This is a genomic window from Streptomyces zhaozhouensis (genome assembly GCF_900230195.1).
GTDB classification, from domain to species: Bacteria; Actinomycetota; Actinomycetes; order Streptomycetales; family Streptomycetaceae; genus Streptomyces; species Streptomyces zhaozhouensis.
Map to the genome: position 1 here is coordinate 1 of NZ_OCNE01000023.1, position 57,671 is coordinate 57,671.

42 protein-coding genes, 1 tRNA gene and 1 riboswitch (1 of these 44 running past the window's edge) are annotated in these 57,671 nt (G+C 73.6%); of the genes, 17 read left to right on the forward strand and 26 right to left on the reverse strand.

The window, feature by feature from the left end:
* The first annotated feature begins 1,209 nt into the window (after window positions 1-1,209).
* Window positions 1,210-1,278, forward strand: a tRNA-Arg gene (locus tag CRP51_RS28985).
* A 462-nt stretch (window positions 1,279-1,740) separates the two neighbouring features.
* On the opposite strand, the gene CRP51_RS24425 is transcribed toward CRP51_RS28985, so the two are convergent.
* Genes CRP51_RS24425 through CRP51_RS24440 form a run of 4 tightly spaced genes read right to left on the reverse strand, consistent with a single transcriptional unit; the run spans window position 1,741 to window position 6,626 of the window.
* Entirely contained in the window at window positions 1,741-2,757 is a 1,017-nt protein-coding gene (locus tag CRP51_RS24425) for a Rieske (2Fe-2S) protein (protein ID WP_097233496.1), read from the reverse strand.
* Between the two features lies 1 nt (window position 2,758).
* On the reverse strand, window positions 2,759-3,772 hold the full coding sequence (locus CRP51_RS24430; protein ID WP_097233497.1) for a phytoene/squalene synthase family protein: 1,014 nt from the start codon (window positions 3,770-3,772) through the stop codon (window positions 2,759-2,761).
* Window positions 3,769-5,310 (reverse strand): phytoene desaturase family protein, encoded by a 1,542-nt coding sequence (gene crtI, locus CRP51_RS24435; RefSeq protein WP_097233498.1) that lies wholly within the window; start codon window positions 5,308-5,310, stop codon window positions 3,769-3,771. Before crtI ends, CRP51_RS24430 begins: the two co-directional genes overlap by 4 nt.
* Window positions 5,307-6,626 carry a polyprenyl synthetase family protein gene (locus CRP51_RS24440; protein WP_097233499.1) on the reverse strand — a complete coding sequence of 440 codons (1,320 nt, stop codon included), beginning with the start codon at window positions 6,624-6,626 and terminating at the stop codon, window positions 5,307-5,309. Before CRP51_RS24440 ends, crtI begins: the two co-directional genes overlap by 4 nt.
* A gap of 293 nt (window positions 6,627-6,919) precedes the next feature.
* Between CRP51_RS24440 and CRP51_RS24445 the strand changes: the two genes are divergently transcribed.
* Window positions 6,920-8,116, forward strand: coding sequence for a lycopene cyclase family protein (locus tag CRP51_RS24445; RefSeq protein ID WP_097233500.1), 1,197 nt, complete (start codon window positions 6,920-6,922; stop codon window positions 8,114-8,116).
* 206 nt (window positions 8,117-8,322) lie between these two features.
* A complete protein-coding gene (locus CRP51_RS24450; RefSeq protein ID WP_097233501.1) occupies window positions 8,323-9,927 on the forward strand; it encodes an FAD-dependent oxidoreductase in 1,605 nt (534 codons plus the stop codon).
* A 146-nt stretch (window positions 9,928-10,073) separates the two neighbouring features.
* Here CRP51_RS24450 and CRP51_RS30045 read toward each other — a convergent pair whose 3' ends face one another.
* Both CRP51_RS30045 and CRP51_RS24460 read right to left on the reverse strand, forming a co-directional pair.
* Window positions 10,074-14,246, reverse strand: a complete 4,173-nt coding sequence (locus CRP51_RS30045) for an nSTAND1 domain-containing NTPase (protein ID WP_097233502.1) — start codon at window positions 14,244-14,246, stop codon at window positions 10,074-10,076.
* Between the two features lie 2 nt (window positions 14,247-14,248).
* Window positions 14,249-14,587 carry a CU044_2847 family protein gene (locus CRP51_RS24460; RefSeq protein WP_245880781.1) on the reverse strand — a complete coding sequence of 113 codons (339 nt, stop codon included), beginning with the start codon at window positions 14,585-14,587 and terminating at the stop codon, window positions 14,249-14,251.
* A 225-nt stretch (window positions 14,588-14,812) separates the two neighbouring features.
* Between CRP51_RS24460 and CRP51_RS24465 the strand changes: the two genes are divergently transcribed.
* Window positions 14,813-15,388, forward strand: coding sequence for a GNAT family N-acetyltransferase (locus tag CRP51_RS24465; RefSeq protein WP_097233503.1), 576 nt, complete (start codon window positions 14,813-14,815; stop codon window positions 15,386-15,388).
* 184 nt (window positions 15,389-15,572) lie between these two features.
* Window positions 15,573-15,884, forward strand: coding sequence for a hypothetical protein (locus CRP51_RS24470; protein ID WP_097233504.1), 312 nt, complete (start codon window positions 15,573-15,575; stop codon window positions 15,882-15,884).
* A gap of 57 nt (window positions 15,885-15,941) precedes the next feature.
* Here the strand turns inward: CRP51_RS24470 and CRP51_RS24475 are convergent, their stop codons facing one another.
* From CRP51_RS24475 to CRP51_RS24490, 4 genes are all read right to left on the reverse strand, one after another.
* Window positions 15,942-16,943: an aldo/keto reductase gene (locus tag CRP51_RS24475; RefSeq protein ID WP_097233505.1), complete on the reverse strand. Its 1,002-nt coding sequence runs from the start codon at window positions 16,941-16,943 to the stop codon at window positions 15,942-15,944.
* A gap of 14 nt (window positions 16,944-16,957) precedes the next feature.
* Window positions 16,958-17,557: an LURP-one-related family protein gene (locus CRP51_RS24480; RefSeq protein ID WP_097233506.1), complete on the reverse strand. Its 600-nt coding sequence runs from the start codon at window positions 17,555-17,557 to the stop codon at window positions 16,958-16,960.
* Between the two features lie 114 nt (window positions 17,558-17,671).
* On the reverse strand, window positions 17,672-18,991 hold the full coding sequence (locus CRP51_RS24485; RefSeq protein ID WP_170970660.1) for a nucleotidyl transferase AbiEii/AbiGii toxin family protein: 1,320 nt from the start codon (window positions 18,989-18,991) through the stop codon (window positions 17,672-17,674).
* Window positions 18,988-19,707 carry a hypothetical protein gene (locus CRP51_RS24490; protein ID WP_245880782.1) on the reverse strand — a complete coding sequence of 240 codons (720 nt, stop codon included), beginning with the start codon at window positions 19,705-19,707 and terminating at the stop codon, window positions 18,988-18,990. Before CRP51_RS24490 ends, CRP51_RS24485 begins: the two co-directional genes overlap by 4 nt.
* Window positions 19,708-19,894: 187 nt before the next feature.
* Between CRP51_RS24490 and zwf the strand changes: the two genes are divergently transcribed.
* The 3 genes from zwf to CRP51_RS24505 all read left to right on the forward strand — a co-directional run bounded on the left by zwf (window position 19,895) and on the right by CRP51_RS24505 (window position 24,187).
* A complete protein-coding gene (gene zwf / locus CRP51_RS24495) occupies window positions 19,895-21,364 on the forward strand; it encodes a glucose-6-phosphate dehydrogenase (RefSeq protein ID WP_097233507.1) in 1,470 nt (489 codons plus the stop codon).
* Window positions 21,361-23,259 (forward strand): glycoside hydrolase family 15 protein, encoded by a 1,899-nt coding sequence (locus CRP51_RS24500; RefSeq protein ID WP_097233508.1) that lies wholly within the window; start codon window positions 21,361-21,363, stop codon window positions 23,257-23,259. The genes zwf and CRP51_RS24500 overlap by 4 nt, the downstream gene beginning before the upstream one ends.
* Window positions 23,260-23,446: 187 nt before the next feature.
* Window positions 23,447-24,187 (forward strand): S1 family peptidase, encoded by a 741-nt coding sequence (locus CRP51_RS24505; RefSeq protein WP_170970662.1) that lies wholly within the window; start codon window positions 23,447-23,449, stop codon window positions 24,185-24,187.
* A gap of 15 nt (window positions 24,188-24,202) precedes the next feature.
* On the opposite strand, the gene CRP51_RS24510 is transcribed toward CRP51_RS24505, so the two are convergent.
* Complete coding sequence (locus CRP51_RS24510) at window positions 24,203-24,433, reverse strand: hypothetical protein (RefSeq protein WP_097233510.1); 231 nt, start codon at window positions 24,431-24,433, stop codon at window positions 24,203-24,205.
* 174 nt (window positions 24,434-24,607) lie between these two features.
* Between CRP51_RS24510 and ybiA the strand changes: the two genes are divergently transcribed.
* Together ybiA and CRP51_RS24520 are read left to right on the forward strand one after the other, a co-directional pair.
* Complete coding sequence (ybiA, locus tag CRP51_RS24515) at window positions 24,608-25,198, forward strand: riboflavin biosynthesis intermediates N-glycosidase (RefSeq protein WP_097233511.1); 591 nt, start codon at window positions 24,608-24,610, stop codon at window positions 25,196-25,198.
* Between the two features lie 89 nt (window positions 25,199-25,287).
* On the forward strand, window positions 25,288-27,465 hold the full coding sequence (locus CRP51_RS24520; RefSeq protein WP_245880783.1) for a TerD family protein: 2,178 nt from the start codon (window positions 25,288-25,290) through the stop codon (window positions 27,463-27,465).
* Window positions 27,466-27,548: 83 nt separating this feature from the next.
* Here the strand turns inward: CRP51_RS24520 and CRP51_RS24525 are convergent, their stop codons facing one another.
* From CRP51_RS24525 to CRP51_RS28375, 3 genes are all read right to left on the reverse strand, one after another.
* A complete protein-coding gene (locus tag CRP51_RS24525) occupies window positions 27,549-27,833 on the reverse strand; it encodes a hypothetical protein (protein ID WP_097233512.1) in 285 nt (94 codons plus the stop codon).
* A 344-nt stretch (window positions 27,834-28,177) separates the two neighbouring features.
* Window positions 28,178-30,490 (reverse strand): 5-methyltetrahydropteroyltriglutamate--homocysteine S-methyltransferase, encoded by a 2,313-nt coding sequence (gene metE, locus CRP51_RS24530; protein ID WP_097233513.1) that lies wholly within the window; start codon window positions 30,488-30,490, stop codon window positions 28,178-28,180.
* A gap of 175 nt (window positions 30,491-30,665) precedes the next feature.
* A riboswitch (cobalamin riboswitch) is annotated at window positions 30,666-30,875 on the reverse strand.
* 167 nt (window positions 30,876-31,042) lie between these two features.
* Window positions 31,043-33,148: a tetratricopeptide repeat protein gene (locus CRP51_RS28375; protein WP_170970663.1), complete on the reverse strand. Its 2,106-nt coding sequence runs from the start codon at window positions 33,146-33,148 to the stop codon at window positions 31,043-31,045.
* A gap of 435 nt (window positions 33,149-33,583) precedes the next feature.
* On the opposite strand from CRP51_RS28375, the gene CRP51_RS28570 reads away from it, so the two are divergent.
* On the forward strand, window positions 33,584-34,453 hold the full coding sequence (locus CRP51_RS28570) for a helix-turn-helix domain-containing protein (protein ID WP_141514660.1): 870 nt from the start codon (window positions 33,584-33,586) through the stop codon (window positions 34,451-34,453).
* Entirely contained in the window at window positions 34,446-35,261 is an 816-nt protein-coding gene (locus CRP51_RS24545) for an SAM-dependent methyltransferase (RefSeq protein WP_097233516.1), read from the forward strand. The genes CRP51_RS28570 and CRP51_RS24545 overlap by 8 nt, the downstream gene beginning before the upstream one ends.
* 151 nt (window positions 35,262-35,412) lie before the next feature.
* On the opposite strand, the gene CRP51_RS24550 is transcribed toward CRP51_RS24545, so the two are convergent.
* The 7 genes from CRP51_RS24550 to CRP51_RS24580 all read right to left on the reverse strand — a co-directional run bounded on the left by CRP51_RS24550 (window position 35,413) and on the right by CRP51_RS24580 (window position 44,852).
* On the reverse strand, window positions 35,413-35,958 hold the full coding sequence (locus CRP51_RS24550; RefSeq protein WP_245880784.1) for a GTP-binding protein: 546 nt from the start codon (window positions 35,956-35,958) through the stop codon (window positions 35,413-35,415).
* 25 nt (window positions 35,959-35,983) lie between these two features.
* The gene (locus CRP51_RS24555; protein ID WP_097233518.1) at window positions 35,984-36,370 is read right to left on the reverse strand and encodes a DUF742 domain-containing protein; all 387 of its coding nucleotides are present in this window, start codon (window positions 36,368-36,370) and stop codon (window positions 35,984-35,986) included.
* A gap of 4 nt (window positions 36,371-36,374) precedes the next feature.
* Window positions 36,375-36,803 (reverse strand): roadblock/LC7 domain-containing protein, encoded by a 429-nt coding sequence (locus CRP51_RS24560; RefSeq protein ID WP_097233519.1) that lies wholly within the window; start codon window positions 36,801-36,803, stop codon window positions 36,375-36,377.
* On the reverse strand, window positions 36,800-39,724 hold the full coding sequence (locus CRP51_RS24565) for a sensor histidine kinase (protein ID WP_097233520.1): 2,925 nt from the start codon (window positions 39,722-39,724) through the stop codon (window positions 36,800-36,802). Before CRP51_RS24565 ends, CRP51_RS24560 begins: the two co-directional genes overlap by 4 nt.
* 294 nt (window positions 39,725-40,018) lie before the next feature.
* Window positions 40,019-41,209: an NAD(P)/FAD-dependent oxidoreductase gene (locus CRP51_RS24570; protein WP_097233521.1), complete on the reverse strand. Its 1,191-nt coding sequence runs from the start codon at window positions 41,207-41,209 to the stop codon at window positions 40,019-40,021.
* A 98-nt stretch (window positions 41,210-41,307) separates the two neighbouring features.
* Window positions 41,308-42,861, reverse strand: coding sequence for an AMP-binding protein (locus tag CRP51_RS24575; RefSeq protein WP_097233522.1), 1,554 nt, complete (start codon window positions 42,859-42,861; stop codon window positions 41,308-41,310).
* A complete protein-coding gene (locus CRP51_RS24580) occupies window positions 42,858-44,852 on the reverse strand; it encodes a type I polyketide synthase (protein ID WP_097233523.1) in 1,995 nt (664 codons plus the stop codon). Before CRP51_RS24580 ends, CRP51_RS24575 begins: the two co-directional genes overlap by 4 nt.
* A gap of 1,062 nt (window positions 44,853-45,914) precedes the next feature.
* Between CRP51_RS24580 and CRP51_RS24585 the strand changes: the two genes are divergently transcribed.
* Complete coding sequence (locus CRP51_RS24585) at window positions 45,915-46,961, forward strand: GAF domain-containing protein (RefSeq protein ID WP_097233524.1); 1,047 nt, start codon at window positions 45,915-45,917, stop codon at window positions 46,959-46,961.
* 312 nt (window positions 46,962-47,273) lie between these two features.
* Here CRP51_RS24585 and CRP51_RS29210 read toward each other — a convergent pair whose 3' ends face one another.
* A complete protein-coding gene (locus tag CRP51_RS29210) occupies window positions 47,274-47,897 on the reverse strand; it encodes a TetR/AcrR family transcriptional regulator (RefSeq protein ID WP_212615984.1) in 624 nt (207 codons plus the stop codon).
* Between the two features lie 101 nt (window positions 47,898-47,998).
* Between CRP51_RS29210 and CRP51_RS24595 the strand changes: the two genes are divergently transcribed.
* A complete protein-coding gene (locus CRP51_RS24595; protein WP_097233525.1) occupies window positions 47,999-48,994 on the forward strand; it encodes an NAD(P)-dependent alcohol dehydrogenase in 996 nt (331 codons plus the stop codon).
* An 86-nt stretch (window positions 48,995-49,080) separates the two neighbouring features.
* Here the strand turns inward: CRP51_RS24595 and CRP51_RS24600 are convergent, their stop codons facing one another.
* Window positions 49,081-49,659, reverse strand: coding sequence for a TetR/AcrR family transcriptional regulator (locus CRP51_RS24600; protein WP_097233526.1), 579 nt, complete (start codon window positions 49,657-49,659; stop codon window positions 49,081-49,083).
* Window positions 49,660-49,756: 97 nt separating this feature from the next.
* Between CRP51_RS24600 and CRP51_RS24605 the strand changes: the two genes are divergently transcribed.
* Window positions 49,757-50,347 carry a dihydrofolate reductase family protein gene (locus CRP51_RS24605; RefSeq protein ID WP_097233527.1) on the forward strand — a complete coding sequence of 197 codons (591 nt, stop codon included), beginning with the start codon at window positions 49,757-49,759 and terminating at the stop codon, window positions 50,345-50,347.
* Here the strand turns inward: CRP51_RS24605 and CRP51_RS24610 are convergent.
* Together CRP51_RS24610 and CRP51_RS24615 are read right to left on the reverse strand one after the other, a co-directional pair.
* Window positions 50,325-52,151 (reverse strand): ABC transporter ATP-binding protein, encoded by a 1,827-nt coding sequence (locus CRP51_RS24610; protein ID WP_097233528.1) that lies wholly within the window; start codon window positions 52,149-52,151, stop codon window positions 50,325-50,327. The genes CRP51_RS24605 and CRP51_RS24610 overlap by 23 nt on opposite strands.
* Before the next feature lie 184 nt (window positions 52,152-52,335).
* Entirely contained in the window at window positions 52,336-53,175 is an 840-nt protein-coding gene (locus tag CRP51_RS24615; protein WP_097233529.1) for a helix-turn-helix transcriptional regulator, read from the reverse strand.
* Window positions 53,176-53,443: 268 nt separating this feature from the next.
* On the opposite strand from CRP51_RS24615, the gene CRP51_RS24620 reads away from it, so the two are divergent.
* A complete protein-coding gene (locus CRP51_RS24620; RefSeq protein WP_097233530.1) occupies window positions 53,444-54,391 on the forward strand; it encodes an SDR family oxidoreductase in 948 nt (315 codons plus the stop codon).
* Between the two features lie 32 nt (window positions 54,392-54,423).
* On the opposite strand, the gene CRP51_RS24625 is transcribed toward CRP51_RS24620, so the two are convergent.
* Window positions 54,424-56,688 carry an MMPL family transporter gene (locus CRP51_RS24625; protein WP_097233531.1) on the reverse strand — a complete coding sequence of 755 codons (2,265 nt, stop codon included), beginning with the start codon at window positions 56,686-56,688 and terminating at the stop codon, window positions 54,424-54,426.
* 282 nt (window positions 56,689-56,970) lie between these two features.
* On the opposite strand from CRP51_RS24625, the gene CRP51_RS24630 reads away from it, so the two are divergent.
* On the forward strand, window positions 56,971-57,671 hold the 5' portion of the coding sequence (locus CRP51_RS24630; RefSeq protein WP_097233532.1) for an SGNH/GDSL hydrolase family protein. The gene runs 70 nt beyond the window's last position; only the first 701 of its 771 coding nucleotides appear in the window; it begins with the start codon at window positions 56,971-56,973; its stop codon lies beyond the right edge, outside the window.

Genomic DNA, 57,671 nt, shown 5'->3' on the forward strand with positions numbered 1-57,671 from the left:
GGTCAGGTTGTCCGGCACACCGTCGAACTCACGCCGGAACGCGTCCGCCGACAGCCCCGCCCACTCCAACATGGCCCGCTCGCCCGCCATGCCCCTGATCTTGCCGAGCGCCTCGCCGACATCGTCGGCGAACTCCTCCAACTCATCGGCCAGCTCCGGACCTCGTCCGGATCACCCGGCGTCGGGTCCCGATCCATGTCCACCGGTGACCAATCAGACGGCCGCGCCACGATCCCCCCGAGGTCGCTTTCCCCAAAGCGGACGAAACACTACTCAGAGAAGGCGACGCGAGCAATGGGTGATCGACGGACCGAGGTGGTCGGGCACCCGGGGGCACAAAGGACCAGGCCCATGTCAATGACCTGGGCCTTCACCATGAGAGCGGGCGACGAGAATCGAAGCGCGCTCTGAGTTTGTGGATCAGCGGTTGTCGGGGCGTCACCTGTCGCCTGAGCTGCTGATACATCCAGGCTGGCGGCTTCGTGAACTGCCGGAGATATCGGGCCGTTGACCGCTGTTCCCTGCCCGATCTGGTGCGCATCTGGTGCGGCGAAGTGCCACCTCGTTGCGAACTACGGGCGTGGAGGTTGCTGGGGTCTGCCGGGCTGGTCAGCCAGCCACTGGGGGGCGATGGCGGCTGGCTGCGGTCGCGCGGGTTGCTGTACTCCTCTGCTACCGCAACCGACGTGCGCCGCACCACCGTTCGGCGACGCCTGCTGTCCGCCAACCTCGCCGGCGACCACCTCGCCGAGGTCGCCAATGCCACCGAGCACGGCGTCCACCGCATCAACGCCAACCCCCGACTGCCATGGTCATTCCTCGCCCATACCGGCCTGACAATCCACCCACCACACCCACCGAACTTACGAAAAGATCAGTAGAGGCTGAGTGGGCGCCCCGCCGCGATATCCGCTTCGGACGCTCGCGCCCTTCTGCCAGCCCGGATGGCGGCGCCGATCGCGCAGGAACGGACGGACGGACCGCGGAGGCCCGCGATGGGCCTGCCCGGGTCGCGGCGGCGAGCCAGCCAGTCGGCCCGTCTCTCCACACCAGGTTCAGCGCCTCCTCCACAGTCCCGATCGGCCCCTCATCGCGGGGCGAGCGAAGAGGAATGCCTCGGCCGAGGAGGTCGTCACCAGAGCGCTGTGTCAAATACGTGTCCAAGCTGGCGGTAGCCGCCGTAATCGACTCTAAAGACGCAGGTCAGGAGCCTGATCACCCTCATAGCTCGGGTGCCTTCTAAGCACTTGGCCGCAGGTTCGAGTCCTGCCGGGGGCACTTCCTTCACATCTGACATACGCACAGGTCAGCGGGCGCGCCACCGGCCGCCGGGCGAACCGGTGGGCGGGGTCGGCGGAGGGGACCGATGTCCGGTTCGCGGCGGTCCGCCCCGGCCCTCCCCGGGTGTCTGTGTCACATACGTGTCCACGTTTTCCGTCGGCGGGGCCGGGGCGGGTCCCGGGCGATCTCGCCCCGTCGCCGCGGATCCCCCTTCCGTCCATGAAGACAGCGCGCGTAGGTGCCGAGGAGGACGGGGAGCGCGGGGCTCCTCGCGTTCCCGGCTCCCGACGCGTCGGGTCACCGAGCCCGCCCGTCGGTCCCCCGCTCCCCCTGGAGCACGAGCGCCCCCGAACTCGGAACCGCTCGCGGTCCGTGTGACCACGCAGAATCTTCACCAGCGCCGGGTGGCGGGGAAGTGCCCGTCAACCACCGCCCCCCGCACCGCACTTGGGCCCGCTGTCAGCCGGGGAAGCGGCCGGAAGCGCGAAGCCGCCACCGCCGCTCGGCGTAGGCCAGGTCATCACGCCACAGCCGCCCCGCGGCCGAGCGGATGAGCGGTCGCAGCAGTGGCGCGACCTTGCACGCGGCGACGAACCCGAGACGATCGGACGCGGCGACGACGGCTTCGACGACCGCGGTGCGCGGGCGTCCGAGCTCGTCGGGGCCCAGGGGGGTGGTATGCGTTTCGACGACGGACCCCTTTCCTTCACCTTCGGTGATGTGCATGACGACCGTGCGCGGTTCCGGGACGGTGAAGACCGCCCGCACCGGTACGACCAGCCGGCCGACCACCTTGAAGGACACGTCGACGACGAGACGGTCCTCATCGGCCTCTTCCGAGCCCTTCGCCGTGTCCGCCACCGTCAGGTCGACGAAGGAGTAGGGGTGGAACCAGGCGCCGTGCCACGGGTCCAGCCGGTTCGCGAGCACGTCTTCCGGCTCGCACACTCCCGTAGCCGAGTAGACGGCCGCCAGTGTGTGAGCGCCCCCCGGGCGGCGCGGGAGATACGGAGCCCGCGACGGGTCCTCCCCACCCACCTCGTCCAGGCGCACCCAGGTCAGAACGCCGTCGTCGTGCACGGGCAGCGGCTCCCAGCCGGCGAACGGGGAGCCGTTCAGAGCCAGGCCGTGCCAATGGCAGACCAGGGTGCCGCACCGGACGGGACTGTCCCGCAGCGGCGCGCCCAGATGCGGGCAGACGCCTGGGCCACCCACCAGGCGACCGTCCGGAGCACGCCAGACGACCACCTCCCGTCCCGCCACGGTGCGCCCGAGGGGTCGACCGGCCCCGAGGTCGCCGGAGGGGCCGACGACGTACCAGTTGCCCGAGGGGCGGGCCTGAGCCCGCTTCAACGCCTCGGCGATCAGTGCGGGTCGCGCTGCCCGCCAGGTGGGGCGCTGCCGCTCCCATGCGGGAGCGTGCCGCCGTACGGACAGCGGGAATCGACGGCGCGGGGCCGCGGGGGCGGAGGTCACGCTATCTCCCGGCAGATCGCGCGGCGTGGCTTCCCCGTCGCTCCGGCCGGGGCCTGACGCGAGACGCCGTGCCGCCGCCGGCCAGAGCACTCGCGCGTGCGGCCACCGCCCGCGCGAGCCCGTCGGCCGCTACGGCGGCGCGGCGCCGCCGCGGCACGACGGCGCGGCGGTGCAGCACGGCGTAGCCGTCCCGCGCGACCGCGTCCAAGATGCCGCCGTACAGGACGAACGCGGCGTGGACGCAGGGCCGCGACACCGCCTCAAGCATCGGGAGCCCCGGCGCCGCCTCCCGGTACACCCCTCGGGTCAGGGCGGCGAACTCCCGCAGAGCCGACGTGATACGCGAGTCCTGACGGCCGCTGGCCCTGCTCCACCGGAGCAGTTCCCGATCGACGCCGTGGACGGCGAGCAGGTCGGCGGGCAGGTACACGCGGCCCCGGTCGAGGTCCTCACCGACGTCTCTGAGGAAGTTGCTCAGCTGGAAGGCGATACCGAGGGCGGCGGCATAGGGGGCTGCCTCCTCTCGTGGCACCACCGTGCCGAGGACCGGGAGCGTCTGGAGGCCGATGACCGCGGCGGACCCGTGCATGTAACCGAGGAGAGCCGCGTAGGTGGGGTAGTCGGTCACGTCCAGGTCGGAAGCCATGGCCGCCATGAAGTCACGGAACAGTCCGTGGTCGAGGGAATAGCGGCGCGCCGTGTCGGCGACGGCCGTCACGACCGGTTCCCGGCTGCGCCCCTCTGCCAGCCCCGCGCTCAGGTGGCGTCGGAGTTCCGCGAGCGCCGCGCCGCGCGCGCGGGCGTCCACCGCCGGGTCCAGGGAGTCGACGATGTCGTCGGCCCACCGGGCGAAGCCGTACAGCGCGTGCACGGCGGGTCTGCGGTCCGTGGGCAGCAGGCGCGTGGCGAGGAAGTACGTCTTGCCGTGGCGCGCGTTGAGGGCCCGGCAGCGACGGTACGCCTCGCGCACCTCGGGGTCGGTGATTCCGGCCGTGTCGAGTTCGCGGTGGGTCATACCAGGGGCTTTCCGCTGAGGTGTCCACGAGGCACGCGCGGCGGCCGTGCCCGGTCCGTCGGACCGGTGATCCGGGCCGCCGCGAGTTTGCCCGAGATCAGGACGGTGGGAACGCCGACGCCGGGTGTGGTTCCGCAGCCCGCGAGGACCGCGTTCTCGATGCCGTCGACCAGGTTGCGGGGGCGGAAGGGTCCGGTCTGGGTGAGGGTGTGCGCCGCGGAGAACGGCGTGCCGGCGGCGTGTCCCCGCGCCTGCCAGTCGGCCGGGGTGACCAGGCACTCCGTCTCGATGCTCTGCGCGATGCCGGTCAGTCCGCGGCTCTCCAACTCCCGCAGGAGCGTGGCGCGGTAACGCGGGCCCAGTTCGGACCAGGCGGCGGCGTCCGGCCCGACCTCGGTGTTCGGGCACGGCGCGAGGATGTAGTGCAGGTGGCGGCCCGGGGGAGCGAGCGCCGGATCCGTGGCGGTCGGGCGGGTGATCAGCAGCGAGGGGTCGCGCATCAGCTCGCCGGTTCGGGTGAGTTCGTCGAAGGTGGACCGCCACGCCGACCCGAAAAAGAGGGTGTGGTGCCCGAGTTGCGGCCAGGTGCGATCCGTTCCGGCGTGCAGCACCACCGCGGACGGGGAATGACGCAACGGCGAGGGTCGCCGGGGCCGGCGCCCGAGGAGCTGATACGTGACCGGCAGGTCGGGGGTCAGGACCACCGCGTCACACGGGATCCGGCCCTGGTCCGTGATGACGGCCGTGACGCGCTCACCTGCCCGTTCGAGGCGGTTGACCTCCTGCCCGAACCGCAGGTCGGCGCCCGCGTCGCCGGCCGCGTCCGCCATCGCCCGCGGCAGGGCGTGCACGCCGCCGCGCGGGAAGTACACGCCGGCGACCGTGTCCATGTAGGCGATGACGGCGTACGCCGCCAGCGCTCTGCGCGGTGGGACTCCGGCGTACAGCGCCTGGAAGGAGAAGACGCGGCGCAGCCGCTCGTCGGAGAGGAAGCGGCCGATCCGCGCGTCCAGCCGGCCGAACCCGCCCAGCGCCGCCAGGCGGGCGAGGTCCGAGCCCAGCAGGTTCCACGGCGAGTCGAAGTTGGCATCGATGAAGCTACGCATCTGAACCCGGTAGAGCTTCGCCAACCAGGCCCGCAGGCGCCGGTAGCCCGCTGCCTGACCAGGGCCGGCGAAGCGCTCCACCTCGGCGGCCATCGCCTCCTCCTCGGTGTGGACGTCCAGCGCGCTGCCGTCCGCGAAGCAGGCCCGGTAGGCCGGGCGCAGGGGGATCAGCTCCACGCGTTCCCGCAGGCTGTCCCCCACCGAGGCGAAAGCCTCGTCGGCGAGTTCGGGCATGGTCAGCACCGTGGGCCCGGTGTCGACCTGGTACCCCCCGGCATCGAGGCGCCCGGCCCGGCCTCCGGGCAGCGGGTCCCGTTCGACCACGGTGACGCGGCGCCCCGCCCCCAGCAGGCGCAGGGCAGCGGAGAGCCCGGCGAGGCCCGCCCCCACGACCACCACGTGGTCGGTCGGGCCGCGCAGTCCACGCGTCATCGGCGAGCCTCCCTCGACGTCGCGGCAGGGGCGCCGGCTCCGCGTGGTGCCGGACGCGGATCGGGGTCGCTGGACGAGGCCCCCGAAGCCGCCCGCCTCAGCAGGCGGCGCAGCGGAGCACCACCGACGGGGTCGAGAACGGCGCCGTCGTAGTGCCGCAGTCCGAGGTCGAGCAGGCGGCCGATCTTCTTCTCGACGGCGCCCCGGGCGCCGGTCCTCTCGACCACGTGCCGCACCTCGTCGAGACCGGGGCCGGTCAAGGCGGCGTCGCCGAGGGAGGCGTCGAGCACAGCCAGCGCCTCGCCGTCCCCGGCGGCCTCGGCCCTGGCGCGCGCGAGAGCGAGCAGATAGGTCGTCTTCCCCTCACGCACGTCACCACCGCAGTCCTCGCCCGGCGTCCCGGCCTCGCCGAACACGTCGGTCAGGTCGTCACGGAGCTGGAACGCGACGCCGACGCACCGACCCGCGGCGTAGAGCGCGCGCCTCGTGGCGTTGTCGGCGCCCGCCAGGACGGCGCCGAGCGTGAGCGGACGCTCCACGGAGTACAGGGCGCTCTTCAGGCAGGCGGCACGCAGCGCGCGTGCGGGCGAGTGGACCGCCGTGACCTGCCCGTGCACGTCCAGGTACTGGCCGGCGACCATCTGCGTGCGCATGTCGCTCCACACACGGCGCACGGCACGGGCCGACGGCTCGGGGAGCGCGGTCTCGGCCACCAGGTCGTCCGCCCACACCAGCGCCAGATCGCCGGCCAGGATGCCCGCGGCGGCCGAGAAACGTGTCACCTGGTGCGCGGGCGCGCAGGCGGCGTACTGCGCCTCCACGTCGGCGTGGAGCGCGCGACCGCCACGCCGCAGGCGCGACCCGTCCATCACGTCGTCATGTACGAGGGCACAGGTCTGCAGTAGCTCGATCGCCGCGCCCAGGCGGAGACCGGAGACGATGTTCTCGCTTCCTCCACCACACGCGCGCAGCGACCACCACAGCAACTGCGCACGGGTGCGCTTGCCCCCTGTCCGGGTGAAGTGGTCGACCCGCGCCGCGAGATCCGCGGCGAACAGGCCGTCCAGCGCCCCAGCGGTCCGCAGTCGGTCGGACAGCACGTGGGCGAGTACCCGACCGACAGCCTCGGCGGGGTCCGCGTCGACGGCGCTGACTTCGCCGAACCCGGCGGGAAGCGCGCTGGCCGCCTCGTCGTGCCGAACCGTCGGAGCGGCTCCCTCCGGCCGCGTGCGGGCCGGTGAGGCCGAGGACGGGGGAAGCCGCGCGGCAGGTGAACGCGCAACCACCTGGGGGACCTTCGCCTCGGGAGGGCGCATCCCGATTCCTCTCGTCGTGAGGGCGGATCACTCCGTACGCGACCACACGCGGCGCGTGGGACGGACTCGAAGGCGGGCGGACCGCACGCACACGGCAGGCTGTCGCACGACGGGGCCCGCACCGCTCCGCTTCGCCGCTGCCGGCCCCCGTTCACCCGAAAGCTCCGCGCCCGGGCACGCGTGCGGGTGAACGAGCCCGCGACATCGACGGGCGCGGCGGACCCGCACGCGGGCACGGGCGTATAGGTGGAAGCCGCCATCTCCTCGTGAGGCGCCGGGACGAAGGGACTGCCGTGCTGGAGGCGGACGTAGCCGTGGTGGGAGCCGGCGCGGCCGGACTGTCCCTCGCGCACCGCCTGACCGGCCATGTGCCGGGACTGCGCACACCCTCCGTCGTCCTGGTCAACGCGCCACCCGGACCTCTGCGGCCCCCGCCGCGCACCTGGTGCTTCTGGGAGGCCGGCCCCGGCAGGTTCGACGAGGCCACCACCGCGGCCTGGCGGCACCTGCGCGTGCGACCGCGCCACGGCGCCCCCGTCGAAGCCGACATCGAGCCACTGCGCTACAAGATGATCCGTTCCGAGGACTTCGAGAGGCTGGTCGACCGCACTCTGGCGGACAGCCCCAACGTGCGCCGGGTGGAAGCGACCGTGGAGAGGGTCGAGGCGGAGGGGAGCGCTCACGGCGGAGCCCGCCTGCACCTCCGGGACCCGGCGGGGCGCCCCGAGGTGATGAGCGCCCGCTGGGTCTTCGACTCCCGTCCGCCGCTGAGCCCGCCGAGGGCCCGCACCAGACTGCTCCAGCACTTCCACGGCTGGTTCGTCCGAACGGCACACCCGGTCTTCGACCCCGACACCGTCCACCTCATGGACTTCCGTACCCCGCAGCCCGGACACGGCCTGTCCTTCGGCTACCTGTTGCCCGTCTCCCCCCGCGAGGCTCTCGTCGAGTACACCGAGTTCTCCGCGCGCCCGTTGACGGCGTCCGGGTACACCGCCGCGGTACGGGGCTACGCCGAGGATGTTCTCCGACTGGGTGAGATGCGGGTACTCGCCACCGAGACCGGCGTCATCCCCATGACGGACGCTCCGATGCCTCGGCAGGTCGGTTCCTCGGTGTTCCGCATCGGAGCCGCGGGGGGCGCCACCCGGCCCTCCACCGGGTACACCTTCGCCGGACTGCAGCGACAGACCCGGGCGGTCGCCGCCGCCCTGCGGCATGGGCGCCGCCCGGTGCCGCCCCCCGCACACTCCCGACGGTCGCGCGCCATGGACGCGGTGCTGTTGCGCGCCCTGGACAGTGGCAGGGTCGCCGGGCCGACGCTGTTCGCCCAGTTGTTCTCGCACACGCCCATGGCGCAGCTGTTGCGTTTCCTCGACGGGCACACGCGACTCGCCGAGGACCTTCGCATGGTGAGGGGGCTGCCCGCGGGGCCGATGCTCCGTTCAGCGTGGGAACTGCCCCTCCTGCCCCGACGAGCCTTCGACTGATCTCGGCCCCGACCTTCGCCCCGCGCGTACCGCGTGTCCCCGCCGCCCGAGGAACGGCCCGCTCCTTCACCGGCGGGGGTCAACGGCCTCACCGGTTCGGCCCAACGAACGGCGCGGCCATCGCCGGCTCCCCCCTGGCGACCCGAGACTGAGTGGCCATCCCCCGGCATCATCTCGCTGGCGACAGCACCGAAAGCGGCCCCACCATGACCCCCACACCGCGCAGCGGGCCCAGCCCGACAGACAAGCCAGGACGCGACCGGCGGGCGGTGCGCGTCAACGCCCCCGCGGCTCCCTCGCCCGGCTTCCACACCGGGCGGCCGCCCCGCGTCGCGGTCGTCGGCGGGGGCATCGCGGGGGTCACGGCCGCCGTGGCACTGGCGGAACGAGGCGTGGCGGTCGACCTGTTCGAACAGCGACCGCACCTCGGCGGACGTCTCGCGGGCTGGCCCACCCGACTCCGCGACGGCACCGACGCGACCATGTCGCGCGGTTTCCACGCCTTCTTCCGCCAGTACTACAATCTTCGCTCGCTTCTGCGTCGCATCGACCCCGGCCTCGGCATGTTGACGCCCGTGCCGGACTACCCGCTGCTGCACACATCCGGGCACATGGACACCTTCGCCGGTCTGCCGAAGGCCCCGCCGTGGAACGCGGCGGCCTTCATGATGCGCAGCCCCACCTTCCGCGCCGCGGACCTGCGGACGATCGACCGGCGGGCCGCGCTGGAGCTTTTCGACGTCGACGTTCCTCGTGTCTATCGCAGGCTCGACCACCTCGACGCTCGGAGATTCCTCGAACAGGTCCGTTTCCCGCCGAGCGCGCACCACTTGGCCTTCGAAGTCTTCTCCCGCAGCTTTTTCGCGGACCCCGCCGAGCTGTCGGCCGCCGAACTGGCCGTCATGTTCCACATCTATTTTCTCGGCTCCAGCGAAGGGCTCCTTTTCGACGTCCCCCGGCACACTTTCCCGACCGCTGTCTGGAACCCGCTGAGCGATCACCTGCACCGGTTCGGAGCCACCGTCCACACCGGAGCCACCGTGGCCGCCGTCGTGCCCGGGCGCCGTCGACGGTTCACCGTCGTGACCGGCGGCGACGCGAGAGCCGCCGAACACGCCGCCGACGCCGTCGTTCTCGCCGCGGACACCAGGGGGCTGCAGCGGATCGTCGACGCCTCACCGACCCTGGGCGACCAGGAGTGGCGCGGGCGCATCGCCAGCCTCCGCACCGCGCCGCCCTTCCTGGTCTCGCGTCTCTGGCTCGACCGACCGCTCAACGCGGACAGGCCCGCCTTCCTGGGCACCGGCGGATTCGGACCACTGGACAACATCAGCGTCCTCGACCGCTTCGAGGACGAGGCGACGACATGGGCGCGACGCCATGACGGAAGCGTGGTGGAACTGCACGCCTACGCCCTCCCACCAGGTACGGAACCGGAGCGGATCCAGGCGCGACTGGCACGGGAGATGCGTCGTATCTACCCTGAGGCAGCGAGCGCCACGGCGATCGACGAGCGGCACGAGCTGCACGCCGACTGTCCGCTCTTCCCCTCCGGCACATTCGACGAACGTCCGACCGTCACGACGCCGGACCCCCGCCTCGTCCTGGCGGGCGACCTGGTGCGGGTCGACTTGCCGGTGGCCCTCATGGAACGGGCGGCCACCAGCGGCTTCCAGGCGGCCAACGCCCTGCTGGCCCAGTGGGCGGTGCGCGGACACGACCTGTGGACCGTTCCCCAACAGGGCCGGACGGGCCTCCTGCGCGCCATGAGGGCGCTCTCGGCGCGGGGCGGAGCAGGGAACGCGACGTAGCCGCCCGCGAGTCCGTCAGCAACGCCGACATGCCCCGGGGCCGGGACCGGGCGCAACCGGTCATCGCGGCATACGAGAACCGCCTCGTCTGAGGGCGCGGCTCGGGAGGGGGACGGGCGGGCGGCTCCTCGTGCGGCCGTCCCCGCCTACCGGGCGCACACCGGATCGGCCGGCGGTCCGGACAGGTACCGGGCGCGCTCCCCCGGGGTGAGATCCCGGTCGAGGGCCCGGCAGATCTGTTCCACCGCCTCGTCGGCATCGGGGAGCGCCACGTTCCAGAGCCGTGCCGTGCCGTCCATGCCGGCGGTGGCGACGGCGGTGCCGTCCGCGCTGAAGGCCGCTTCGAGGACCGGCCCCGCGTGGCCCGTGAGGGAGAGGCGCTCCTGACCCGACGCCACGTCCCACAGGCGGACCACGTCGTCGCCGCCGGCGGTGACAAGCGTGGCGCCGTCCGGACTGAACGCCACGGAGGCGACCCCCTCGCCGTGCCCGGGAAGCCTCCGTCGTTCGTCACCCGTGTCCGCGTCCCACACCCGCACCCCGTCCGAGCCGGCGGTGGCGAGCGTGCCGCCGTCCGGGCTGAACGCCACCGCCATGACATAGCCGTTCTGGCGGGCCAGCGCCCCGCGCTCCGCTCCGGACCCCACGTCCCACAGCCGCACGGCGCCCTGGTGGTCGGCGGTAGCGAGGGTGGCGCCGTCCGGACTGAACCCGACGGCGCGGACATAGCTCTCCTCGACGGTCAGCGTGTGCCGCTCCTCACCCGTGGCCACGTCCCAGAGCACCACGGTCCACGAGTCCCCGGGGAGGGGCGTGCCGTTGTTGATCAGCCCGCTGGCGGTGGCGAGCAGTCCCCCGTCGGGGCTGAACTCCACATCCGTCACCTGGAAGGGGTCCGCCTCCTCGTAGGCGTACAACGGAAGCCTGCGCCGTTCCTCGCCCGTGGCCGCGTCGCGCAGGCGCACCGTGCCGTCGTCCTGGGCGGTCGCGAGGGTGCCGCCGTCCGGTCCGAACGCCAGGGACCGGGGGGCGACCCCGGGCAGCTCCCGGCCCTCGCCCGTCACGAGGTCCCACAGGCGCACGGGTCCGCCGCCGGACGGGTCCGCGCTGGCGAGCGAGGTGCCGTCAGGACCGAAGGCCCACACATAGCCGAAGCTCGGTTCCTGTACGGAAAGGGAGCGCGCTGTCTCCGCGCCGGGCGCCCGCCACAGCCGCACGGCCCCGTCCCGCCCCACCGTGGCCAGGGCGTGGCCGTTCGGACTGAACGCGACCGCCGAGACCGGGCCGTCGTGGCCGTGGAGATTCCGGCGTTCCTCCCCGGTGGCCACGTCCCATGTCCTGACGACCCCGTCGTCGCCCGCGGTGGCGAGCGTGGTGCCGAGCGGACTGAACGCCGCCCCGTTCGCCTGGCCCCGGTAGAGGACCCGGGTCTCCCCGGTGGCCGTGTCCCAGAGCCGCACGCCGTCCACGCCCGTGGTGGCGAGGGAGGAACCGTTCGGGTGGAACACCACCGAGGTCAACGGCCCCTCCTCCGCGGTGAACGCGCGCGCCTCGCCGGTCTCCATGTCCACCAACCGCACATCGCCGTCCGCCCAGTTCGCGGTGGCGAGCGTGCCGCCGTCCGGAGCGAACGCCGCCGAGGCCGCCTGCCCCTCGGGCCCGGCGAGGGTCTCCCGGTTCCGCCCCGTGGCCACGTCCCACAACCGCACCGTCCCGTCCCCGGCGGTGGCGAGCGTCCCCCCGTCCGGGCTGAACGCCACCTGATAGCCGCGCTCGCGCTCGTCGACGGCCAGGGTGTGGCGGGCCTCTCCGGTGGCCGTGTCCCACAGCCACACGGAGTCCACGCCGGCGCTGGCGAGCGTCGCCCCGTCCGGGCTGAGCGCCACGGAACTCAACGGCCCGTCCTGGCCCTCGAAGGCGCGGGCCACCTCTCCGGTGGCCGCGTCCCGCAGCCGCGCGACGCTTTCCCCCGCGGTGGCGAGCACCGCCCCGTCCGCGCTGAACGCCACCGAGGTCAACGGCCCGTCCCCGGTCGGAAGATGACGCAGCAGGCCCAGGTCAGCGGCGCGGTACAGGCTGGAACGCGCCTCCTCCGTGGGGCTGGTGCGGTACGACTGGACCGCCAGCAGCGACGCCAGGTCCGGGTCGGTGTCGAGGAGGGCGCCGGACACCTCGGCGAGCTGCCGTGACCGTGCCAGTCGCTGTGCGGTGTCGGCGTCGTCCTCGGCGCTTCTGGCGCTCCTCCCCTGCCAGTAGGCCACGCCGGCGGCGATCAGAGCGAGGGCGAGGACACCGGCCAGCAGGGAGTAGAGGCGTCGCCTGCGGCGCGCGGCGCCTTGGAGTCGGGCTCGGCTCGCCGCGAGAAACGCCAGGACGTCACCGGGCAGCGGGCGTTCCTCGGCCCACCGCAACCCCTGGGTGAGGTCCGAGCCACCCAGCAGGTCCTCGGGCAGCCCGCTCTCGGCCTGCCGTTCCTGCTGTTCCGTCACGCGGTGCAGCCAGCTCTGGAAGCTGTGGTCCTGGTCGATCCACCGGCGCAGGTCCCCCCAGTCCCGGATCAACGCCTCGTGCACCAGCTCCGCCGTCGCCCCCAGCGGCCCGTGGGAGGTCGTGATGACGCGCTCGCGGACCAGGGCGGCCACGGTCTCGTCGAACTCCGTGTCGTGCACGGCGTCCGGGACCCGGGGGTCGGTGCTGAGGGCGCGGAGCCGGGTGAGGGGAAGCTGCTGGCGGGTGGCGGGGACCGCGCGGGACGCGACGGCCGGGCGGACCAGGGCCGTGAGGACGCGCCGGGCGATCGGCCGCTGCCGAGGGGTCAGCCGGGCCATGGCGCCGTCGCACCAGCCGGCGAGGCTGCCGGTGACCTCGCCGACGCGTTGGTACGACTGGTGGGTCAGACGGCCGTCGACGCGCTGGTCCCACAACTGCCGCAACGCCAACTGGAGCGTCGGCAGCAGCGTCACCGGTATGCGGCGCGCGGGGTCGGCGGCGCCGAGGTCCTCGACGATCCGCTCGACCAGCCCGTCCTCCCACCGGGCGCCCGCGGCCTCGGCGGGGGCGCGGATGATGCCGTGCACCTCGGAGACCCGGAGGGCGGCGGGCACGTTGACCACCCCGGGGGTGGCCGCCGTCAGCAGGTCGGGAAGGAGCGAGGCGAGTCGCGGGTAGAAGTCGTCGCGCATCACCAGGAGCACCCGGACGGGCGCGTTCCCCTCGACCACGGTCATCAGTCGCCGCACGGTGGCGAGTCGCGAACCGGTGCGGTCGTCGTCGCCGAACGGCTGGGTGAGGAGCTCCTCGAACTGGTCGACGACCACGACCAGTCCGTCGCGGTCCGGCTCGGCGGCCAGACGGCGTTCCCACGCGGCGTCGACGCCCTCGTCCACCGCGCCTGGCAGGCCGGCGGCCTCCAGCTCGGCCGCCAGGTCCCGCCCCGGCCGGGCCACCACCGGTGCCCAACGGGCGCTTCCCGGCAGCCTCCCCCGTGCGAGCGCCGGCAGCACCCCGGCCTGGACCAGTGAGGACTTGCCGGCACCCGAGGGGCCGAGCAGCAGCACCAGCCGATGGTGCCGCAGCGCCGCCAGCACGTCTTCTATCGCCTCACCGCGGCCGTGGAACCAGGCGGCGTCCTCCGAGGTGAACGGCCGCAGCCCCGGATAGGGCAGCACCCGAGCCTCGGCGAGTCCGGGAACCACCGCGCGCAGCACCTCGGTCGGGGTCGCGTAGGCGACGCCCTGCCCCCGGCGCAACGCGTCCGAGGCGGTGACCGCGGTGACCATGCCGATCACCAGCCCGGTCACCTCGTCCACCACGGGACCGCCGCTGAAGCCGACCGTCAGGTCGTTGGCGCCCGTCAACTGGAGCAGGCTCTCCCCCGTTCCCGGGCGCAGCACGTCCCCGGCCGTCCCATAGCCGAAGTGCCCCCGCCTCGGGGCCTGCGCCGGGAAGCCGTAGGACGAGACCCGGTGCCCGCGCGTCCCCTCCGCCGAGCCGAGCATCACCGTCCCGGCAGACGGCGGCACGTGTGCCAACCGCACCGCCGCGATGTCGGCACCCTCCGGCTCGCGCCAGGCCCGGTCGTCCACCACACCGGCCGCCGAGCTGCCCTCGGGCTCGCGGGCGAACCGCAGCTCCACCCGTCGCCCGGGACCGCTTCCCGCGGCGGTCACGACGTGCGCGCAGGTCAGAACGGTGCCGGCACCGACGTGGAACCCGGCCCCGACCACCGTGCCGTCCGGTCGCAGGATCTCGACCACCGCCGAGGGCAGGGCGGAGCCCCGCGCCGGTCCCGCGGCCCCTAAGGGAAGTGCGTCCCCCATCGTCACGCCCCCTCGTCCCGGTCGCTCGCCTCCGCCGCGCGCTGCCACAGCACCCGCACCCGCAGATGGGTGGCCGCCTCGCCCTTGCTGAGGACGACTCCGGCCTGCGCCGAGAGGTTCACGCCGAACTCCACCTCCACCTCGGCCGGTCCGGCTTCCCTCAGTTCGGCGACGACGGCGCGGGCGAGTTCCCGGACCGGCGCCAGGGCGTCCTGCAACGTCAGCGGCAACTCCCTGACGGCGTCGGCCACCCGCCCCGCCTTCACCGGCCCCCCGGGCTCCGGCGGTGTCTCGAAGAAGATCTCGCCACCGCCCGACAGCGGCAGACGTTCCACGCTCACGATGCGCTCCCCTCCCGCGGCAGCGGTGTGCTCGCTCGCCGGCCGCGCGGCCGGCGGTGTCCGGCCCCTCCTCCTCGGGTCACCGGACCTCCCCTCCCCCTGAGACATACCCAGGCGGGGCCGGGGCGTGTCCGTTGGGCGCCGGACTGGTGCGTCGGCGAGCATCGCAGCCGGTCCACGCGGTGTGGATCGCGCCGTGCCAGTCCCGCGCCCCGGAGGAGACAGATGAACCGGCCACTGCCCCGCGTGCTCTCGGCGGGTGACGCCCCGCTGGTCGCGGACGCGACGCAGCTGCTCGTCGACGTCTTCCGCCACGACCCGAGCTGGAGGCGCCGCTACTGGTATCTGCGGGCGAACGGCGTCCGCCGCAAGCTCCGCCGCTACTACGCGCGGGCGATGGCGCGCTCCCTGGCCCACGGCCGCGTGGAGGCCGTCGTCGAGAACGGCGGCGTCGTCGCCGTCGCGCTCTGGGAGGCGCCCGGGACGCCCCGGCCGTGGGCGCGCCGGGTCCGGGCGCGGCTCGGGCGCGGCGGGGCGCGGGGTGGGGCGGCGGGGCGCCGTTGGCATCTGGAGGGCATCGCCGTGCGCGAGTCGGCGCGGGGGCGCGGCCTGGGCGGGGTGTTGCTGGCGCACGGGCTGCGCTCGGTCGACCGGCACGGCGCGGAGGCGGAGCTGGAGGCGACGACGCCCGGCAGCCAACGCCTGTACGAGCGGCACGGGTTCGTGGCGACCACCCGCCGGGTCTCGGCGACGCGCCCCCGCGAGATGGACATGGTCCGCCCGGCCAGGACGGAGGGGTGACGGCCCGGGAGACGACGGCCCGGGGGCGGATGTTGCGGCGCGTTAAGAGAAGTCGCGCGAGGGGGGTGCGTCCGTTAACCGCGCCGAACGTGCCCCCGCGATGGGATGGAGGCACGACGAACGCGGCGGGAAGCCGGGTTCACGCAACGTCCGAGTCGTCGGACCAACGCATCAGGGAGCACTCATGCGCACGTTCCGAGTCGTGGGGATCATCGCCTCCTCCGTCGCGGCCCTCGGCCTCACCGCCCTCGCCGTCACCTCGGCCAACGCCTCCGACAGCGGGGCGGAGGAGCGGAGCGGCACGCCGTCCACCAGCGAGACCGACCTGCAGCCCACCGAGTCCGGCCCGGCCCGGCCCGGCGAGGGCGACGTCGACCTCGGCCCCGGCGTCAGCGTGGAGAAGAACGAGGACGGCTCGATCGACCTCACCCAACTCACCCAGGAGGAGGTCGACGAGACGGACGGCTGGGAGCCGGTCACGCCGCCCGCCGAGTGACGCCCGCGCGCGGCGGGTGCCGGGCCGCATGGTCCACGCGGCCCGGCCCCCGCCGCGTCAGTGGCGGACCACGCCCCGCCACCCCGCCGGCAGTACGCCGGCGGCGCGGAGGTCGGCCCAGACGGCGGCGGGCAGCGGGTGGGCGAGGAGGCGGGCGGACCGCGTGATCTCCTCCGGGGTCCGCGCGCCGACGACGACGGCCGTGACGGCGGGGTGGCCGAAGGGAAACTGCAACGCCGCGGCGACCGGCGGGACTCCGTGGCGGGCGCACACCTCGTGGACGGCGCGCGCCCGGCCGGCCGCCGCCGCCGGGGCGTCGGGGTGCGCGTCGGGGTCGGCGAGGAGGCCGGAGTGGAGGACGCCGGCGGCGAGGACGGCGACGCCGCGCTCCTGGCAGAGCGGCAGCAGCTCGTCGAGGCCGGACTGGTCGACGAGGTTCCAACGCCCCGCCAGCATCACGCAGTCGGGGCCGGGCGCCGGCGCCTCGCGGAGGTAACGGACGGCGACGTCCGCGTGGTTGACGCCGATCGACACCGCCCGGACGGTGTCCGCGGCACGCAGGTCGGCCAGCGCGCGGTAGGTCTCGCCGACCGCGCCGGCGAAGTCCTGTTCCGGGTCGTGCACATGGAGCACGTCGACGCGTTCCAGCCCCAACCGCTCCAGGCTCTCCGTCAACGAGCGGACCACCGCCCCGTACGAGTAGTCCAGGCGCGCGCCGAGGCCGGGGGGCGGGTCGGCCCAGATCGGCTGCGTGTCGGGGCCGCCTGGCTCGATGAGCCGGCCCACCTTGGTGCAGAGCACATAGCCGTCCCGAGGCTCGTCGCGCAGGGCGAGGCCGGCGCGGGTCTCGGAGAGGCCGTAGCCGTAGACCGGCGCGGTGTCGAAGAGCCGCACCCCCAACGCGCGGGCGCGGCGCACCGTGCGCAGCGCCTGCCCCTCGTCGACGGCCCGGAAGAGCCCGCCGACGGAGGCCAGTCCGAGCCCGAGCCGGCTGACCTCCAGGCCGGTGCGGCCCAGCGGCACCGTCGCGGCCGCGCGGATGGCCGTCGTCCCGTCCATCGCGCCGCCCTCCCCTACCGTCCCTGCATCGCGTCGAGCGCGACCGCCAGGGCGACCACCAGGCGGCGGTCGAGGCGGGGCTCGTGGATCTCCACCAGATAGCGGTCGCGCAGGGTGCGCTTCCGGCTGACGGAGAGGGCGAGCGCGCCCTCCAGGCGGAAGTCGAAGTGGTAGGCCCAGATGGGCAGATCGTCGACGACCGGGATGAACCGCGCGACCCGGCGCGCCGCCGCCACCTTGGCGTTCCGCTCCGAGCCGGTCATGGTGGTCAGCCCCGGCTGGTCAAGATGCCAGGTGGAACGCGTCAGCGACTTCTTGAAGTCCTTGCTGAACGTGCCGACGACGGTCTCCCCGTCCGGGCCGGTCACGTCGTAGGTCCCGCCGAGGTCCACCACGTCGCGGTGGACAAAGCCGCCGAAGACGCTGGAACGTTCCGTGTCGTTCCAGAACGTGACACGTTCCCTCAGCGTGAGCCGCTTCTGCTGGGCGAAGGCGATGAGCTCCCCCTGCCCGCCGCCCGGGGCCTCCTCGTGTATCTCGTACTGGTTCACCGCGAGCCGCACCCGCTGGGTGAGGATCATGCGGTTGACCGCCTGAAGTCGGTCGCTCTCCATGGCCGTCTCCTGATCGCGTGGCCCGCGCTGGTGGTGGGGGCCGGGACAACGAAGCGTACGGAACGGGCGGGGCCGGGCCGCCCCGGCACCCCCGCCGGCCGGTCAGTCGTCCGGTCAGTCGTCCGGTTCCTCGCCCAGGTCGCGCAGGGCGAACCGCCGGAGGTGCGGCCTGGACCTGAGGGTCGCCCAGCGTTCGTCGGCGGCGAGCACGTCCTCCATCGTCCGCCGCACCGGGAGCGCCTCCGTCCCCGCGAGCTCGCGCAGGATCACGACGGCCGCGGTCAGACCGGACACGCCCTCCGCGGCCAGTTCGCCGAGGGCGGCGACCCGTTCGCGCGGGGCACGGGCCCGCGCTTCGTCGATCAGCGGCGCTAGCCAGCGGGCCCACCGCCGGTGCGGGGTGTCCCCCGGCTGGTCGGCCTCGGCCAGCAGCGGGGCGACGACGCGGCGCAGCCGGGTGGCGTAGTCGGCGGTACGGGCCGCCAACTCCGGGTACTCGCGCACGAAGTGCTCCCACTCGACCTCCATGTCCCCGAGCCAGGAGATCCACCAGTCGCCGGGCGGCGTCAGACGTTCCCCCTCCGAGCTCGGGACGGCCAGAAAGGCGGCGCGGACCAGCGCGAAGTCCGGCGGGGTGCGCTCGGCGAGCAGCAGCGCGTCGTAGATGTCCTTGCCCTGGACGTGCATGTCGCTGACCACCCACAGCAGCTTCCAGGCCAGCGAGAGTCCGGGCGAGGCGCCGAGGACCAGCGCGCCGGGGCCGTCGCCCAGCGGGCGCAGTCGGACGGCCTCGGGCCGTTCCGGCAGCGGTTCGTTGAAGACCAGGTCGAGCTGGACGGTGCCGCCGGGGGTACCGGGCGCGCTCCAGGGCAGCACCATGCGCCGGCCCGGCACGCGGTCGTAGGTCCAGATGCCCTCGACGGCCGCGCCGGCGGCGTCGATCGCCACCCCGCCGTGCGCACGGGCCGCGGCCTCGGCGTCGCGCGCGACGTCGGCGAGCAGCCCCGAGGTCTCCGGTCCGTCCATCGCCCACGCGGCGGGGACGACGACGAGGTCGAGGTCGCCGGGGTCGCGCGCCGCGTCGCCGAACCAGTTGGCCAGCAACACGCTGCCGCGCAGCACCAGATGGTCGGCCCACCGGCCGCCCGCGACGCCGGCCAGCACCAGGTCGAGCGCGGTGCGCCGGGCGCGGTGCCAGGCGTCGCGCGCGGCGGGGTCGTCGAACGTGGGCTCGCCGGCGCGGAAGGCCCGCGGGAAGTGCTTGAGCGCCGGGTCGAAGATCTCCGGCCGCCGCAGCCCCTCCGGCGCCGGCAGCAGCGTGGCGGGCAGCCGGGGCCGCCGGGGCGCCTCGGCGGCGGGGGCGCGCGGCGGCGCGGCGGCGGTCCCCGGCGCGGGCGCGGGCTCGGGCGTGGGCGTGGGCTCGGACTGGTTCACGGCGTGGTCGTCCCCTTCGTGGCGGTGCCTGGCCGCCCCGCGTCCCGCACGCCGGCGGCCGGGAGCCAGCCGTCGTCCAGGGCGAGGTTGCTGTCGTGCGCGACGTACTCCCGTTCGACCTCGACGACCCGGTGCGGAACCGACGCCACCGCCAGGGCGTCCAGCAGCGCGGCCAGCCGGCGGGTAGCGGTCGGGGAGCCGACGCCGGCGCAGCGCTGCGTGACGAACCGTTCCTCCGCGCCGTCCGCCCGGACCCGCCGGGCGTTCCAGGACACGTGGGCGCCGTGGGCCACGGCGAGGCGTTCCAGCGAGGGCCGGTCGTGGTCGGCGGCCAGCAGCAGCTTCACGTGGTGCTCGAAATAGCGTCCCGGGTGGTCGGTCCCGTCCGCCGCGTCGTGGGCGGGGACGCCCTCGGCCCAGGGCGTGGTCTCGATCTTGACCCGGGTCAACGGGTGCCCGTCGGCGGCCAGTCGGGCGGTGACCCCGGCGACGGCGCGGCCGGCTTCGGCCAGTGGGCCGTCGCCCCGCAGGCTGACCATCGGCTGGGAGGGCGTGGCGCCCCGGGCCAGCACGATGTGGACGAAGCCGTGTCCGTGGCGTTCCGCCCAGGAGGCCAGCGCCGCCACCCGTGCGGGCGGGCAACCGACCGTCAGATGGGCCTCCCACTCCCCCCGGATCGCCGGCAGCCCGCCGGCCGGGTCCCGCGTTCCCTCCATCGGCCCAGCCTGCCAGAGGGGCGGCGGGCCCGGCCAACCGTTTCGCCGGCCGGAGCCCGGCGCGGGGCGGGGCCGCACTCCGGTGACCCGGCGCGGTCCCCGGCGGGTTCCGTTGGCGGGGAGGGGGCGGGCGCGCACAGTGGGGAGTGAGCCGTCCGGCCCGCCCACCGAGGGAGACGACCGCCCCGTGAACGATGTCCACTCCTCCTCAGCCTCCCCCGCGGCCGTGCGCGACCCGCGGGTGCTGGTCATCTTCGGCGCGACGGGCGACCTCGCCCGGCGCAACCTCTTCCCCGGGCTCTTCCGGCTCTTCCGCGCCGGGCTGCTCCCGGACGACCTGCGGATCATCGGCTCCGGCCGGCGCGCGCGGGGCGATGTCCAGGACTTCCGGGACCGGCTGGGCGAGGGAGTGCGCGAGTTCGCCGGCGAGGTCTACGACGCGGGGCGGTGGGCCGAGTTCGCCGCCCGCGTCGACTACGTCGCCGCCACGACCGAGGACGGCTCCGAGCTGGCCGAGGCGCTGCGCCGGGCCCGCCGGGAGGCGGGCGAACGCGCCCGTCCGCTGCTCTACCTCTCCGTCCCGCCGTCCATCGCCGAGGAGATGGTGCGGATGATCGGGCGGACCGGGATGGCCGACGGGGCGTCGCTGATCATGGAGAAGCCGTTCGGCACCGACCTGGCCAGCGCCCGCGCGCTGGACGCGACCATCGCCGCGTACGTGCCGGAGGAACGGGTCTTCCGCATCGACCACTTCCTCGGCCTGGAGGCGGTGCGGACGCTGCTCGCCCTGCGGTTCGGCAACGGGATCTTCGAGTCCTTCTGGAACCGGGAGCATGTCGCCTCCGTGGTGATCGACGTGCCGGAGGCGCTGGGTCTCGAAGGGCGCGCCGCGTTCATGGAGTCGACGGGGACCTTCCGCGACATGGTCAGCACCCATCTCTGCCAGATGCTGGGGGTGGCCGCCATCGAGCCGCCGGCCCGGCTGGACGCGGACGGGCTGCGCGCGCAACGACTGAGTCTCTTCCGCGCGTTGCGGCCGCTGGATCCGGCGGAGACGGTCTTCGGCCAGTTCGACGGCTACCGTCAGGAGGAGGGCGTCGCCGACGACTCGACGGTGGAGACCTTTGTCGCGCTGCGCGCCTGGGTGGACAACTGGCGGTGGCGCGGCGTTCCGTTCCTGCTCCGCACGGGCAAGGCGCTGGGCAGCTCGGAGCGGCTGCTGACGGTGCGGTTCCGCGCGGCGCCGCTGGCGCTCTTCGACGGCGGGCGGGGCGCGCCGCGCGCGGACGAGCGCGGGGGCGACCGGCCGGACGCGCTCTCGCTGGAGCTGAGTGACCGGCCGCTGCTGCGGCTGCGGCTCGGCGCGAAGCGCCCCGGCGCCGCGCTGGACGTGGCACCCGGCGACCTGACCTTCCGCCCTGACGAGGCGTTTCCCGACGACGAGCCGCTGGAGGCGTACGAGAAGCTGTTGCTGGACGCGTTGCGCGGGGACCAGACACTCTTCACCGGGGCCGCCGAGATCGAGCGGCTGTGGGAGGTGTGCCAGCCGGTGCTCGACGCCCCGCCGGAGCCGCTGCCCTACGCGCGCGGCTCGTGGGGCCCCCGGGCGGCACTCGACCTGGCGGCGCCGGACGGTTGGGCGGTGCCGGACGCGTGAACCGCCTCGACCCGCCCTATCTCCCGATCGCCGAGCACGGTCTGATCGGTGACCTGCGCACGGCGGCCCTGGTCGGCACGGACGGCAGGATCGACTGGTTCTGCGCGCCGCGCTTCGACTCGCCCAGCGTCTTCGGCGCCCTCCTCGACCCGGAGCGCGGCGGCCACTGGCTGGTCAGGCCGGGGTGCGAGGTGGCCAGCAGGCAGCAGTTCTACTTTCCCGACACCAACATCCTCATCACCAGGATGCTCACCGAGGACGGCATGGTCGAGGTCCAGGACTTCATGCCGGTGCTGCGGGAGCACGACCCCGACCACCGGCAGCGACTGGTCCGCCGGGTGGTCAACGTGCGGGGCAGCACCCGGATGCGGGTGGAGGTGGCGCCGCGTTTCGACTACGGGCGCGGCACCCACCGGGCCGAACGCCGGGCGGACGGCGTGCTGTTCACCGGCGAGGGGCTGACGCTCTCGCTGCTGGCCGACGTGCCGCTCACCGTGGACGGCGGGGACGCGGTGGCCGCGTTCCCGTTGGCCGAGGGCGAGTCGGCGCTCTTCGTCCTGGACACGGCGGGCGGCGGGGAGCCGGCCGGCGTCGACACGGAGGAGGCGGAGCGGCTTTTCACGGCCACCGTGGCGTTCTGGCGGCGCTGGATCGGCCAGTCCGTCTACTCGGGGCGCTGGCGGGAGACGGTCAACCGTTCCGCGTTGACCCTCAAGCTGCTCACCCACGAGCCGTCCGGCGCGCTGATCGCCGCGCCCACGCTGGGGCTGCCGGAGCGGATCGGCGGCGAGCGCAACTGGGACTACCGGCACGTCTGGATCAGGGACGCGGCGTTCTCGCTCTACGCGCTGCTGCGGCTCGGCTTCACCAACGAGGCGGAGGCGTTCATCAACTGGCTGACGGGCAACCTGCGCGCCTCGGCCGAGGCGCCGGACGGCGTCGGCCCGCTGCGCGTGATGTACAGCATCGACGGCGACCCGAGCCTGCCGGAGGAGGAGCTGAGCCATCTCGCCGGCTACTGCGGCACCCGCCCGGTGCGCACCGGCAACGGCGCCTCGCACCAGCTCCAGCTCGACATCTACGGCGAACTGGTCGACAGCGTCTACCTGTTCAACAAGTACGGCACCGGCATCTCGCACGACAGCTGGACGGGGCTCCGCGACAAGCTGGAGTGGCTGCTGGAGAACTGGGACCGCCCGGACGAGGGCATCTGGGAGACCCGCGCGGGCCGGCAGGACCACACCTACTCACGGCTGATGTGCTGGGTGGCGGTGGAGCGCATGATCCGGATGGCGCGGCAGCGCGGCCTGCCGGGCGACCTGACGCGTTGGATGGCGGAGCGCGACCGGATCTACACCCAGATCATGGACCGGGGCTGGGACCCGGCGGCCGGGGCGTTCACCCAGCGGCTCCGCGCGGAGGACGCGGGCGGCGCACCGCGGCACAGCGGGGGTGACGGGCGGGGAGGCGACGGGTCGGCGGGGCCCGGGGGTGAACGGCCCGTGCTGGACGCCTCGTTGCTGCTGATGCCGATGGTGAAACTGATCTCGCCGACTGACCCCCGCTTCCTCTCCACCCTGGACGCCGTCACCGAGCACCTGGTCGCCGACACCCTGGTCTTCCGCTACGACCCGAGCCTGACGCCGGACGGCCTCGGCGGCACCGAGGGCACGTTCTCGCTCTGCTCCTTCTGGTGGGTGGAGGCGCTCACCAGGGCGGGCCGGATCGAACAGGCCAGGCTGGGGCTGGAGAAGATGTTCACCTACGCCAACCATGTCGGGCAGTACGCCGAGCAGATCAGCCTGACGGGCGAGCATCTGGGGAACTTCCCGCAGGCGTTCACCCATCTCGCGCTGATCAGCGCGGCGGTCAACCTGGACCGGGCGATGGGCTGAGCGCGCGGCGCGGCGGCCCGTGCCGCCGGAGCGCGGGCGTCACGGCTGTGTACGGGAGGTGACCGTGCTGGGAGGATGGCGTGTTGACGGCTTCGACGTCATGCCCGTGTGTCCGTGTGCCCCATGTCCCCGTGCCGGCATGCGGTATGCCCGTATGTCCGCGTCTTTCGTGCCTCCGGGAGGCCCCGTGAGTACCGCACGTTCCCCGTTCCCCCTCCGTCTTCGCGCCGGCGTGCGCCCCACCACAGCCACGCCCCGCCCACCGGTCCGCGTCTGGGCGGCGCTGGTCGCCCTCGTCTGTCTGCTGGCGTTTCCGACGGGCGCGGCGGCGCAGAGCGCCGGAGCGCCGGCCGACGCCGTTCCGCTGGTGGCCGGCGGCGACACGGTGTTCTCGGATGCCGGCCTCTCCTGCACGGTCGTGGCCAACCTCGCCATCGGCGACGATCGTTTCGGACTGCTCCCCGGCGCCTGCACCGAGGGCTTCCCGCACTGGTACGCGGACCCGCAGCTGACCGTGCCGATCGGACCCACCACCGGCAGCACGTACCCCACCCACGGCCTCTTCGCCTACGAGAACCCCGCCGTCCCGGTCGAACAGACCCCCAACTGCGGCGGCGCGCCCCTCACCTCGGTCGGCGATCCGACCGTCGGCCAGGCCGTCACCCGCGGCGGCACCACCACCGGCTGCCACAGCGGAACGGTCACCGCCCTTAACGTCACGATCAACTTCGGTGGAGGCGTGGTCGTTTCCGGACTGATCGAGACCAATCTCTGCATGGAACCCGGCGACCGCAACGGCCCCCTGACCTCGGGCACCACCCTGCTTGGCATCCCGGTCGGCGGCAGCGGCAACTGCTCCAGCGGCGGCACCACCTACTACCAGCCGGTGGCCCAGGTACTCGCGGAGTACGGCGCCACCCTCGTGTGAACGCGCGGGAGCCGGTCAGTACTGCTCGCCGTCCCGCACCTCCTGGAGGTACGCGTTGGCCGAGGCGCCCTCGTCCACCAGGTCGGGCGCCAGATCGTGCGAGGCCAGCCACGAGGCGCCGCGCCCCTCGGCCGGCTCCCAGCGCTCGGCGATGACCCGCTGCTTGTCCTCGGGCTGGCCCTCCATCCACCGCCGGTTCTCAGGGCTGAGCTGCCGCAGGAAGTGGGCGAGCGGATCAACGGACATGGCCGGTCCCTTCTGACCTACGGCCCGCGCGGGCCGGCTACTGGGCGATCCACCAGCGTGGCCGAACGGCACGGCCCGCGCGGACCATGCCGTTCGGCGCCGGCCGATTCTCACCCGGCCGGCGGCACCGTTAACCGATGGCCCCCGACACCCGGTCCGTGTCAGGCTGGGGCCATGAAGAACCGCCGGACCCCGCCGACCGACCTCGACGAACTCCGCCGCTGGGAGCGTTCCGGCCGCCCCCTCAAGTACCTCTGCTTCTGGGGCCACCGCGCCGGCCGGAACGACGGGCCAGGACCCTGGGTACTCAGCCAGTGGTGGACCGCCCCGTTCACCGTGGACGGCGTCACCTACCCCACCGCCGAGACCTACATGATGGCCGGCAAGGCGAGGCTCTTCGGGGACGAGGAGACCGCGGCCCGCGTCCTGGCCGCACCCCACCCCGGCGCGGCCAAGGCCCTGGGCAGGCAGGTCGCCCGCTTCGACGAGGAGACCTGGCGCGCCGGCCGCATGGAGATCGTCGTCCGGGGCAACACCGCCAAGTTCGCCCAGCACCCGGCGCTGCGCGACTACCTGCTCGCCACCTCCGGCCGCGTCCTGGTCGAGGCGAGCCCCGTCGACCGCGTCTGGGGCATCGGCCACGCGGCCGACGATCCCCGCGCCACCTCCCCCACCCGCTGGCGCGGCGAGAACCTCCTCGGCTTCGCCCTGATGCGCGTCCGCCACGCGCTGGCGGAGGGGGACGTCGCGGACAGCGGAAAATGAGTCAACTCCCGGACGCCTCCGGGGCCCTGACGTTATCGTTCGCACACACTGAGCGACACGTGACGGTGCGGTGAAGGGGCTGGGGGCATATGCAGGAGATGGTCAAGGGTGGGAACGTCGGTCTGGCCTCGCTGAGCGAGCACGCCGGCGCGGTGGTGGTCGGTCTCTCCTGGAGCAGTGAGAAGGACGACGGGGACGCCGACGTGTCCGTTCTTCTCCTCGACGCGGACGGCAAGGTCAGGGGCGACGACGACTTCTTCTTCTACAACCATGTGGCGGCACCCGACGGCAGCGTGCAACTGCTCGGCAAGTCGCCGAGCGCCGACGGGAGCGAGGACCGGATCAGTGTCGACCTCGGCGCGCTGCCCGGCGAAGTGGCCCGCGTGGTCGTGGCCGCGAGCCGGTACGGAGGCGGCTGCTTCGGGGACCTCGACGACATCAGGCTGACGGTCGCGGACCGGGACGGCGAGACGCTGCTCGGCTTCGGCATCGCGGACGCCTCCCGGGAGACCGCCTTCGTGTTCGGCGAGTTCTACCGGCGCTCCGACGAGTGGCGGTTCCGGGCGGTCGGCCAGGGCTACGCGAGTGGACTCGCCGGGCTGGCCACCGACTTCGGCATCGACATCGACGACGACGAGGCGGCGGACGAGGACGGGAGCACGGGCGAGGGCGAGAGCGCGGGCGAGGACGAGACGACGGGCGAGACGACGGGCGGGGAGAAGACCGCGGAGGAGCGCGGAACGGGGGACGCGCCCGCTTCCGCCGCCCCGACCGCACCCGCCACCGACGGCACAGGCCAGGACGGGGCGGCGCTGAGCCGGGGGGAGGGCCCGGCATCGGCCGCGCCGGCCGGGTCGCTGACGACCGCAGAGCCCCCGGCCGTTCCCACTCCCCGCGACCGGGACACCGCGCCGGCGTCCACACCGGCCGGCGATGCCCCGGGCGCCGCGGCGCCCCGTCGGCGCCCGCGCTCGACACGCAAGAAGGTCACGCTGCCCAAGGCGCCGAAGAAGTCCCTGGCGGAGAACCCCGCGTGGCGGCCGGCACGGCTCTTCCCCGTCTCCTCCCTCAGGACCGACCGGGAACGCGAGGCGCGCGCCACCTCGGTGCTGTTGTCGGTGATGGCCGAGGTCCCCGAGTTCGGACGGCGCCTCACCGCCGGCTTCGGCGCCCCGGCCGGGAGGATGGAGACGTTCACCGAGGTCACCCTGCCGCACGGCGAGACGCCGCGCCGCCCCGACGGGGTGATCCGCGTGGAGCGCGCCGGCAAGCTCTGGACGGCACTGGTCGAGACGAAGACCAACGGCAACCCGCTCAAATCCGAGCAGGTGCAGGACTACATGGACATCGCCGCACGGCGGGCCTACGAGACGGTGATCACCCTCTCCAACGACGTGGCGCTCGAAGGCAGTCCCCTGGTGGACGTGAAGATCGACAGGCGGCGCCGGCACCGTGTCTCCCTCTGGCATCTGTCCTGGGCCGAAGTCGCCCACCAAGCCCAGATGCTGATCCGGCACGAGGGCGTCAGCAACGGCGCGCACGTCTGGCTCCTGCAGGAGCTGCTGCGCTACCTCCAGCACGAGAACTCGGGCTGCCACGGCTTCCAGAACATGGGCCCCGCCTGGGTGCCGGTCCGCCGGGCCATCGACGACGAGACCCTCACCCCCGGCGACCCGCGTGCCGCCCGGGTGATCGAGAGCTGGGAACGGCTGATCAGGCAGGTCTGTCTGCGGCTCGGCGGCGAGCTGGGCCGCAAGGTGCTGCCCGTCCGGCGGACCAGACGCGGCACGGAACCGGCGGCGCAACGCGCGGCCCTCGCCGACCAGTTCTGCCTCGACGGTCGGCTGGTCGCCGAACTGCGGATCGAGGGCGGCCCGGGAATCCTCTCGCTCACGGCCGATCTGCGCACCGGGAAGGCTCGCACCTCAGTCGACGTCCAGGCACCCGAGCAGGGGTACCCGCTGGCCTGGGCCAAGCGCCTCCTCCGCCAACTCGCGGAGGCACCCGCCGACCTGCACGTCCAGACCCTCGTCGAGGGAACGGAGCCCGGCCCGCGCGGCACGCTGGAACGACTGCGGCCGGAGCCCGCCGACCTGCTGCCCCGCCAGGGAGCCCAGATCACCGGATTCCGGCTGTCCCTGCTCAAGGGGCTGGGCAATGGCAGGGGCAACAGCGAGACCAGCTTCATCCGCAGCGTCGACGACGCCGTGGACCGCTTCGTCCTCGGGGTGGTCGGCCCTCTCGAACGCGGGCCGGGCCGCCGGTAGCCCTGGCCCCCCACCCCCGCCGGGCCCTCCCGGCTCGGAGAGCCGGTGCGGGGCGGTGGGGCGGCCGGATGCTGAACGGCCGCTCAGTGGCGCATCAGGGAGCGGACCATGCGGCAGGTGGTCGTCGACGGTGGGTGGACCCCGATCAGCGGGGCGATGGCGCGTATGCGCTCGTCGCTGGCGCCGGCCGGGTGGTAGACGCCGGTGTCCAGCAGGGCCGTGGCCAGGCGCAGCGCCTTCAGCCTGCGGTTGTGCGACTCGTACCAGGCGCGCGGCTGCCCGGCGGGCAGCCGCTTTCTGCGGAGCTCGGGGGCGGTCGGGGGAGAGAGGGGAATGTCCAGCGGAAGCGGTGTCACGACAGCGGCCATCGGTACCTCCGGGAACGACGGCTGACCATTCGAACACTGTTGATTCTACGGGCCACCACTGACAATCCCCGCTGGTCAACGGCTGCGCGCGGTACGGGAGTCACCCCTGGGGCGGGAACGCGCGCGAGGTGCGCGAAAGGTGCGCGAAAGAGGTCGGGGCGGGATCGGAGCGGAGTCAGAACGAGCGCGGGAACGAACGGTCACAGGCGCGGGCCGGTCCGTCCCGGTCGGAAGTGGACACCACCCGACCGGGACGGACCCGCGAACCGCGAAACGCGAAACGAGCCGCGAACCGCGAAACGAGCCGCGAGCCGCGAACCGCGAAACGGGCCGCGAGCCGCGCCTCAGGAAAGCCCGCCCCGCAACTCCCGTGCCGCGTCCACCAGATGCGTCAGCGCGTCGCGGACCTCCGGCCATGCCCGGGTCTTCAGGCCGCAGTCCGGGTTGACCCACAGCCGCTCCGGCGGGATCGCCCCCAGCCCGGCGCGCAGCAGGCCCACGACCTCCTCCCGGTCCGGCACGCGCGGCGAGTGGATGTCGTAGACCCCGGGCCCGACCTCGCGCGGATACCGCGCCGCCGCCAGCTCGTCGGCCACCCGCATGTGCGAACGGGTCGCCTCCAGGCTGATCACGTCCGCGTCCAGGTCGTCGATGGCCTGGAGGATGTCCCCGAACTCGGCGTAGCACATGTGCGTGTGGATCTGCGTCGCCGCGGCCACCCCTCCGGTGGTGAGCCGGAACGCCTCGGTGGCCCAGGCCAGATACGCCGGCTGGTCCGCCGCCCGCAGCGGCAGCGTCTCGCGCAGCGCGGGCTCGTCCACCTGGATCACGGCGGTGCCGGCCGCCTCCAGGTCGCCGACCTCGTCCCGCAGCGCGAGCGCCACCTGCCGCGCCGTCTCGCCCCTGGGCAGGTCGTCGCGGACGAACGACCAGGCCAGCATCGTGACCGGTCCCGTGAGCATCCCCTTGACCGGCCGGTCGGTGAGGCTCTGGGCGTAACGGGTCCACTCCACGGTCATCGGCGCCGGCCGCGAGATGTCGCCGGCGAGGATCGGCGGGCGGACATAGCGGGTGCCGTAGGACTGCACCCAACCGTGCTGGGTGGCCAGATAGCCGGTGAGCTGCTCCGCGAAGTACTGCACCATGTCGTTGCGTTCGGGTTCACCGTGCACCAGCACGTCGATCCCCGCCTTTTCCTGGAAGGCGATGGTCTCGCGGATCTCCTGCCGCACCCGTTCCCCGTAGCCGGCCGCGTCCAGCCGGCCGGAGCGCAGCTCGGCGCGGGCCGCGCGCAGCTCGGTCGTCTGCGGGAACGAGCCGATCGTGGTGGTCGGCAACGGCGGCAGCGCCAGCCGGGCGCGCTGGGCGGCGGTCCGCTCGGCGTAGCCCTCGGCGCGGCGGGTGTCGGCCGGCGTGACGGCCGCGGCCCGTTCCCGCACCGCCGGGTCACGGGTGATGGGCGATCCGGAACGCGAGGCCAGATCGGCCCGGTTGGCGGCGAGTTGGGCCGCGACGGAGTCCGCGCCCTGGTGCAGTCCGCGCGCGAGCGTGACGATCTCGGTGACCTTCTGGCGGGCGAACGAGAGCCAGCGGAGGATCTGCGGGTCGATGTCGCGTTCGGCGGCGGCGTCCAGCGGGACGTGCAGCAGCGAGCAGGAGGAGGCGACGTCGACGCGACCGGCCAGGCCGAGCAGGGTGGCGAGGGTGGAGAGCGAACGCTCCAGGTCGTTGATCCACACGTTGCGCCCGTTGACCACGCCCGCGACCAGCCGCTTGCCGGGGATGCCGCCGGCCGCCGCCAGGTCGTCCAGGTTGCCGGCGGCGGGGCCGGTCAGGTCCAGGGCGAGGCCGTCGACGGGCGCCTTGGCCAGCACGGGCAGGGCGGCGCCGAGCCGGTCGAAGTAGGAGGCGACCAGCAGCCGCGGCCGGTCGTCGAGGGTGCCGAGCAGGCGGTAGGCCCGTTCAACGGCGGCGAGTTGGGCGGGGGTGCGGTCCTGGACCAGGGCGGGCTCGTCGAGCTGCGCCCACTCGGCGCCCCTGGCGCGCAGGTCGGCGAGGACCTCGGCGTAGACGGGGAGCAACCGGTCCAGCAGGGTGAGCGGGTCGAAGTCCTCGGCGACGCCGGGGGCCGGCTTGGCGAGCAGCAGATAGCTGACGGGGCCGAGCAGCACGGGGCGCGCCGCCAGGCCGAGCGCGAGCGCCTCGCCCAGCTCGGCGCACTGCTTGCGCGAGTCGGCGGCGAAGACCGTGTCCGGCCCCAACTCCGGGACCAGATAGTGGTAGTTGGTGTCGAACCACTTGGTCATCTCCAGCGGTGCGACATCCTGGGTGCCGCGCGCCATCGCGAAGTAGCCGTCCAGCGGGTCGGCGTCGTAGGCGGCGCGGTGGCGGGGCGGGATGGCGCCGACCATGACGGTGGTGTCCAACACGTGGTCGTAGAGCGAGAAGTCGCCGGTGGGCACCTCGTCCAGACCGGCGTCCGCGAGCTGGACCCAGGTGGCGGCGCGGAGTTCGGCGGCGGTCTCCAGCAGGGGGGCGGCGTCGAGGCGGCCCTTCCAGTACCGTTCGATCGCCTTCTTGAGCTGGCGGTCCGGGCCCTGGCGGGGGAAGCCGTGGACGGTGGCCCGTACTGCCGCGGCTGCGGGCTTGGCGGTCAAGGGACTCTCCTTCGCGAGTGAACTCCCGTGCGGTCGGTGACCCACCACGGGCGCGAAGGCGTGACGACGGCGGTGCTCCGCGCTGCCGTGAGGCGCGCGACGGACACGCGTCGTGTTCACGCGACCCGCCCACGAGGTCACCGAACCTCCGCGCGCGAGGCTCGCGCGCGGGCAGTGGCAGGTCTTCGGACTCGCGGGCGACCGCGCCGGGACGCCGCTCGTCGTGCGAGCGCGCCTGACACGGACCTACTGGCCGTCGCTTCCCAGACCCGGCCGGGCCCAGTGCGTGTGACGGCGGTCGTTCCCACTCACCGCTGCGGGGCAGTCCCGGATTCCCACCGGGTTCCCTCTTGCGACGCGCCTGCCTGGCGGACAGGGCGAACCAGCTGCGTTCCTGAGCCTATCCCGTACGACGCGGGTTGAACCGGGGGCGTGGCGGCGGAAGCGGGAGGGGAGCGGGGGACGGGGAACGCGTGCGGCGGCGCCGGGCCCTCGCCCGTCCGGTCGCCGGCGCTCCTGAGCGACCCGGGGGCCGCTCGCCCGCGTCCCCCCTCACAGCGAACGCAGCCGCTCCGTCAGGCGCGCGGCGTCCCGTGCGCTCACGGGCGCGTAGTGCTCGCGGGACCGCTCGTAGCGCGGGACCGCCTCGGCCGTCTCCCCGTGGTGTTGCGCCACCTCGCCCAGCAGCTCCCAGACCCTGGCCTGCCAGGGCACCGCGCCCGTCGTTCCGAACTCGTCGAGCGCCTCCCACAGCCGCCGCTCTCCCGCGGCCCTGTCGCCTCCCAGGCCGGTGGCTCGCCCGAGCAGGGCAAGGGCACGGGCCGCGTCGTACGCGTCGCCCGCCTCGGCCAGCCGCGCCCTCGCGTCCGCCAGGAGCACCACCGCCCGCGCGTACTCGTGTTCGGCGACGGCCACCTCGGCGAGCGAGACCCGGCTCAGCGCGGCGCCCCTCCGGTCCCCGATCGCCTCCCGCAACGCCAGTGCCTCGCGCAGCCTCTCGGTCGCCGCCGCGTGCTCGCCGAGCCAGAGGTGCGAGTTGCCAAGGCCCTGGAGCGCCTGGGCCTGCTGGTGCCGATCACCTTCCTGACGCGCCAACGCGTAGGCCTCCCCGTACCACTCGGCCGTCTCGCGGTGCCGCCCGGCGTCTCTCAGCGCGGCACCGCCGGAGGTCAGCATCCGCACCAGCCCGAACGCGTCACCGTCGCGGCGGGCGGCTTCGAGACCGATCCGGTGCGCCTCCACCCAGAGTCCGGGCGGGCGGAGTCGGGCGAAGAGCGGATGGAGGGCGTCGACCAGCTGCCAGCACACCCGGTCCCGCCCCGCCGCCGCGGCCTCCCGAACCGCCGTCATCAGCACGTCCCGCCGCCGGTCGAGCCAGCGGACCGCCTGCTCCTCCCCCACGAACCCGGGATCGACCGGTGGGCGGTGCGGAAGACCACGCGCCACGCAGTGGCTGGGGGTGACGACGCGGTCCGCCTCCGTCGCCATCGCCAGGCACCAGCCGAGGAAACGGTCGAGCACCGACTCCCGCCACCACGCGGGCTCCTCGGCGAGGGCGAGTTCCCTGGCGTGCGCGCGCACGAGGTCGTGCGCACGGTAGGCACCGCACTCCAGGCGCGCCACCAGGCTGGCGTCGGCCAGCTCGGCCAGGGCGCCCTCCGCCTCCGGCAGGGTGCCGTCGGCCGCCGCCGCGACCGCCGAGACGTCCAGGCCCGCGGCGGGCAGCAGCCCCAGGAGGCGGTGGACCGCGGCGGCCCGCGGCGGCAGCCGGCGGCGGGACGCGTCGAGCGCGCGCCGGAGGGAGCACTCGCCGTCCACCGGCGGCTCGAAGACGGCGCCCTCGTCGGACAGCCGCTCCGCCAGCGAGGCGACCCACTCCCAGGGCCGCACGGCGAGATAGCCGGCGGCGAGGCAGACGGCCAGCGGCAGGCGCCCGCACCGTTCCACGACGTCCCGTGCGGCCCGCCGTTCCCTGGCCACCCGCTGCCCGCCTCCGGCCCGGCACAGCAGCTCCAGGGCGGCCTCCGGGGCGAGCGCGTCGAGTTGGTGGCTCTGCGCCCCGTGGCGGACGAGCCCCGGGAGCTGCCGACGGCTGGTCACCACCAGCAGGCAGTCGGCCGAGCCGGGGATCAACGGGCGCACCTCGGCGGGGGTGAGGGCGTCGTCCAGCAGGACGGCGAGCCGCAGGGAACTGGTCAGTGTGCGCCACTGCGCCTCCCGGTCGGCCAGCCCGGGGAGCACGTCGGCGACTCCCAGGGCGCGGAGGAACCCCGCCAGCACCTCCTCGGGCGCGACGGGCCCGCGCGGGCCGTGGCCGCCGAGGTCGACGAAGAGCTGGCCGTCGGGGAAGAGCCCGGCGACCGTGTCGAGCCAGCCGAGGGCCAGGGTCGTCTTCCCCACCCCGGGCTGCCCGCTCACCACGATCAGCCGCGGCGCCCCCGGGTGGCCCTGGACCCGCAGGGCGTCGAGCCGTGCGAGATCGGCCTTCCGGTCGACGAGATGAGCGGTGACACCGGGGAGTTGCCGGGGTCGCGGCACCTGGTCGGCGGTCTTGCCCCGATGCGCCGGGTGCACATGGACGCCCCCGTGGATCGCGCCCGCCTGCACGCTGGACCCCTGAACCCTGGCTAAGTCACTCAACTTATTTGTGTGCCGCATGTTTCTCATGATGAGTAACTGAGCCTCCGGTGACGATTCACTCGAACGGGTTCTGGCCAAACGCCGGTCCGCCTGGCCATCGGTCGTCGCCCGTCGGGAGCCCACCGCCCCCGCCACGAAGCGCGTGCTCAGAGCCCCCCGCGCCCCGCGCCGAGGACGGGTTGACCGGCGACGACGCGGCGGGCACCCGCCGAGCAACGGGCACCCGCGGCACCCTCCGGAGGCAGAATGGCCGATACCCGCGCTCCCTCCGGCCGAGCCGCTTCCCCGCCCTTGCCAACTCCCTGCGCGCGCCACGCCGTTGGCACTACGCTGCGAAGGGTCACGATCCGTGCCCCGGCCCGCGGTCCGGGGAACGCGCCGCGGCGCCTGGCCGGTTGTCGCCGGGTGGTCGCGCCCGGGGGCGGGGTCGGGTGAGTGTCGGAGGGGGCTCCCATGTCGGCTGGTCATGTCGCCGCGACGGCCGGCCGGATGCTGCTGGGCGGCAGACTGCGCGCGCTGCGCCGGGCGGCCGGGATGTCGTTGGCCGGGGCGGCGGCCGTGCTCGACGAGCCGCCGGAGGCCGTGCGCCGGCTGGAGGAGGGCCGCGTGGCGCTGGCCGCCGACCGGCTGGGAACGCTGCTCGCCGCCTACGGCCGTCTCGACGCGGCCGGCACCGCGCGCCTGCTGGCCCAGGCCGAACGGGCCAACGCCCCCGGCTGGTGGGAGGAATACGGTGACGTGCTGCCCGACTGGCTGGCTGACCACGTCGGCCTTGAGGAACACGCGCAGCTGATCCGCGTCTACGCGCCCGCCGTGCTGCCCGACCTGCTGCAGAGCCCGGCCTACGCCGCCGCGCTGCTCCGCCGCCAGCATCCGGGCGAGTCGGAGCAACGCCTGGGGCGCCGCCTGGAGTTGCTGCGCGGGCGGCAGGCCGTGCTGGAGCGCGCGGCGCCGCGGCCGCCGGCCGTGTGGGCGCTGGTGGAGGAGGCGACCCTGCGCCGGCGGGTCGGCGGCCCGGCCGTGCTGCGCGAGCAGTTCGCCCATCTGCGGCGGCTGGTGGAGCGTCCCGGGTTCACCATCCGGGTGGTGCCGCTGCACACCGCGCACTCGGCGCTGCTCTGCGGCCCCGTGCAGATGATCCGCTACCGCCCCTCCGAACTGCCGGACCTGGTGCTGTTAAGTACGCTGGGGGGCGCCGAGATCTGTGAACGGCCCCAGATCGTCCGCCAGTACCTGATGGCGCTCGACTCCGCCGCCTCCGTGCGGGACAGCGTGCCGATCACGGACTGGATCGCCAAGTGGGAGGAAAGAGCCGTTGCTTGAGGAACAGATCGACCCGAACAAGCCAGATCCGGCGCGGGTCTACGACTGGTTCCTGGAGGGCAAGACCTCCTACCCCGCGGACGAGCAGGCCGGCCAGTACATCGCCGGCATCTGGCCGGGCGTGAAGACGGCCGCGAAGGCGAACCGGGCCTTCATACACCGGGCGACGCGCTGGCTGGCCGAGGAGGCCGGCATCCGGCAGTTCCTCGACATCGGCACCGGCATCCCCACCGAGCCCAACCTGCACCAGATCGCGCAGGCCGTGGCGCCCGACTCCCGCATCGTCTACACCGACAACCGGCTGATCGTGCTGCGCTACGCCGAGGCGCTGATGCAGGGCACCCCGGAGGGGCGCACCGCCTATCTGCACGCGGACTTCTTCGACCCGCCGAGCATTCTGGACAGCCCCGAGCTCAGCGAGGTCCTCACCCTGGACCGGCCGATCGCCCTGTGCCTCAACGCGCTGCTGCACTACATCGCCGACGACGCGGAACGCGGCGTGCCGGCGCACGAGTTGGTGGCCGAGTACGTGCGCGCGCTGCCCTCGGGAAGCTATCTGGTGGTCACCCATGTGACGGGGGACTTCGACCCGCCGACCTGGTCGCGCATCGCCAACGTGAACCGCAACGCGACCGGGCAGATGGGCCAGGTGCGGAACGAGGCGGAGATCCGGCGCTTCTTCGACGGCCTGGAGCTGGTCGAGCCGGGGCTGGTCCCGCCCCAGGACTGGCGTCCCGACGGCCCGGTGCCGGCCGAGGCCACCCACGAGACGGTCTCCATGTGGGCCGGCGTCGCCCGGGTGCCCTGACCGACCGAGAGACCCCCGCGAGACGCCGGGGACGCGGAAGTGGCCGCCCCCGACCCTCTCCGGGCCGGGGGCGGCCACTTCACGTCCGGGAACATCGACGTCCCGGGAACGACGCGTCCGGCGGAACCCACCGGCGGGCCGCACCGGCGGCTCAGCCGATGGCGACCGTCTTGGCCGACTCCAGCAGGGCCAGCAACACCCGCTTGCTGGACTCCCGTTCGCGCACGTCGCACATCACGACGGGCGCCGGGTTGCGCAGGTTGAGCGCGGCGTTGACCTCCTCGGCCGTGCACTCCCTGCGTCCGTAGAAACAGTTGATGCCGATCGCGAACGGGATCCGGCGCTGCTCGAAGAAGTCGACCGAGGCGAAGCTGTCCGCCAGCCGGCGGGGGTCGGTCAGCACCACGGCGCCGAGCGCCCCCGCCGCCAGGTCGTCCCACATGAACCAGAAGCGCTCCTGGCCGGGAGTGCCGAAGAGGTAGAGCACGTGCTCGGTGTCGAGCGTGATCCGGCCGAAGTCCATGGCCACGGTGGTGGTGGTCTTCTCCGGAATCTGCGCCAGGTCGTCCACGCCGACGCTGGCCTGCGTCATGTACTCCTCGGTCTCAAGCGGCGGCACCTCGCTCACCGAACCGATCATGGTGGTCTTGCCCACCCCAAAACCACCGGCGATGAGGATTTTCAGCGCCGTTGGCATGGCCAGCTGCGAACCCCCCTGCTGGCTATAGCCTGCGGATTCCATTGATGACCCTCTCCAGTAGTTCCACACTGGGGGCTGACGCCTCATGACTCGGCTTCTTGACTGCGATCATGGACTTGTCGAGCAGATCCCCGCAGAGCACTTTCACCACACTGGCCGGCAGGTCAAGCCGCGCCGCGATTTCGACGATCGCCAGTGGGCGTTCCTGAGTTAAATCGAGGATGGCGGTCAACTCCGGCTGCTCACGGCGCCTGTCCAGGGTACGCGAGGCCGGCATGGCGACCACCAGGGTGATCAGGGCGAAGTCAGATCCTTCCGGGGACGTGCGGCCCCCGGAAATCGCGTACGGGCGGACGAGGTATCCGGACTCCTCGTCGAACCACGAAGATTTCTTCTTCCCGACCCCCACCGAATTAGTGCCCCGACGCCGTGGCCGACGGGGTCTCGGTCCGCGGCGCGGCGCTGAGGTACTCGCCGACCTGCTGCACGATGCGGGTCATCTCGTACGCCGCCATTCCCGCGTCGACCTTGTCCGAGGTCAGCACGGCCAGTTGGGCCCGCTGACCGGCGTTGGTCACGAAGAGGAAGGCGTTGTCCATCTCGATCACGGTCTGTCGCACGTGGCCGCCCTGGAACCGCAACGACGCACCGCGCGAGAGGCTCTGGAGACCGGAGGCGACGGCCGAGAGATGCTCGGCGTCGTCCCGGCCCAGCGCCGAGGAACGGGCGAGGGGCAGCCCGTCCTGGGACAGCACGATGGCGTGGTGGACCTCGGGCACGCCGGCCACCAGGTTGTCCAGAAGCCAGCCCAGGTGAGCGCTGGCGTGGGTCTGGTCGGTCATCGCTGTTCCTTCCTCACAGGGTCCGCGTCGGTGTGGTAGCCGGCGGGTCGCTCCTGCGGGTCATGTCCTTCGGCAGAGGGTGCGGGCTGGGGGAACCGGGCGCGTTTGTTACCCGACTGGATGGCGGCCATGGTGGCGCCTGCCTGCCCCGGGGAGAGCGGACGGGCGCGGTCCTCGTCGTCCGCCCCCGGCCGCAGGTGCGCCTCCGCGCGGAGCTGGTCGGCCAACCGCTCGCCCCGGACGCGTACGGGAAGCTTCAACGGCGTCCCCGACCCGGCTCCCGGCCCGGGGGTCGCGTCGATCGTCCTGGGTGCCTCGGTACCGGTGGTGGTGACGTCGGAATGTGCACGTGGCATATCTTCCGCCGAGTCGACGGCCTTGTCGACCGGCACTCCGCTCGGAGCGGTGCCCCGGGTGGGCAGGCCGCTCCCGCTGTGGCCGGGACCGACGCGGGAGGGTGCGGGACCACCGGTCGGGCGGCCCTCGCGGCCACCGGGCGGCGGGGTGGAACGCTCCGCCGCGCCGGCGGGGTGGGACGCGGGGGGAGTCGAGGGTGTGCTGGGCGTGCTGGGCAACAGGCCGGCGCCTCCGTACGCGGGGTATCCGCTGTCGTCGTAGACGGTGGGCGGGTGGGGCAGCGCCTCCGTTTCGACCTCGTGCGGCTCGACCACGGGGGGTGCCGTCGTGTGCTGCGGCGCCACCGCCTGGTCGCCGGCGAAGGCATGGCCCTCGCCGCCGGCCGGGACGTGCACCTCGGAGGCGGGCGGCGCGTCGGAGGAGCCGACGCCGACCAGGTCGGGCTCGGAGCGCTCGCCGCCGAGCGAGGGGGCCGGTTCGAGGCCGCTGCCGATGGTCCGACCGCCGGCCAGCGCGTCGAACTCCGAGGGCTGCGGCGGGGTGAGCACCTGCGTGTTCTCCCACTGGTCCCGCTCGGGCTCGGGCTCGGGCTGGGACTCGGCCGCGGCGCGCGCCGCCTCGCCCATGATCCCGGACAGGATCGAGGAGCCCTCCTCCAGCAGCTCGTTGGGGAGCAGCACCACGGCGAGCGTGCCGCCGTAGGGGGAGGAGCGCAGCACGACCTCCAGGCCGTGGCGCTTGGCGAGCCTGGCGACCACGAAGAGGCCCAGGCGCGGCGCCTCGCCCAGGGTCATCATGTCGAGCTTGGGCGGGTCCGCCAGCAGGTTGTTGAGTCGGGTGTACTCGGCCTCGGACATGCCCAGGCCCCGGTCGATGATCTCGACGGCGAGCCGGCCCCTGGCCACGGTCTGGGCGCTGACCGACACCTTGGTGTCGGGCGGGGAGAACGAGGTGCCGTTCTCGATGAGTTCGGCGAGCAGGTGGACGACGTCGGCGACGGCGCGGCCGGTCAGCGCGACCCGGGGCGCGGGCGGCGCCTCGACGCGGCTGTAGTCCTCGGTCTCGGAGATCGCGCTCCGCATCACCTCGTAGATCGGCACCGGCTCGCCCCAGCGGCGGCCGGGCATGGCGCCGCCGAGGATCAGCAGGTTCTCGGTGTGGCGGCGGACGCGGGTGGCCAGGTGGTCGACGGCGAAGATGTCCTTCAGCAGCCGGGAGTCCTGGTGTTCGCGCTCCAGCTGGTCCAGCTTGGGGATGATCCGGTTGATGAGGATCTGGGTGCGGCGGGCGAGGCCGAGGAAGACGATTTCGGAGCCCTCACGGCCCCTGGCCTGCTGGATGATGGTCTCGATGACCTGCTGCCGCTGGCGCCGCAGCGCCTCGGCGAGCCGGCCGACCTCGTCGTCCCCGTAGGACTCGTCGGCGGGCGGGGCCGGAGGCTCCAACTTCCCGTCGTGGCCCATGCGTTCGACCATCCGCGGCAGCGTGACGTCGGAGACCTCGTCGGCCGATTCCCGCAGCGCGGTGAGCCGGGTGGTGAGCGAACGGGTCGCGCGCAGCGTCAGCAGCACGGCGCCGACGAGTACGGCGAGCGCCAGCACGGTGCCGAGGGCGGCGCCGATCAGCATCCTGGTGGACCGGTCGGAGGCGTCGGAAGCGGCCGACGCGAAGGTGTCGTCGCTGACCGTCCGCAGCTCGGTGCCGACGGCGTCGGCGGCCTCGCGCCAGGTGGTGGCGTCGCCGGGCAGCGCGTTGGCGCCGTCCTGCCCGGGGGCCTCGACGGCGATCAGCTCGGCGAACTGGGCGGTCTCGACGAGGCTTTCGTAGGCGTCGGCCTGTTGCTGCGGCAGGTCGCCGATGTCCAGGGCGGTGCGGGTCTGGCTCTGGAGCGCCAGCGCCTGGGCGTGCGCCTGGCGCACGGCCTCCTGGTCGACGCCCTCCTCGGCGGCCGTGTACAGCAGCGCGTCCTGGCGGGAGAACGCCTCGTCCAGCTCCAGGAGGTCGGTCGCGGCGATGGCCCGGTGGCTCAGCGCGGCGTCGGACATCCGGTGCGCCGCGTCGAGCAGGGCGATGGCCTCGGTGACGGTCTCGGTGAAGGCGCGGTGGGCCTCGGCGCCCGTCAACTCGCCGTCGTCGACGGCGGAACGGCGCTGGTCGAGCTCGCCGAGCGAGCCGTCGAGCCGGCCGGCCCAGCCGCGCACGGTGGAGCTGCCGGACTCCAGCTCGGAACGGGAGCCGCGAAAACGTTCTACGGCCGCGTCCGTGGCGGCGCGGGCCTCGTCCACGGTGTCGAGCGAGGCGGAGTCGTCGTCGGCCAGCCAGGCGGCGGTCGCGCGGCGTTCGCCCTGGAGACAGGCGATCAGTTCACGGGTCGGTTCCCCGACCGATTCGGCGCGGTCCGCGTCGGACCCCAGCGTGAGACTGTCCCCGACGAGAGAACTCCCCGCCCAGCCCCACAGACCGGTGAGCGTGAGCGCGGCGATGAGGACCGGCAGAGCCAGCGATATCCGGAGAGATCTACGCGAAGTCCTGGGATCACTGCGTCGGTCGCGTATGCCTGACATCTGATTCCTCGGGGGCGGCGGAACGATGATAGCGATAGGGGACACCCGTCGCGTGGATGCGTACAATGTCCGGTTGCTACAGTGGAAATGTCGTTTTCGCAGCGTAACGCCACGTCAACTAACGTCCAACCCGGTGCACCGTACCAGGTCACGCCGAACTCGTTCGGCGAAGGGCCGTTGACATCGAACGACACCCATCCGCTGTGTCACGCACCGCACTTGGCTCGACAACAAGCCGGAACCGGAACGCTTCCGCCCGCCCCTCTGCCCTCCCTTCACCTGTCCCGTGAAGCTTCACAACAACGCCATCAACCGGGGAGTGTAGAGCGACTCGGAAGAGCCGACCCCGGCCACCAGGTCGAAGTAGATCGAGGTCAACTCCTCGTCCTGGCGTATCGCGCGCAGCAACGACAGCCGCTCCTCGTGGACTTCCAGCCGCGCCACTCCGAGTGTCGCCTCGAAACCGCTCGTCAGCGTCGCGTCTCGGTCGGCCGCGTAGGCGTCCAGCGCGCTCGCCAGCCGCGCGGGGTCGGCGAGCCCTTCGCCGATGTGCCGCGCCAGGGACTCGGCCTGGAAGAAGGCGTCGCTGATGCCGCGCGCGGTGATCGAGTCCTTGTGGTGGCCGGCGTCCCCGACCAGGGCCCATCCGGGGCCGGTGGCCCGGCGGAAGAAGTTCCGCTGGTCGCCGGTGCCGCGCAACCTCTCCACCTGCCGTTTCCCCGTCAGCCTGGCGAACAGCTCGGGGGCGGTGGACCTGATCTGCTCGGTGTAGGCGGTCTCCGCGTCGCGCCGCACCTCGTCGAAACGCTCCTGCGGGAAGTAGGCGAGCACCAGCGTCGCGCCCGCGTTGGTGGGCACGGCCGCGACCCAGGCGCCGGGCCGCTCGTAGAGTTCGAGACAGGCCGGCACATCCTCCCAGTAGGAGTAGTAGGCGCAGGTCAGCGTGGGTTTCTGGGAGGTGAAGGGGGCGTCGACGAGGGCGGCGACCTTCGAGCGCATCCCGTCGGCGCCGACCACCAGCCGCGCCCGTTCGCGGAACGCCTTCCCCCGGTGCGTGCCGGCCACCCCGACCACCCGGCCGTCCTCGTCGCGCAGCAGGTCGGTGACCGTGCAGCGGCCGCGGAACTCGACGCCGGCCTCGACGGCGCCCTCCAGCAGGATCGGGTCGAGCAGGAAACGCCGGGGCGCGTAGCCCGCGCGCTGCCCCTCGACGCCACGTCCGCCGCCGGTCAGCCGCACGTCGCCGACCTGGTACGTCACCCGGCCCAGCGGCGGGCAACCGGAATCCACCACGCGCCCCAGCAGCCCCCAGCGCGCCAGCGCCGCCACCCCCGGCTGGTGGATGAGATGCGTGGAAAGCGTGTCGGACGGGAATTCCGCCCGGTCAAGCAGGAGCACCCGGTATCCGGCCCTGGCGAGCAGCATCGCCGTCGGCGAACCGGCGCAGCGCGCGCCGACCACGATGGCGTCGAACGCATCGGACATGTGTGAGCCTCACTGACAGTCGGCTATTGCGGCCGGGGCGGCCAATTCTCGTTCTTTCGGAACGGTTTCCGGCCGGTGCGCCGGCGCGGTGACCGCTTTCAGGAATGACCGGATTCGAAGGTCCCGACCAGCGCGCGGCGATCGATTTTTCCGTTGGCATTCAACGGCAGGTTGTCAAGCACGGTGATGCGACGCGGGATCATATAGGGCGGCAGGCGATCCCCGAGTGCCGAATACAGCGGTTCCGGGTCGGCTTCGCCGCCGCTGACGGCCGCCGCCAGTTCCTTCTCGCCGTCCGGCCCGGTCACCGCCACGACCGCCGCGTCCCGCACTCCCTCCTGCTCGCGCAACAGCGCCTCGATCTCGCCCGGTTCGATCCGGTAGCCGCGGATCTTCACCTGCTGGTCGACCCGGCCGAGATGGACCAGCAGCCCGTCCTGGCGGCCGACCCGGTCCCCGGTGCGGTACCAGTGGGCGTCCGTCAGCGGCTCGTCGCCGGTGTAGGGGTGCACCGTTCCACCCGCGTCAACCGAGAGAAAGCGCCCGACGTTGTTGGCCGGGTCGAGATAGCCGGGGAAGCGCTGCGGGCCCCGCACGCACAACTCGCCGTCGTCGGTGGGGGCGCCGTCCTCGTCCAGGAGGAGGAACTCCAACTCCTCGTAGCCGGCGCCGAGCGGCCCGGTGCCGTTGGCCGTGCTCGGCCAGTCGGCCGGGTCGGCGGGCAGCCGGTACTCGGTGCAGGAGACCGTCACCTCGCTCGGCCCGTAGAGGATCTCCAGCGTGCTGTTCGGCGCGGCGGCGGCCCAGGCGCGGGCGCCGGCCAGCGGCAGCGGCTCGCCGCCGAAGACGCTCCAGCGCAGCGTCGGCATCGCCCCCGGCTTGAGGGTGCCGAGCTGCGCGGCGAACGACACCAGCGAGGGCACGGAGAACCAGTGGGTCAGCTCGCTGCCGGCGATGAACTTCACCGGCGACAGCAGCTGGGTGCGCTTCGGCACCACCAGCGTCGCGCCGGAGCCCCAGGCGACGAAGAGGTCGTAGACCGAGCCGTCGAAGGTCAGCTCGAACGTGCCGGACATCCGGCTGCCGGGACCGGCCTCGGCGCGCGGCACCACGTGGTCGAGATAGGAGGTCACGTTGGCGTGGCTGATCGGCACGCCCTTGGGCACGCCGGTGGAGCCCGAGGTGAAGACCAGGTAGGCGATGTCGCGTGCGGTCGCGGCGTTCGGCGGGGCGGTGGGGTCGCCCTCGGCGAGGGCGCGCAGCTCGTCGGCGTCGAAGGCGAGGGTGACGACGCCCGGCGTGGCGTCGGCGGACGCCGGGTCGGCGACGACCAGTTCGACGCCGGCCGCGGCGGAGACCGCCGTGTTGCGGGCCGGCGGCGCCTCCGGGTTGAGCGGCACCAGGGTGGCGCCGACCCGGAGGGCCGCCAGGTAGCCGACATAGGCGGCGACCGAGCGGGCGGCCGTCAGGCCGACGGCGCCCGGCGGCCGGCCGCCGTTGACCGCCAGCATCCGCACGGCGAGCCCCTCGACCAGCCGGCGCAGCTCCCCGTAGCTGAGCCGCTCGGGGCCCACCTCAAGCGCCGGTTGGTCGGGGTGCCGCTCCGCCGAGTCGGCGAACCAGTCCCAGAGCGTCACACGCCCACTGTTCATGCTGCCTGGGCCTCCAGCACGTGCAGCCAGTTGCGGAAGTCGCCCACGGTGCGCAGCCCCGCCAGCTCCTCGGCCTCCACCTCGTAGCCGTGGTCGGAGGCCAGCCGCAGGATGATCCGCACCCGGGCGAGGGAGTCGATGCCCATGTCGGCCAGGAGCGAGCCGTCGGAGTAGTCGGCCGAGGTGCTCCTGGCGTGCTCGCGCAGCACCGTCGTGGCGAGGTCGGAGCCGGCGGCCGGGACCTCGGCCGTCCGCTCGCCCGGCCAGTAGCGGCGGGTCTGCCAGGGGTAGGTGGGCAGCGGAACGTAGAGGTGGTCGGGGCCGAAGACGCTCTCCCAGCGCACGTCGTGGCCGCGCCGGTACTGCTCGGCCGCGGCGGCCAGCGGCAGCGAGGCGACCTCGGGGTCGGCGATCCGGCCCGGGTCGGTCAGCGCGCGCACCATCGCCTCGTGGCTGCCGGCCATCACGGCCACCCGGAACGGGTGGTGCTCGCGCCGGGTCGCCGCGCTGAAGCAGATGTCGCCGAGCGCGAACTCCGCGCCCCGGCCGCCGGGCGACAGGTAGTCGACGTAGGAACGCACCAGGTCCTGGAGCGCGGGGATGGAACGGGCCGAGAGCGTCAGCAGGCAGACCTCCTCGTCACCGCCGGGGTTTCGGGGGTCGGCGTGCCGGGAGGTGAGCGTCTCGCCCTGACGCACCACCACGTGGGCGTTGAGCGCCGACGATCCCTGACCGCTGACACCGGCGATGGCGGGGCGGCCCGCCGTGGGAAGGTCCTGAAGCCGGGTGGCGAGGGCCAGCGGCAGACGGTCCCAGGCGACGGTGGGGTTGAGGCGGGCGACGTTGAGGCTCGGCGGCACCTGGCCGTGTTCCAGCGCCAGCACCGTCTTGATGAGCCCGGCGATGCCGCCGGCGGCCTCGGCGTGGCCGATGTTGCTCTTCACCGAGCCCACCAGGCAGGGGCGTTCCGCGGGGCGGCCCTCGCCCAGCACCTCGCCGAGGGCGGTGAGTTCGAGGGGGTCGAGGGTCGGGGACCCGGCGCCGTGCGCCTCGACGAAGTCCACGTCCGCCGGGCATATGCCGGCGTCCTCGTAGGCCCAACGCAGCACGTCGCGCTGGCCGTCGAGCGAGGGCGTCAGCACGGAGTCGCTGGTCTGGCCGTCGTTGCCGAGGGCGCTGCCGGCGATCACCGCGCGGACCCGGTCGCCGTCGGCTATCGCCTGCCGCAGCGGCTTGAGCACCACCACGCCGACCGCGTCACTGGGCGCGAAGCCGTCGGCGTCGGCGGAGCCGAACTTCACCCGGCCGTCGCTGGAGAGCGAGCCGGCCTGCGTCATCAGCACGCCCTCGTCCGGGCGGAGCAGCAGGTTGACGCCGGCGACGATCGCCAGCCTGGTCTCGCCGGCGCGCAGGCTCAGCACGGCGGAGTGCACGGCGGTCAGCGAGGAGGAGCAGGCCGTGTCGTAGACGACGCTCGGCCCGCGCAGGTCGAACTCGTGCGAGACGCGGGCGGCCAGCAGCGAGCGGTAGTTGTGGAACGCGGCGGGGGTGACCGCGGTGAGGCCGCGCCGGTACTGCTCCTCCAGGAAGTCGGAGCGGGCGGCGCCGACATAGACGCCGGTGCGGGTGCCGGCGAGGTCGCGGGGGAGCTGCCCCGCGTCCTCCAGCGCCTCCCAGGTCGCCATGAGCAGCAGGCGCTGCTGGGGGTCGAGTTCGGTGGCCTCCGCGGCGGAGATCCCGAAGAACTCGGCGTCGAAGTCGGCCATGCCGCGCACGTATCCGGCCCGCCGGGCGCCGACGGTGCCGGGCGTCGCGTGCGGGGAGTAGAGGGCGTCCACGTCGTACCGGTCGGCGGGGGTGTCGCTGGTCGCGTCCAGGCCGGCGCGCAGCACCTCCCAGAGTTGGTCGGGGTCATCGGCGCCAGGGAGCCGGCAGGCTGTGCCGATCACCGCGACCGCGCGTTCCTCGACCTCCGCTGTCGAACTCTTCACCAGTCAACTCCTTCGTTTCTCTGACGTCCCTGCGGTGGTGCGGTGTTCGTTGCGTGGTGCTCGGGTGGTGCGGGGGTGCCTGACGGTGGCGCTTCGCGGAGCGGGCGCCTACTCCCCGTAGAGAAGCTGGGTGTTGTCCTGCCTGTCCGTAGTTGTTCGCTCGCGGGTCGTTCCGCTGCCTGGCCGAACTTGTGCGGGGCCGGACTCGTCGTCCGCCCCCGTGCCCCTATCGGTAGGCCACCCCCGTGGTCAGGGGAGTGGTATCGCGCCAACTCCGATACGGGTTCTTCGCTCGTCTGTGGTCAGCCCCGCTCTTCTGGGTGTCTGGTGCCTCGGTCATATGCCTTACGACAGGGCATGGTGCCGTCCGCGAGCGGGAAACGCCATCCATGACGAGGGATCAGGCCGCCCCCAATTCGGAGCAACCTTGCCCGGGGGTCCGACGGCAACGGGCACGCGGTTCCGGACAGTCCGGTGCGTGTGGAGCGAATCGGGCGCGATACCCGCCCGACCTGCCGGAAATGGCCGGACTTGGACCTCGGCGGTACCGGCGTGGAGGCTTGCTCTCGGCTGTCTCATGACCTCGTGACTGACGAAGTGACGCGGGCGACGGACACGGCAGACGCACCCTACGCGAAAGTAGGCGATCAACTCACTGTTCTTAACCGGCTCTTTACGGTGATGGCACGCACTTGTTCGTTCAGATTCCGGTACACAAGTGACCAGTCGGGGCGTCCCCTGCCTCACCGGACACACCCGCCCTGCGGGGTACCCGCCGGCAGTGACCGCGACACGTTGCCACCCGAAGTCATCGATCCCATCGGAAGATTGTCGTACGACCTAGGGAGTTCCGCCCGTTTCTGATCGGGAATGACGGGAACTGAGCGCGCGAGGATTGAGGAGGTCCGGATCTGGACAAGCTGAGGGGTTGCCCTGTCTTCGGCGGCGTGAGCGAACGGTGAGACAGGGGAGCAAGGTGTGACGAGCGCCGCGTGACAAAAGGAGCCCCAACTCCCCCGGCGGGGCGGCGCACCGGGGTTCGGTTCTGGTTTCATGTGGGCCATGAAGCCCCTGACACCCGATCAAGCCCCCAACGAGGGTGAGCAGCGCAGGCGGCGGTTGCAGCTTCTCGGTCTGAACGACTCCGAGCCCGAGGCAAAGTTTGACCGCATCGCCCGGCTGGCCGGCAGTCTCGCGCAGGCACCCCTTGCCATGGTCAATTTCATCAGCGACGAGCGCCAGATGTTCCGTGGTATGTACACGCCCCCGGTCGCGGCCGAGGAGAACGCCGGCCTGGAGAGCGACGGCCGGGGCATAGCCTTCGACCTCAACAACATCCCCGAGATAGCCCGCGAGGCGCCGGTCGACTACGGGTTCTGCCCCCATGTCGTGGCGCAGGGCTCCCAGTTGGCCCTGGACGACGTCTTCGACTACCCCAGGTTCAAGGGCAACCCGCTGGTCAACGAGATGGGCGTGCGCGCCTACCTCGGCACCCCGCTGCTCGACCACACCGGGCAGATCCTCGGCACCGTCTGCGTCGCCGACATGCGTCCCCGCCAGTGGGACTCCCGCCACATGGAGGGGATGCAGAACCTCGCCGAGACCCTGCTCTCCGAGTTCCAGCTGCGGGACAGCCTGCTGACCCAGCAGCAGGAGATGTTCGCCGTCTTCGACGGCGCGCCGTTCCCGATCATGCTGACCCAGGGTCCGAACCACCTGCTGCGCTACGCCAACGCCAAGCAGGGCGCCTCGTTCGGGCGGGTCCAGCAGCTGAGCGCGGGGCGGGAGTCGCTGCCCGGTCTCGACGCCGTGGGCGTCTTCGCGACCATGGACCGGGCGTACCACACCGGCCAGACGGCCAGCCTGGCCGAGGCCAGGATCGCCTCCTACGACGCGACGACACCGCAGAACTTCACCTTCACCTGCACCCCCGTGCGGCTCTCGCCCAAGGCACCGGTGAGCGGGGTGCTCACCGTCGCGGTGAACATCACGCACCAGTCGCCGGCGCAGAGCGAGGCCCAGCAGATGGCGGCCGAGTTCACCTCCCAGGTGGAACGGCTCGGTTCCGGGGGCGTCCCCGGCTGGTCGCAGGCCCGCCCGGCGATCTGAACGGTCGGGGGCCCCTTCCGGCCGTCCCGGCGGCCGGAAGGGGGACGGAGAGGGGCTACTTTCGGCCATTCCTTGGTGATTGACCGTGACGGTTACCGCGCCATCCGGTCGGCGCGGTGACCGTTTCCCCACCTCTGCGGAGATCTCTCCCCATCCCCCACCCGTTCCGTGCCCCGCCGCGCACGCCCCATGGAGACAGAACGCCCCCTTCTGTCCGCACCCCCGCAGCCGACGCGCCGTCGGAGCCGACGAGAACCGGCCGATTCCGCGCCGCCCCCGCCTGACCGGAAACACCGCCCCCGGCGGGACGGTTCACGCCGGTGACCCCGCCCTGGGCGGCTGCGCGCGCAGCGCCAACAGCGCGAGTTCGGCGTACCGGCGGGAGGCCGGCCACGGATCGCGGCCGGCGGCGGCCACCACCCCGGCGTGCCCCAGCGCCAGCAGGCACAGATCCCCCCGGTCGACGGAACGGCGTACCACCCCCGCCACGCGGGCCCGCGCCAGGATCGCGTCCAGCCGCCCCAACTCCTCGGCCAGCCCCTTGGTACGCCCCGCCTCGACCTCCGCCAGCGCGCGGGCGGTGAAATTCCGGTCCCGCAGTTGCGTCGCGCACAGCAGCAGCACCGTCTCGCGCACGGCCTCCCACGGGTCAGGGTATGCCTCCAGCCGTCGCAACGCCCCGTGGCACTCGGCCCGTTGGTCGGCGCACGCCGCTTCCACCAGGTCCTCGCGCGTGGGGAACCTGCGGTACAGCGTCGCCACGCCCACCCCGGCGCGGCGGGCGACCCGGCTGACCGGGGCGCGTTCGCCGGACTCCGCGAAGACGGCGCGGGCCGCCGCGACGATCCGCTCCCGGTTCCGCTCGGCGTCGGCACGCAGCCGGTGCTCCCCGGCGTCGGCGCGCGGTCGGGCGGGGGGCGGCTGAGAAGGTTCCATGCCGGTTCCTCTCACTTACCCGTCGACCCCGCCGGCCCGCGGCGCGCCGACATTACCTTCGGCCAGCGTAAGCCGCCGCCGTCCCGCCAGGAGGTCCCGCCGTGCTCGCCGCCCGCTACCACCGTCACGGTCCGCCCGACGTCCTGCGGGTGGAGGAGGTGCCCGACCCGGAACCCGCCGCCGGGCAGGTGCGGGTGCGGGTCCACGCCACCAGCGTCAACGGCGGCGACCTGCACGCACGTGCCGGTCGGCTGCGGTGGATGTCGCGGCGTCGGCCCCCGTTCGGCACCGGGCTCGACGTCTCGGGGGAGGTCGAACGCCTCGGCCCCGGGGTCAACGATGTCGTCGTGGGACAGCGGGTGTGGGGGCTGCTGCCGCGCGCCTCGGTCTTCGCGCCGGTCGGCGCGGCCGCCGAGGCGGTGGTGGTCGACGCGGCACGGCTGGGTCCCAGGCCCGAGGGGCTCGACCCGGTCGAGGCGGCGGCGCTGCCCGGCGTGGGGGCGACCGCCGTCAGCGCGCTGCTGACCCGGGGACGGCTGCGCGCCGGACAACGGTTGCTGGTGCGGGGCGGCGCGGGCGGGGTGGGCAGCGCGGCGGTGGTGCTCGGCCACGCGCTGGGCGCGCATGTCACCGCGCTGGCCGGGGAGTCGACGCTGGCGGCGGTGCGCGCGCTCGGCGCGGACGAGGTGGTGGACTACCGCGCGGCGCGCCCCGCGGAACTGGGGCGTTTCGACGTGATCCTGGACACGGCCGGCGCCCCGGGACTGCCGGCCTGGCGCCGCCGGCTGCGCCCGCGCGGCCGGATGGTCGCGATCGCGCCGACGCATCCGCGCACCGCCCTGGCCATCGCCTTCTCGGTCGTGCACGGGTCCGGGCGGATGCGCTTCTTCAGCGGCGACATCCGCCGCCCCGACCTGGACGCGCTGGCCGCCCATGTGACGCGCGGCGAGTTGCGACCGGTGGTGGCGTCGACCCACCCGCTGACCGAAGTGGCGGACGCCCACCGGGCGTTGGAACGGGGCGGCGGCGTCGGCAAGCGGGTCGTCCGCACGGGGACGGCGACGGGCCCGGGCGCCCCGGGCGCGTTGCCGGCCTGACCCCGCGCGGGGCGTCCGTGCCCGGCCGCGGACGACAACGCACCAGGACGGCCCGGGTGGGTGGTCGGCCGTCTCGGGCCGGCCGGTCAGGCCGCCCCGACCACGCGGTCGACCGCGGCGCGGATCAGCTCGGCGCGCTCCGTCTCGTCGAACACCTCGGGCAACGTGAGCTGTTCGACGATCAGCCAGTTGTAGGCGCAGATCAGCAGCTTGACCGCGGTGGCGTCGCCGGGGAGGCCGGAGGCCTCCTGCGCCGCGACGTTGTGCGCGATGTCGGCGCGCACCCGTTCGGTGAGCAGCCGGCGCAGCTCGGGGCGGCGGGTGGCCTCCAGACGCAGTTCGAGGAAGGCGAGATAGCCGCTGCGGAAGCCGCTGACCCGGGCGACGAGGTCGCTCATCAGCTCCGCGTACCGCTCGGTGTCGGCGGGCCCGGACTGGTGCGCGGCGACGGTGGCCTCGTCGGGCACGAGCCGTTCGTAGACCCGGGAGCCGGCCTGGGTGAGGAGTTGGTCGCGGTTGGCGAAGTAGTTCGAGGTCGTGCCGCCCGGCACCCCCGCCTCGGCGTCCACGGCGCGGAAGGTGAGCCCGCGCGCCCCCTGGGCGGCCAGCACCTCGATCGCGGCGTCGAGGAGGGCCGCCCTCCGCTCGTCGTTTCTGCGCACCATTGACACCACTCCAGTTGTAGTACTACATTCAAACCACTCCAGCCAGAGTACTTCTGGTGGAGCGGTCACGACAAGGCAGCGACAGGCGGGAGCCCCCATGCGCAAGCTTGTTTACTACTTCGCGAACTCCCTCGACGGGCGGATCGCGGGCCCCGGCGGGGAGTTCGACTTCTACTACGCGGGCGACGAGAAGCAGGCCGCCGCCTACTCGGCCTGGATGATCGAGCGGTTTCCGGAGACCGTTCCCACCGCCTACCGCGAGCAGGTCGGCGTCACCGACGCGGAGAACCGGCGGTTCGACACCGTGCTGATGGGGCTCGGCAGCTACGAGCCCGGCCTCCGCGAGGGGCGGCCGAGCCCCTACGCCCACCTGCGGCAGTACGTGATCTCCCGCAGCCTGCCGGAGAACCCGGAGGCCGGGATCACCGTGGTCCGCGAGGACCCGGTCGGCCTGGTGCGGGCGTTGAAGCGGGAGGAGTCGGACAAGGACATCTGGCTCTGCGGCGGCGGGAAGCTCGCCGGGACGCTGCTGCCCGAGATCGACGAGCTGGTGATCAAGAGCTATCCGGTCGTCGCGGGCGCCGGAGTGCCGATGGTGGACGGGGGGTTCGACCCGACGGTCTTCACCGTCACCGACCGGCGGTCGTTCGACGGCGGGGTGATCGTCAGCTGGCTGGCCCGGCGGTGACGTCGACGACGGGGACGTCGGCCGCCTCTTCGCGCCCCCCGTGTTCACCGCGCTCCGCGAGGAACTGCGTGGCGGCCAGCTCGGCATACAGCCCGCTGGCCGCCACCAGCTCCGCGTGGGTGCCGACCGCCCGGACCCGGCCGGCCTCCAGGACCACGATCCGGTCCGCGGAGGTCACCGTCGAGAGCCGGTGCGCGACCACCAGCACCGTGGTGCGGCGGGCCACGTCGGCCACCGTGTCGCGCAGCGCCGCCTCGTTGACCGCGTCCAGCTGCGAGGTCGCCTCGTCCAACAGCAGCAGCCTGGGCTGACGCAGCAACGCCCGTGCGATGGCGACCCGTTGGCGTTCGCCGCCGGAGAGCTTGGTGCCGCGATGGCCCACCACCGTCTCCAGCCCCTCGGGCAGCCGCTCGACCAGCGACGTCAGCCGCGCCGTGCGCAGCGTCTCCTCCAGCGCCGCGTCGGAGGTCTCGGGCGCGCCGAAGAGCAGGTTGTCCCGGAGGGTCCCGGAGAGCACCGGCGCGTCCTGCTCGACATAGCCGATCGCCGCCCGCAGCTCGGCCAGGTCCCACTCGCGCACGTCGCGGCCGTCGAGCAGCACCCGGCCCTCGGTCGCGTCGTAGAACCGCTCGATCAGGGAGAAGACCGTGGTCTTGCCCGCCCCGGAAGGCCCGACGAACGCCGTCATCCCGCGCGCCGGCACATGGAAGTCCACCCCGTGGTGCACGGCCGGCAGCTCGGGCGCGTAGCGGAAGCGCACGCCCTCGAACGTCACCGCCGCCGGCGCCCCGCCGGCCGGGCGCGGCCGCCCCTCGGAGACCGGCTCCGCCGGCATCGCCCACACCTCGCGGATCCGGCTGATCGCCGCCGAGCCGACCTGGTACTGGGTGACGGCGGTGACCACTTCCTGCAGCGGGGAGATCAGGTAGAACACGTAGAGCAGGAAGGCCACCAGGGTGCCGATGTCGATCGTCCCCGTCGCCACGCGCGCGCCGCCGACCGCCAGCACGGTGAGGAACGCGCCCTGGACGGCCAGGCCCATCGTGTTCCCCGCGATCGCGCCCCACTTGGCGGAGGTGACGCTGGCCCGCCAGGACCGCTCCGCCGCCTCGTGCACGGTGCGCTCCTCCCGCGCCTCGGCGCCGGCCGCCTTCACCGTGCGCAGCGCGCCCAGCACCCGCTCCAGGCTGGCGCCCATGTCGCCGACGGACTGCTGCGCGCGCTTGCTGGCGCGGTTGATCAACGGGGCGATGAAGCCGATGACCACGCCGGCCACGGCTATCACGCCGAGCGTGACGGCCAGCAGCACCGGATCGACGAGGGCCATCATCACCAGCGTCGCCACCAGCGTGAGCCCGCCCGTGCCGAGGCCGATCAGCGACTGGGTGGTCATCGCGCGCAGCAGCGTGGTGTCGGAGGTGGCGCGGGAGAGCAGGTCGCCCGGCTCGCTGCCGTCCACGGCGGAGACGCGCAGCCGCAGCAGATAGGAGGTCAACGAACGGCGCGCGGTCAGCACCACGGACTCGGCGGTGCGCGACAGCACGTAGTAACCGAGGGCGCCGAGCGCCGCGTTGGTCACCACCAGACCGGTGAGCAGGAACAGCTCCCGGGCGATCCCGCCGTCGTCGTCCAGGCTCTCGATGAGCGAACGGGCCACCAGCGGCAGCGCGAGCCCGGTGGCCCCGGTGATCAGCGACAGCGTGGCGCCGAGCAGCAACGCCCAACGGTGCGGGCGGACATACCCCAGCAGCACCCGCCAGGCCGAGCCCTCCTGGGCGCGCGTCTCCGTGGCCGGCTCCGACATCCTCGCGCTCCCCCCGGGCATGGTCGTCCCCCTCACGTAGTCAGAACGCACGGCGGCCCCCGAAGGTTGCTCCCGCTCCGCCCCCGCCGGCGGCGGACCGGGCCCGGCGACGGGAGGGGACGGCCCGGGTGAGCGGGCGACGGCGTCCCGGCGGACGGCCGGGGCCGGGGCCGGGGCCGGGGCCCTAGGGGGCGAGGCGCGGGCCGACCACGGACAGCAGCTGGAGGCGTTCGTAGCTCTCCGTGCCGGGCTCCGCCGTGTAGACGAGGAGCCGGTGCGACTGGTCGAGGTCGAGCAGCGACTGGCAGTTCAGCTCCAGCAGCCCGACCTCCGGGTGGACGAAGCGCTTGACCGTGTCCGGTCGCACCCCGACCCGGTGTTCGTCCCACAGCGCGCGGAACTCCTCGCTCCGCGGGTACAGCAGCTCCGCCAGGCGCGCGGCCCTGGAGTCGGGGCCGCGCAGGCCGGCGATCTCGCGCAGGCCGCAGCCGAAGAGCCGGGAGAGCGCCGGATGGTCCTCCGGCGCGTAGAGCTGCCGGGAGGCCGGGTCGGTGAACCAGCGGTAGCCGATGCTGCGCTCCGGCCCGGTGAACCGGGTGGTGTCGCCGGTCAGGGCGACGCCCAGCGGGGTCTGGCGCAGCGTCTCCCCCAGCTCCGTGACGATCTCTGCGGGGGTGTCGCCCAGCCGGTCGAGGATGCGCAGCATCCCGGGGCTGACGTGGTCGCTGGCCGCGCCCCTGGGCGGCGGGTTGTGGCCGGCCAGCCGGAAGAGGTGGTCGCGCTCGACGACGGAGAGGTGCAGTCCCTGGGCGATGGACGCGATCATGTCGGGCGAGGGCTGCGGTCCCCGTTCCCGTTCGAGCCGGGCGTAGTAGTCGGTCGACATGTGGCAGAGGAAGGCGACCTCCTCGCGCCGCAGCCCGTCGGTCCTGCGCCGCCGGCCGCGCGGCAGCCCGACGTCCTCCGGCTGGAGCGACTCGCGCCGCCGCCGCAGGAACGCCGCGAGCCCGGTCCTGTCGATCACCCGCGTGCTCCCCGCTCCCGTGTCGTGCCGACGCGCGTCGGCGGTGTCTCCGCCTTTGTACCGCCGGAACGGTGCGGCAGCCACGGCCCGCCGATCCCCCCTTCGCGGCACGCCGGCCGCTCGCGCCCGCCGAGCGGTGGACTCGCGCCCGCCGAGCGGTGGATCAGCGGAACAGCGGATCGACAGGTCCTGGATGTCGTCGGCCCGCTCGCCGACGGTGGAGTCGGGACGACACGTCCGCACCGCGAGACCCGCCAGGAGGAGCCCCATGGCCCGCACCACGCCCTCGTTCACCGTTCCCGACCTCTCCGGCGGGCGAGCAGTCGTCACCGGGGGCAGCGACGGCATCGGTCTCGGCATCGCGAAGCGGCTCGCCGCCGCCGGGGCCGAGGTCGTGCTGCCGGTGCGCGATCCGCGCAAGGGCGAGGCGGCGCTGGCCTCGATCCGGGAGGACGTCCCCGACGCCGAGGTCTCGCTCCGCCGGCTGGACCTCGCCTCGCTCGCCTCGGTGGTGGAACTGGCCGGGACGCTGCGGGACGAAGGGCGCCCGATCCGGTTGCTGATCAACAACGCGGGCGTGATGACCCCGCCCGCACGGCGGACCACCGCCGACGGGTTCGAGCTCCAGTTCGGCACCAACCACCTCGGGCACTTCGCGCTGGTCACCCGGCTGCTGCCGCTGCTGAGGGCCGGCCGGGCGCGGGTGACCTCGCAGATCAGCGTCGCGGCCAACCGGCACTCCCTGAACTGGTCCGACCCGCAGTGGGAACGCGCGTACCGGGCCTTCCCCGCCTACAGCCAGTCCAAGATCGCGCTCGGGCTCTTCGGTCTGGCGCTCGACCGCCGCAGCCGGGCCGAGGGGTGGGGCCTCACCAGCAACCTCTCCCACCCGGGTGTCGCCCCGACCAGCCTGCTGGCGGCCCGCCCCGAGACGGGCCGCGAGCGGGACGGCCTCGACGTGCGGCTGATCCGGGCGCTGTCGGCGCGGGGCCTCGTCGTCGGCACGGTCGACAGCGCGCGGCTACCCGCGCTGTACGCCGCCACCTCGCCCGACGCGCTGGGCGGCCGGCTCTACGGCCCGAGCGGCCTGGGCCATCTGGGCGGGCCGCCCGCCGAGCAGCGGATGTTCCGCCGGCTGCGCGACGAGGAGGAGGCCGAGCGGGTGTGGCGGCTCTCCGAGGAGCTGGTCGACGGGGCGCTGCGCGCCGCGCGCTGACCCGCGCCCCCGTGGCGCGGGTCGGCGCGGGCTCACTCGGGACGGGTCGCGGACGACAGCGGCGCCGGGGCCTCGGGCCGGGTCGTCGTCGGCGCGCCGGCGGCCGGCCCCTCGTGCAGGCCGAAGCGGTCGTGCACGCGGCGCAGCGCGGGCGGCGCCCACCACATCGCCTCGCCGCCCAGCCTCATCGCGGCGGGCAGCAGCGCGCCCCTGATCAGCGTCGCGTCCATCAGCACGGCCAGCGGCAGGCCGACGCCCAGCGCCTGCATGAAGGAGATCTCCGAGATCAGGAACGCGAGGAAGACCACCGAGAGCGCGACGGCCGCCGCCGTCACGATCCGGCCCACGCGCTCCAGTCCGACGGCGACCGCCGTGGTGGGGTCGGCACCGCCCTCGTACTCCTCGCGGATCCGGGAGAGCAGGAAGACCTGGTAGTCCATGCCGAGTCCGAAGGCGCAGGCGAAGAGGAGCACGGGAACCGTGGAGACCACCTCGCCGGTGACGGTGAAGCCCAGCAGCCCGGAGAGATGACCGTCCTGGAAGCCCCAGACCAGCACGCCGAACGCGGCCGTCAGCCCGAGCGCGCTCAGCAGCATCGCGACGAACGGCAGCAACACGCTGCCGGTCAGCAGGAAGAGCAGCACCACCATCGCGGCCAGCAGCGTCAGCCCGGCGACCGGCAGCCGGTCCAGGATGCTGTCCGTGCTGTCCATGGCCACCGCGACCCGGCCGCCCACCTCGGCCTCGCCCGGCGCCTCCACCGCGCGGGCGGCCTCCACCAGGTCCTCCAGCGCGCTGTTGCCGACCGCTTCCGGGACCACCTGCAACGAGGTGGCGCCGCCGTCGGCGGAGACCATCCCCGCGTGCGCGGGACCGGGTTCGGCTACCGGCACGCCGTCCACGTAGGAGCCGGTCGCGGCGTCCACCCGGGAGACGTCGGCCAGCCGGGACAGCTCCGCCGCGTAGGCGGCGAGTCGGTCGGTGTTCTCCTCCGGCGGCAGCGAGGGGAGCACCACGGAGAGCGCGTCGGACTCGCCCGCGTCGAAGTCGGCCCGCAGCTCCTCGGCGACCTGCCGGCCCGCCGAGGACTCCGGCAGCCCGCGCTCGTCGGCGCTGCCCAGCTTGATGTCGAGGAACGGGGCCCCGAGGACCAGCAGAAGCAGCGTGCCCAGCGTGGCGACCGGCACCGCCCGGCGCATCACCACCGAGGCCAGCCGGTGCCAGAACCCGTTCTCCACCGCGTCCCCGGCCGCGGAGCCGCCGCGCCGCCGCGGCATCCGCCCGGCGTTGGCGCGCGACCCGAGCACGGCCAGCAGCACCGGCAGCACCGTCAACGTGACCAGGGCGGTCAGCAGCGAGACCGCGATCCCCGCGTACGCCATGGAACGCAGCGCCAGCGCCGGGAACCAGGCGAGGCTGGCCAGGGTGACGGCGACGGTCACCGCGGAGAAGATCACGGTGCGGCCGGCGGAGAGCATCATCAGCCGTATCGCCTCGGCCTGCTCCCGGCCGGCCGCCAGCTCCTCCCGGTAGCGGTTGACCATCAACAGGCTGTAGTCCACGGCCAGTCCCAGACCGAGCACGGTGACCACGTTCACCGCGAAGACCGACAGGTCCGTCACGCCCGCCAGCGCCCACAGCAGTCCCAGCGTCAGCAGGATCGTGACGACGCCCACGGCCAGCGGCAGCGCGGCGGCCAGCAGGCTGCCGAAGACGGCGATCAGCACGATCAGCAGCAGCGGGAACGCGAGCAGTTCGCCGCGGATCGCGTCACGTTCACTCAGCTCGCTCAGCTCCTGGTTGATGACGGCCGGCCCGCCGAAGACGATCTCGACGCCCGCCGCCACCTCGCCCTCGTACGTGGGCTCCAGGTCGGCCAGCCGCTTGCCCGCCTCCGTCTCGTCGCCCTCGACCGCCGCGAGCACCAGTGCCGCTCCGCCGTCCTCGGCGCGCAGCCCGGGGGCGGGCGCCTCGTCCCAGTAGGAGACGACCTGCGCCACCCCGTCCTCGGCCGCCAGCCGCGCCGCGAGGTCGGCGCCGTACGCGGCCACGCCCGGGTCGTCCACGCCGTCCTCGGCGCGGACCAGCAGCACCAGGTTCAGCTCCTCGCGTCCGAAGCGCTCCGCCAGGGCGTCGGCCGCCCGGCTGGACTCGGCCGCCGGGTCGTTGAAGCCGCCGCCCTTCAGCCGGTCGAAGAGCACCCCTCCGGTGCCGGCGCCGGCCAGCGCCAGCACCACAGCCACCAGCAGTACGGCGCGGCGCCGCCGCAGCAGCACAGCGCCCAGTCGTCCCAACATGCCAGCTCCGCTCCCCAGGTGTTCGTTTCGCCTGCCCCTACGACGGACCCGGCCGCCGAGGCTGTGACACGAAACGCGCCGGCGCGGCGAATGAGACCTGGATCACGGCCTCCTCGTCACGACGCCGCGTCAACGAGGGGCGACGAGCTGACCGATTCGCCCCGTTGAGCGGAGCGTGGGGCGGCGGGAGGATGGGAGGCGGCCACCGGGTGGGGCTGAGCGCGGCGTCACGGGACGGGTCGCGCGCCGGCGGTTTCCCAGCCCTACCCTGGAGCAGCCCCCATGCGCACGCGTGTCCGAAACCCCCGGCCGATCGTGGCCATCCCCGCACTGCTCGCCCTGGTCGGCGCCCTGCTGCTGACCCTGCTCGCCTCCCCCGCGCGGGCCGCGGGACCGTCCGCCCCGGCCGCCGAGCCGACCCGGATCATGGCGCTCGGCGACTCGATCACCGGCTCGCCCGGCTGCTGGCGCGCCCTGCTCTGGCAGGACCTGCGGGACGCCGGCTACGCCGACGGCGTCGACTTCGTCGGCTCCCGCACCCCCGACGGCTGCGGCTTCGACTTCGACGGCGAACACGAGGGCCACGGCGGCATCCTCGCCACCGGCATCGTCCGCGACGGCCTGCTGCCCGGCTGGATGGCCGGCGCCGACCCCGACGTGGTGATGATGACCCTGGGCACCAACGACGTGTGGAGCGGGCTGTCCACGGAGGCCGTGCTGGAGGCCTACACGACGATGGTCGGCCAGATGCGCGCCCACAACCCGGAGGTCCGGGTGCTGGTCGCGCAGATCCTGCCGATGGACCCCAACGGCTGCGCCGACTGCGGCGGCGGAGTGGTCGAGCTGAACGCGGCGATCCCCGGCTGGGCCGCCGCGCTGTCCACGGGCGGGTCCCCGTTGACCGTGGTCGACCTGTGGACCGGCTTCGACACGGCGACCGACACGGCGGACGGCGTCCACCCCAACGACTCCGGCATCCGCAA

Bases quoted from the DNA above. Each gene is read 5' to 3' on its own strand.
- CRP51_RS24430 (WP_097233497.1), bottom strand. From the start codon at position 3,772: ATGACCCACCGCGAACTCGACACGGCCGGAATCACCGACCCCGAGGTG.
- crtI (WP_097233498.1), bottom strand. From the start codon at position 5,310: ATGACGCGTGGACTGCGCGGCCCGACCGACCACGTGGTGGTCGTGGGG.
- CRP51_RS24440 (WP_097233499.1), bottom strand. From the start codon at position 6,626: ATGCGCCCTCCCGAGGCGAAGGTCCCCCAGGTGGTTGCGCGTTCACCT.
- CRP51_RS24450 (WP_097233501.1), top strand. From the start codon at position 8,323: ATGACCCCCACACCGCGCAGCGGGCCCAGCCCGACAGACAAGCCAGGA.
- CRP51_RS30045 (WP_097233502.1), bottom strand. From the start codon at position 14,246: ATGGGGGACGCACTTCCCTTAGGGGCCGCGGGACCGGCGCGGGGCTCC.
- CRP51_RS24465 (WP_097233503.1), top strand. From the start codon at position 14,813: ATGAACCGGCCACTGCCCCGCGTGCTCTCGGCGGGTGACGCCCCGCTG.
- CRP51_RS24470 (WP_097233504.1), top strand. From the start codon at position 15,573: ATGCGCACGTTCCGAGTCGTGGGGATCATCGCCTCCTCCGTCGCGGCC.
- CRP51_RS24475 (WP_097233505.1), bottom strand. From the start codon at position 16,943: ATGGACGGGACGACGGCCATCCGCGCGGCCGCGACGGTGCCGCTGGGC.
- CRP51_RS24480 (WP_097233506.1), bottom strand. From the start codon at position 17,557: ATGGAGAGCGACCGACTTCAGGCGGTCAACCGCATGATCCTCACCCAG.
- CRP51_RS24490 (WP_245880782.1), bottom strand. From the start codon at position 19,707: ATGGAGGGAACGCGGGACCCGGCCGGCGGGCTGCCGGCGATCCGGGGG.
- CRP51_RS24510 (WP_097233510.1), bottom strand. From the start codon at position 24,433: ATGTCCGTTGATCCGCTCGCCCACTTCCTGCGGCAGCTCAGCCCTGAG.
- ybiA (WP_097233511.1), top strand. From the start codon at position 24,608: ATGAAGAACCGCCGGACCCCGCCGACCGACCTCGACGAACTCCGCCGC.
- CRP51_RS24520 (WP_245880783.1), top strand. From the start codon at position 25,288: ATGCAGGAGATGGTCAAGGGTGGGAACGTCGGTCTGGCCTCGCTGAGC.
- CRP51_RS24525 (WP_097233512.1), bottom strand. From the start codon at position 27,833: ATGGCCGCTGTCGTGACACCGCTTCCGCTGGACATTCCCCTCTCTCCC.
- CRP51_RS28375 (WP_170970663.1), bottom strand. From the start codon at position 33,148: ATGCGGCACACAAATAAGTTGAGTGACTTAGCCAGGGTTCAGGGGTCC.
- CRP51_RS28570 (WP_141514660.1), top strand. From the start codon at position 33,584: ATGTCGGCTGGTCATGTCGCCGCGACGGCCGGCCGGATGCTGCTGGGC.
- CRP51_RS24550 (WP_245880784.1), bottom strand. From the start codon at position 35,958: ATGCCAACGGCGCTGAAAATCCTCATCGCCGGTGGTTTTGGGGTGGGC.
- CRP51_RS24560 (WP_097233519.1), bottom strand. From the start codon at position 36,803: ATGACCGACCAGACCCACGCCAGCGCTCACCTGGGCTGGCTTCTGGAC.
- CRP51_RS24565 (WP_097233520.1), bottom strand. From the start codon at position 39,724: ATGTCAGGCATACGCGACCGACGCAGTGATCCCAGGACTTCGCGTAGA.
- CRP51_RS24570 (WP_097233521.1), bottom strand. From the start codon at position 41,209: ATGTCCGATGCGTTCGACGCCATCGTGGTCGGCGCGCGCTGCGCCGGT.
- CRP51_RS24575 (WP_097233522.1), bottom strand. From the start codon at position 42,861: ATGAACAGTGGGCGTGTGACGCTCTGGGACTGGTTCGCCGACTCGGCG.
- CRP51_RS24585 (WP_097233524.1), top strand. From the start codon at position 45,915: ATGAAGCCCCTGACACCCGATCAAGCCCCCAACGAGGGTGAGCAGCGC.
- CRP51_RS29210 (WP_212615984.1), bottom strand. From the start codon at position 47,897: ATGGAACCTTCTCAGCCGCCCCCCGCCCGACCGCGCGCCGACGCCGGG.
- CRP51_RS24600 (WP_097233526.1), bottom strand. From the start codon at position 49,659: ATGGTGCGCAGAAACGACGAGCGGAGGGCGGCCCTCCTCGACGCCGCG.
- CRP51_RS24605 (WP_097233527.1), top strand. From the start codon at position 49,757: ATGCGCAAGCTTGTTTACTACTTCGCGAACTCCCTCGACGGGCGGATC.
- CRP51_RS24610 (WP_097233528.1), bottom strand. From the start codon at position 52,151: ATGTCGGAGCCGGCCACGGAGACGCGCGCCCAGGAGGGCTCGGCCTGG.
- CRP51_RS24620 (WP_097233530.1), top strand. From the start codon at position 53,444: ATGGCCCGCACCACGCCCTCGTTCACCGTTCCCGACCTCTCCGGCGGG.
- CRP51_RS24625 (WP_097233531.1), bottom strand. From the start codon at position 56,688: ATGTTGGGACGACTGGGCGCTGTGCTGCTGCGGCGGCGCCGCGCCGTA.